This is a genomic window from Halomonas sp. G15, assembly GCF_021282295.1.
Taxonomy (GTDB): domain Bacteria; phylum Pseudomonadota; class Gammaproteobacteria; order Pseudomonadales; family Halomonadaceae; genus Halomonas; species Halomonas alimentaria.
Genome location: NZ_JAJSPA010000009.1, coordinates 55,740 through 103,391 on the forward strand (window position 1 = coordinate 55,740; position 47,652 = coordinate 103,391).

Here is a 47,652-nt window from a genome sequence, read left to right on the forward strand (position 1 = left end):
TGGTGTATGCGGTATCACGCATTCAGCCGGTTGAATATGCCGAAATCGTAGCAACGGTCTCGTCCCGATCAGCTGGCCCCGGCACACGCAAGAATATTGACGAATTCACCCGCACCACCGCCAACGCGGTTGAGCAGGTTGGTGGTGCGAGGCAGGGCAAGGCCATTATCATCCTGAATCCCGCTGAGCCGCCCCTCATCATGCGCGATACCGTGCACTGCCTGACCGAGGGCGAGGCCGATCAGGAGAAAATCACGGCCTCCATTCACTCCATGATCACCGACGTACAGAAGTATGTGCCTGGCTATCGCCTGGTCAACGGCCCAGTGTTCGACGGCAATCGCGTGTCTGTGTACCTGGAGGTGGAAGGACTTGGCGACTATCTACCCAAGTATTCTGGCAACCTGGACATCATGACCGCTGCCGCAGCACGGACAGCCGAAATGTTTGCCGAACAGCTTCAAGCTATCGCGACCGCCTGAACGGGAGAAGAACCTCATGAGCAAGAACGTCATTCTACACGACATGACACTGCGCGACGGCATGCACCCCAAGCGCCACCAGATCACCCTTACGCAAATGAGCGACATTGCGCAAGGCCTAGACGACGCTGGTGTTCCCCTCATTGAAGTCACCCACGGTGATGGCCTGGGTGGTGCTTCTGTAAACTACGGCTTCCCCGCGCATACTGATGAAGAGTATTTGAGCACCGTAGTGCCTCTGATGAAACAAGCCAAGGTATCCGCCTTGCTGCTGCCAGGTATTGGCACCGTTGATCATTTGAAGATGGCGCACGACATCGGTGTCAGTACCATCCGTGTGGCGACCCACTGCACGGAAGCCGATGTGGCCGAACAGCACATCTCGCTGGGCCGTAAACTGGGTATGGACACCGTCGGCTTTCTGATGATGAGCCACATGAACGAGCCAAAGGGCCTAGCTGAACAAGCCAAACTGATGGAAAGCTATGGTGCCAACTGCATTTATGTCACCGATTCAGCCGGCCACTTGCTGCCAAACTCGGTGGTAGACCGTCTGAGGGCCGTGCGCGATGTGCTTGCGCCGGATACCGAGCTAGGCTTCCACGGCCATCACAATCTGGGCATGGGCGTGGCCAATAGCGTAGCGGCCATCCAAGCCGGCGCCGACCGCATTGATGCTGCCGCCGCCGGCCTAGGTGCCGGTGCCGGCAATACGCCGCTAGAAGTGCTTGTGGCCGTGCTGGACCTGATGAACGTAGATACCGGTGTGGATGTCTTCAAGATTCAAGACGTAGCGGAAGATCTGGTCGTGCCTATCATGGATTTTCCCATTCGCGTAGACCGCGACGCCCTGACCCTGGGCTATGCCGGGGTCTACGGATCCTTCCTGTTATTCGCCAAACGTGCAGAGCAGAAATACGGCGTCCCGGCACGCGAAATCCTCGTCGAAATGGGGCGCCGAGGCATGATCGGTGGCCAGGAAGATATGATCGAGGATACTGCCCTGTCCCTCTTGCGCCAGAAACAAAGCACCTGACCACTTTATCTATTCTTTTGCATTAGCTAAGACGGCGAGGAGGCTGGCCCTATTTCCCTTGATCCAGCCCATGCCGAGATAGCACTTAGGCCGGATAAGCCGAAGGCGCATCCACCATGACGATGGCAGCCATTTCTCGCCAGGTACGCTAACGCTTACCTAGCCGTCTGGCTGCCATATTCGTGTTAGGGGAGTATAGTGCTGGCGAGACACTTCCCGACCACGGAATTGTTGATGCCATGGTGGAACGCTTTGAGGGCCGTAACAGAGAAGTACTGGCAATCAGCCAACCTTACTGTTAGCAGCTTTAATCATTCCACTATTTTTTGAATCTCGGCTTCGAACTCCTTCATCTTTTTTCATTATACTCTTTCATCTTTACGGACTGACACTTACTTACAACGTCCCTCTCCAGGGCGTCGACGACTTTTTCTTTTCCGCTACTTTCAGGAAGCTCCCTTATCGCGCTAGAAAGCTTTAAAAAACTGTTTCCCGCTATACTAACCAACATTTTATTCCATGGTTTAACAACCATATTATGGAGCTGGTAGGTTGAATATTCATTACCCCAATCCTCTTTCTCCCATTCTTCCCTCCAATTCTCACCATATATACGACACTGGCTCTCAATCTCAACTATCCATGGCGCGCTATCTTCTATATACTTATCAATAGGATCAACAATCTCTCCACCCTGTTGAGCTTCTGACTCTGCGACACCAACAAAGGACAACATAATGAATGCCGACAACAAGACTGCAGGATAACCAAACCCCAATAAATGCATAGAAATACAACCCTCCACTGGATAAACAAAATAATTTTTTAATAACAAAAAACTGCTTTTTAATTTCAAAACACCTCATGAAAATTAAAACATATAAAAATCGCCTTTGAAAGGTTGGCATCTCATTAGCCAAGTGGAACACTCTGGTCAATCATATATTCCGTCACAGCATACGGGAGCCCGGCCCTACTCCATAAAAGCCGCCTTATTATTGAATTGACTACCTTAAGCACGGCAATGCGAAGGTATATCATGTCTTCGCTATCTTAACGGCCGTACCGGTGGCCACCAGAAAGAGCATCGACTTGCCGCCACCGGAAATCTCACTGTAATCAAGGTCGATTCCGATCGCCGCGTTGGCGCCCATCTCTGCGGCTTCACGACGGAGCTCGTCCAGACAGGCTACCCTTGCGTCACGCAAGGCGTCCTGTGACGACTTGTTGCGTCCACCGAAGAAGTCGCGGAAGCCGGCGAACATGTCCTTGAGGACGTTCATCCCGAACACACACTCCGCCGAGACGATGTCGATGTGCTCGGTGACACGATAGCCCTCGAGGTGCGAGGAGGTGGTGAGGATCACGCGATCCGACATTGCAGGACTCCTTCTGGTCGTCATGACATAGAGTGATGGCTCGAAGACAACCTAGCACCATGGCGAACGGGTGGCCCAGCATGGCTTGTGGAGGCACGATGGTATCCCTCCCCCATCTGAGCAGCTTCGCTGCTTTTCGCCTTCGGCCTGAGGCTGATGCTTCGCAACCGCTGCCACCCCGGCTCGATTTCAAGCGTCGGTGCCTCAATCGACACGGGCGAGCGGCCATAGACGATCACCAGCCGAGGCTCCAGCCGCTCGCACATGGCATCGACACCGGCCCGGTACCGCTCCACCACGTGTGGCCGGCGGGTATCCGGCACGCTGATGGAGACGATCTGGCCTGGCGGGATGCCATCGAAGCAGTAAGCGTGGCTCGGCTCGTCCGCCCAGTTCACCGTGGGTATCACGCGCAGCCCCTGGGTCTGCCACCAGCGGCCGAGCCAACGGCTGCGGTAGGTGTTCCATTGATTCACGACCGCGGGCCACTGCGGGTAGAGGCTGAAGTCCGGCGTCATCACAGCCCAGTAGCGGCGAAGGTGGATTAGTGCCGCGTTGGGCTTGTTCCAGGTCGTCTCGAAGCGATAGTCGTCGAGATAGAAGTGGCAGAGGTCGCGGGATTCATCGACGCGCTTGGTGCGGTAGGGCTGGAGACGGAGGTCGTTGGGCAGGGCCGTGAAGTCCTGCGGCACCAGGTCGGGGATGCCGAGCGGCGAGGTGCTGGGGAATACCTCGCGGGTGCCGGTGGTGTCCCAACCGCCGGGCTTGCAGGTCCAGGCCGGCGGCTGGGTGAAGGAGCGAGGCATGGGCGCCTCACTGCTTGGGCTTGGCGTCGTTGCCGCGGCCGCCTTTGTTGTTGATGTATTTCATGAAGCTCCTCACGATTACACTATTATAAATATAATAATTGCCAGCATTAACCCCATAATTTATCCAATAAAATAATGCATGGAGAGCAAGCTTAATGCCAAGCAAGAACAATAAACCTATTGCATATTCTTTAGTGATCGATTTGCTTTTTCAACACATTCGCTATAACCGATATAATCATCGCTCCCTTTATAAACATCTTCGCAAATCTGTATTGCTTGGCGATCTGTGCTCACCCCTCCACCTGGAGGATTGCATGCTGGTATATTAGCCGCAACTATCCAGATGACCAGAATCGAAAAAAATATATACGGCCCTTTACCTTCCAATTGATTAATCCTCAAGTCCGATGGAATTTGCCAGGCTAAACAAAATGGCTGAAATATGTTTTTTTATATCATCAGGAAGCTGAGAATAAACCTTTATTGCGGAAACATCTTTCGGAGAAATATTAAGGAAATACGTTTGATCATAACTAAGCCAGCCATCCGGCAAAGCTAGTGACTGCTCAATACTTTTAGCGAGAAAGAAATCAAAAGTCTTATTCTTGCAATATATATCACTTAAATCTTTTTGGCTAATATTAACATTCTTGCTTGCTAGGTGAGAAATGAAATTTTTTGAAGTAGGAGCACCGTCTAGGGCGCTTAATCCCTGTAGGAACTTTAGATTTACCACTCTATTTTTTTGAACTGAATCAATCTCGCTCATAGAAACTCCAATGCACGGATAATCCTAATTCAAAATTTATGAGAAAGGGGGCAAATAGATACGCTGTTCTTCCTGATTGCTTTCCTTTCCCCAAGGACCTGATATACACAGACCTTTGTCATTCCATCCTGATACTCTCCAATTAAGCTACCTTGACCTCTACCAAAACCAGGCGCACTGTCTGTAATCGATATTCGACAAATTTCTGCCGCGTTAATAGCATAAGTTTTTCCGTTATCATATTGACAGTACCGCATCACCCCCTTAACACCTAGATCCCTAACCAAGTTATATGTCCACGCTGAGGCACTAGAAAACATAAACATGCTTAAAAAAAAGACGAGAATATTAAAATAACTAGTTTTGCTCATACCCCCCCCTGGAAAAAAAGTCTGTCCCTGTGCATTAAATTTTCACCCTGACCAACTCCTCCCACCGCGTCGTATACCTCGGTGTCCTTCGTTCACACCTTAGCGCCCAGGCATTGCCTTGTCTCGGTAAACCTAGCCTGACAGTATCCCGACCCAGCTCGCGGTTGAACTTGTCGACCGTGGCCATGAGCCGCTGACTGCGTTGCTGTTCGGCCTCGCTCTGCGGCGTCTCGCCCAGGGAAAGCTGCCGGCTGGCATCGGCGCTGAGGTCCAGCAGCATCACGCCGGCCTTCTGGTAGCGGTATCCCTTGAGGAAGATCGCCTGCAGCCCATGGGCCGCTGCCCGGTTAATCTCGCGGGAGTCATCGGTAGGCCGAGAAAGCGGCACTACTACGCTGTTTCGGTACTGCGGCTGCTCGAGTTGAAAGGGGTTGGTGCGCACGAACACCATCACCGCGCTGGTGACGCTTCCCTGGCGGCGCAACTTCTCCCCTGCCCTGGCGGCATGCTGACGGACGGCCTCGCGCAGGTCGGCGGGATCGCCGGTCATGCGGCCGAAGGAGCGTGACACCATGATCTGCTGCTTCGGTGTGCTCATGTCGTCGAGCTGGATGGCGGGCTGACCACGCAGCTCCCAGACGATGCGCTCCATCACCACCGAGAAGCCGCGGCGGATCCGCTTCGGATCGGCTTCGCGCAGCTCCCATGCGGTCTTGATGCCCATCAGGGCCAGTCGCTCGCCGGTACGCCGTGCCACGCCCCACAGCTCGGTGACGGGCAACTGCCGGAGCAGTGCGCGGGTGTCGGGCCCATCAGCCTCGAGCTTGCACACGCCCTCGTAGGCAGGGATCTTCTTGGCCGCCCGGTTGGCCACCTTGGCCAGCACCCGGGTCGGAGCGAAGCCCACCGAGACCGGAATGCCGGTCCACTGGCGCACGGTCTGGCGCATAGCATGGCCACGCTTCTCCAACGTCGCCGGGTCGAAGCCCTGAAAGCCCACGAAGCTCTCGTCGATGGAGTAGACCTCGACATGCGGCGAGAACTCAGCCAGCGTCTCGGTGACGCGACGACTCATGTCGCCGTAGAGGGCATAGTTGCTGGAGAGCAGCACGGCCTGGCGCCGGATCGCCGGCGGCAGCAGGTGCAGGGCCGCACCCATCTCCACACCCAAGGCCTTGAGCTCGTTGGACCGGGCGACCACACAGCCGTCGTTGTTGGAGAGCACCCCCACCGGGCGCCCTTCCAGCCGCGGATCGAACACGCGCTCGCAGCTGACGTAGAAGTTGTTGCAGTCGACCAGGGCGATCATGCCGCACCGCCTCCCAGAGCGTGGACCACATGGGTCACCACACCCCAGACCTCGGCGTCCTGATCCATCAGTGGAATCGGCCGATATCGAGGGTTGCTGGCGGTGAGATAGGGTCGTTGACCGATGTGCTCGAGTCGCTTGACGGTCAGCTCGCCGTTCAGTGCCACGATCAGCACCCGGCCCGGCAGCGGGTCGAGGCTGCGGTCCACCACCAGCAGGTCGCCGTCGTGGATGCCGTCTCCCTGCATGGAGTCGCCTTCGGCGCGGACGAAGAAGGTTGCCGCAGGCCGCTTCACGACGTGGGCGTGCAGATCGATATCGGTATCCAGGTGGTCATCGGCGGGGCTGGGGAAGCCGGCACGCACGCGGCAACCGAAGAGTGGCTGAGCGGTCTTGGCTGGGGTCAGCGTGGCTCGTCCAAGCACACTGGCCGTGGTAAGGGGTGTCGTCGACATAAGAGATGGCTCAATACTGTACGCATGAACAGTATGGGCCATCATGCAGGAGCTGGCCAGTACCTGGGCTACTCTGGGTGCCCTTGCAGCTCCTCTGCCCTGGCGAAGACATCAGCCACGGTCATGCCATCAACCCGGCTTATTCATGAGGCCGACCTGAAAACGAAGATGGCGAGTGGTTTTCTCTTGTAGAATCAGGATGTTCCTGCCAGAACACGATTCAAGAGGACCACTCGCCATGGGTGAAACCCTAACGACCTGGTCGCCCTCGTGCAACGGCTCTGTCCGTGTTGAGCTGAGCGGCCAGCGCACCACCAGCGACAGCGGCGCTCTGCTGCTGCGTGAAGCCCTCGATAACAGCGGCGTGATCGAGGCGCTGGAAGACAATCTGGTCGATTTCCGCAACCCGCTACGCATCCGCCACTCGCTGGCCAGCCAGCTGCGTACCCTGGTGCTGCAACGGGCGATGGGCTGGATCGATCTCAGCGATACCGACACGCTGCGCCGTGACCCGCTCTGGCAGTTGGCCTGCAGCGATGCGCGCGGCATGACACCCCTGGCCCAGGACCGGCCGTCTCAAGCCACGTTGTCGCGGCTGCTGAGCTGCCTCGGGCGCAACGACAATATCGATGCCGTGCACGAAGGCCTTCTGCGGTTGGTGGTCTGGCGCCTGACCTCGCTGCAGAACGGCGAGCGTCCCAAGCAGCTGACGCTGGACATCGACGGCCTGCCGATCGAAGTCCACGGCCACCAAGGCGGGTCCGCATTTCACGGACTTTACGGTGCCCGCATCTACTCGCCGCTGGTCGCCTCGCTGGCCGAGACCGGCGACATGGTGGGTGGGCTGCTGCGCGAGGGCAACGCTGGCCCGGCTGAGAACGCCGATACTTGGATCCCGCATCTGGTGCGGCGACTCAACGAGAGCACCGGCGCTCAGGTACGGGTGCGCATCGACGCCGGTTTCACCGGCAACGCGACGCTGGAGGCCCTGGAAGAGCGTGACATCGAGTACCTGGGCCGGCTGCGCAGTCACACCGGTCTGCAGAAGCTGGCGGCACCGCACCTGAAGCGGCCACCCGGCCGGCCACCCGAGCAGCCTCGCGAGTGGTGCCACGATCTGGAGTATCAAGCGGGCTCTTGGTCGGCACCGCGTCGCGTCGTGCTGGTGGTGCAGGAGCGTCCCGATGACCTGCTGCTGCATGCCTTCTTTCTGGTCACCAACCTCAGCAAGTTCGACTGGCCGCCGGAGAAGGTCCTGGCGCTCTACCGCAAGCGCGGCAGCGCCGAGGCGCACATGGGCGAGGTGAAGTCAGCGCTCGACGTGCACCTCTCGTCGACTGATCGCGGCGCCTCCACCGTTCAGGACGTGATGGCACGCAACGAGGTGAGCCTGCTGCTCAGCCTCTACGCTTACCAGGTCCTGCATGGCCTGCGCTGCCTGCTGGAGCGGCAGACCCGGCAAGGCTGGAGCCTCAGCCGGATGCGCGAGCAGGTGCTGAAGGTCGCCGCCACGCTGAGGCTGCACGCTCGGCGAATCACCGTTCATCTGGGTGCCGCCGCCGACAAGTGGTGGCCGACGCTGCTGAAGGGGCTGCCGAAGCTGACCGCACTGAGCTGACGCTCCTGCGAGACCACCACAACATCAGAAAGCGAGCGACTGGAGCAGGGGTCGGCGATCACGTCTGCTTGGACGGTCGCAATTGATTCCAAAGAGCTATAAGAAAGCGGGAAAAAGGCAGCGCTCAAGAATTACTCAACAGCCACTCGCGCTGAAGAGGCCGATCCCGGTAAGCATTGCCACCAGCCAGGACCTTCAGACCGCTCAATCAGCATCCTCGTGAATGAGGCGGGATCAAGACGCTCAATGGCTCCCTCGAAGTCGAGCTGCTCACCTTCAGCCGGATCGGCGGTGAAATCCATGCCGTCCATGGCGACCAGAATCAGGGCATCGGAGAAGGCCTCACGCTCCTCAACTGGCAGTGACAGGGCCATCCTGCCGGCCGAATGGTAGAAGTCATCTTCGCTGGAGCCATTGATGGTGGGCTCACCGCAGCCAACAAGCAGCAGGAATGAGGTGAGTGCCAGGATGCGCAAGATTGTTTGCATGGTTCGCGCCATGGCCGAGTCCGAAACTGAACGTCACCAAGAACATCGCCCCGACCAAGGCCGGGGCGATGAATTATGCGGATCAATGAAGAAGCCCATCCATGGGCAACCGTCCTTGGTCCTTAGCTGACTCCAAGCCAGATGCAGTGCGTCTGATCGCTACTGCTGATTACAAGGTAGAGCTGCGAGAGCCCTCCAGGCCATGCTCAATGTCCTAAAAGCTTGTAAGAGATTGCTTACACGCTAGAGCTGAATCTCAGCAACAAGAGTTTCTCCCTCCACATCAGCGCGGTTGACCCGGCGCGAGATCGGCCACGAGATGAGTGCATCGGCTTCGAGGTGATGTACGGCAGCGCGGATGGCGTCACGCTCGTTCAGGTCAGGATCCAGCCAGGGTGTGAGGCTTTCGTCATCAAGCACCAGTGGCATGCGGTCGTGGATCTGTTTGGCAACGCCACGGGCCGGCTCGGTGATGATGGCGCAGCAGGCGGTGTCATCGTCGAAGGTCGCCCAAATCCCGCCCAGGAACAGTGGCTGTCGATCCTCGCGGGAGATGAACCAGGGCTGCTTGCCTCCCTCTGCTGGCATCCACTCATACCAGCCATCGGCAGGTATCAGGCAGCGGTGCTTATGGAAGGCCCCGCGAAAGTAGCGCGAGCTGTCCAGACGTTCGGCGCGGGCGTTGATGGGTGCAGGGCCGCTCTTCCCGGCCCATTGAGGCCGGTAGCCCCACCAGAGCTCGTCGAACAGCGGATCGCCGTCCATTGAATAGCGCAGCACACCTGTGATCCAAGTACCCGGCGCGACGTTGTAGCGAGGATGCCAGGCGTCGTCCGGTGGCGGGATGCGCAGCGAGCGAGCTACGGAGACGGGGTCGGTGAAGAAAGCAAAGCGACCACACATTTCAGCGTTCCTTGCTGCCAGCTTCGTGCCTGATCAGTAACTCGCTGATCAACTGAGACGTATTTCGGCCTTCTCGCGCCTTGAGCCGGTGCAGAACCGCTTCAGCTTCGGGCGTAAGGTCCACAATCACGGCTTTCGACGTTACCGGTGCCACATCGACACCGATAGCATCCAGCCAGCTTCGAATCTCCAGGAGCCGCACCACGCCGATACCTGAGGGCGAGCCCCGCTTGATCTCACTCCGCTGCCACGCCTTCACCACCGCCTCACGGCTATCGAGTCCGGCATGTCTGAGGCATGTGACGGTATGGATGTCGAGCCCGTCGTACCAAGGTGGTGCCTGGTTCACGATGCGAGCCCAATTCATCACCCAGCGCTCAATGGCGCTGGTGGGCTTGCTCATGGCATCGGCGATATCATCAATGGAATAGCCTTGCTGCCTGAGCTGCCAGGCCTGCCGGGCAAGCGTCTCAATCTGCGTCATGGTGACTGGCCTCCTTGCTGGTCGCCTGAATCAGAGTAGCAAGGCAAGCAATGAATGCCATGGTGATTGAGCCGCTCCATCCTGCCGAGCAAGGATTGGGTGTCTGGACGAAGATGCGTGATGAGCTTTCAGAAGGAGCCGCTGTCCATTCCGATGGAACACCAGAAGTTAGATGCATCCTTGGCGAGGGGCCTCAGCCACCGAGGAAGATCTTTTCACGATGGTATGCCATATAGGCACGCTGCTTGGCTGTGAGGCCACCGGTAGGCTGTGACTCCGAGATCCCAAAGACCTGAATAGCATCGTGGCTTAGAGCATCGGAGACCAATAACTCGCCATCGTCAGTGAATGAGAGATATCCGCGGTCGAAGAGATGATCTATGTGCGGTGTCAGCAGAAGCCCATTGTGGCCGTCGAGCCGCTCGGGGTTGCTGGAGTCCCGCCATGGTTTGATGTGGCTGGCCTTGAGGTGTCTCTTTTCGGCAAGCCCTGTGACACGGCATCGCGGCTCAACAGTCTCCAGCTCTCGACGGAACCTGCCCTGCCCGCGGCGAGATAGCACCAGTTGTTCCTTCTCCGTAGCTGACAAGTCTGTGCTATCGCGTATACCTGCTTCGATGTCGTCATCGACAACAATGTGCCCATGAGTCGCAGCGAGTGTAGCAAGACGGTCTTTTGTGCTGGAGCTGGCGACAAGGTTCAGCAGCAGTTCTCCCAACTCCGCCGAGATTTGTGCGAGGTAAGCGACTTGGTTGCCGTCACCTGAGGCATTGATTGGCGAGTATTTCTCTGGAAGCAAGGACCTGATCGTCTCGATATGGGCCTTCGGTCGCAATGGACGATCTGTCGGTTGGAAATCAACGGGGACGAACCAGCCCTCCTGCTCCCAGCTTTTCCCTGCAACGCCAAACTCACTGGGTTTCTGAGCCGTTACTGCAGAACCGGTGGCAATGCCGACATCCCGGATCTGGGCAGAAGCGTAGGAGAAGATGATGTCGCCCGGCTGGACCAAAATCATGTTCTCGTAGAACTGGTTTCGATGACCATTCTTTTTGACCTTAGGCGACCAAATATATCCGCCTTCAGTCTCCTGTTGGTACGTTTGCTTATGGTTTACCCACCAGTACGCCATACATGCCTCCTGCACTATTTTCCGGCAGCCTCCCCAGAGAGAAAACCTATCACTCAGCCGGTTACGACACTTTGGCCGGAGTTACTCAGCCGGCCAATACACACGCATCAGCGGCACCAGGGCCCTGCCCTCTAGGTCGAACCGGTCATAGTTGTCGACGGTCAGATATGCTAAGTCGTCTATATCGACCAGAGTAACCGGAAGCGTAGCGCGTTCCGCCTCATAGCGCGCCTCGCGAGTGAAACCACCCGTACTCAGGTAAACGCCATTGTCACCATCGCGCAAGGTGCCGATGAACCCACGAATATCTTGAGCCCCCATGCTACCGCTACGATGTTTAACCTCGACCTTGATCCGTGGCTGAGTAAGGCCAAGACCATCCGGGGATGCCAAGACATCCACTCCACGGTCTGGCCCACGAGGAGAAACCTTCGTGCGGTAACCCATAGCGCGCAGCACGGCGGCGGCAAAGTGCTCCATCTCTTCTGGAGTAAGCTGCTGAATTTTATCCTTTATCAGCTCATGACTACGTGAGCGAACATCCTCACTGAGCTCAATAAACTCAGCCTCGATCTCTTCTGGTGCATAGGCCGCTGTAGAGGCCTTCCCCTCAAGCACACCGCGCATGTCGCCAAGCACTTCAGCAGACAGCCGAAATACCGCAAGGGTAGACCCCAAGGAACTACGAGTAGCTTGGCCGAGGTCATCGCGGGACACCTTGCCCTGCCATTCGACACGGCGAATGTTGGCATAATCGCCAACCTGTTGTTCGGGCAACATAAAGTCATACTCGCCCTGATCAATGCCCACCAGATACTGACGCAGCTCGGGGCTGTATGTGATCACATAGTCCCCTGACTGGATGTCATCACGGAACTTGCGAATCATTGCCACAGCGTTCGCGACGGCTCCCGCCTTGGCATTTCCATAGCTCTCAATAAAAGCCTGTCTCAGGGCCTCATGGCTGCCATACTGGCGCAGATCGCCAAGGTCGTTCCAACCGACGGCTACACACTGACGTGACTCGAAGTCATCGAACAGCCGGCCACCTTCACCGGCGCGGATCATCCATCCTTGGGGCATGTTCAACTCCTCTTCATCACATGGAAATGGTATCAATCGAAAGAAGCTACCTTATCGATAATCTGAGATCTCATGTCGCGACCACCCACTGACCTCTCCACGATAATAAACAATCCTTTGTTGTTACTTTTTTCCTCCCATAACTGCCCAATGGTCCGCTTTTCAGCGGTGTCGGGGCCATCGGCTATGTGGGCTCCCTTGTACTCTACAACGAGCAGGCGACCGTCCTCCAACTGAGCAACAAAATCCGGATAGAACTTGCCCGTGGCTGTCGGAAACCAGAACGAGTTGGGGTGGCGTGCGACGTTGCGAATCCAATACTTCAGACCTGGCAAGCTGTCAATAGCTTGCGCACACTGGAATTCCTCACCGTTCTCCGCTCCATCGAAAGCAGGCACATGATCCGGCCCAAGAAAGTGCTTGCGAGGTTTCCATTTCCCACGATACCGCCGCTGATCCCAGTACATGCCGTCTTTGAACGCGAATGCTTGGTCGAAGGACACCTCAACCTTCGCCTCAGGAGAAAAAAGGTAGCACTGGTAGACGCCATTGCGTTCCTGCTGGCGTATCGCTGCGAGCTTTTCACGAACCTTTCGGGCAAGAATAAACTTGCAGCGCATCAGCGCAGTGATGTGCATTCCGCGTGCGGTCATCAGGTGGCTGACCAGGTCACGCAGCCAGCGCAGCAGTTCGCTCTGATGAATGTCGGGCTGCCTCACCTGCCGGTCGAGCCAGAGCACGAGCGCCTCCGGTGTCCACCCTTCGACATCGACGTCGAGCGCCAGTTGTTCTACTTCGTCCGCAAAATGGTAAGTGATGTGGTTGCCGTCTAGGTTGATTTCGAAACTGCGAGCCGTTTCACGGATCGCGAACTCGCCTTCACCCAGTTTCGACGAGTGATCGAGCAGCGACCAGTCGTGGAACTCCATGAACACGTCAGTATCAGCGAACTCGAACTGGCCCTGGATCTCGGATACCAGCCGAGGGACCTCGAACGCCGCGTCCTGTTCTGCAGGCGACAGCTGGTCATTCACCTCGACGCGATACTTAGTGACGGCCGCCGAGAAGTCCGTTCGTTCGGACTCGGGAAGTGCTTCAACGATCACCTTTTCGAGGCCGCCATCAACACGCCCCGTCACAGCAATTTCGATCTTGCCCCCATCGGTTTCGCGAACGCTAACCCCTTCGCGCTTCTTCAGAGCGGAAACCACCTCAGGTGTCGCCGTCACCGTGTGCTTAAAGGTCGGTTTGGGCTTGTCGCGAGGGCCGAACAAGCCAGTATCGACATCAAGTGACGTCTGCGTCGGCTCGATGTTGTCTAGCGCCTCATCCTCCTCGAAACCCATGGCCACCAGCTTGTCGGCCAACGAACGAGCAGCCTCGCCAAAGGATGGCTCCGACAGAAAGGCATAGGCGCGGTTCAGGTCTTCAACCTTACGTCGCTTGGCATAAGGCATCCGCAGGACGCGCCCTAGCAATTGTTCAACGTCTACCGCGCTCTGAATCCGAGAGACCGAGCAAAACGCATAGGCAAAGGAACAATCCCAACCCTCCTTAAGTGCCTGGACAGTGATGACGTATTCGATCGGGCATTTCGGATCGAATAGGTTGATACCATCCAGTTCGCGCTGATCGCCGGTCGCCACAGCGATCTTGTCCTCGGAGATCTGCTCGACCTCCATCAAATGCTTCTTCAGCACCTCAACCGTCACCTCCTGATTCTTCGGCTGGGCCTGGAACAGGACTATGGGACGAATGTAGTCGCTATCCTTGTCGGCTTCCTCTGCCAGCGACGCCCGCGAGGCGATCGCCCCGTTGACGGCATTCTGCCAAGTGTCGTGCTCGGACAGCATGATCGGCAGCTTGATCATTTCCTCAAGCTTCAGTTCCTGAGCCGTTACACTGTGCAGGATGTTGGAGTTCATCCGCGGCGTCGCTGTGAATTCTATGATCGCCGACGGATTTACCCGGCCCTGCATCTCTCGTGTCAAACCAGTGACTGCGTTGTGCGCCTCGTCTACGATCATCAGAGGCCGGTGAACATGCATCAAGTTGGCGAAGGAAAACTTCACGCCGCCGCCTTCCAGTGTTTCCAACCCCGGCATGTTTTTCGGCAGTGTAGTGAAGTGCGGCTCCATATTCTCGTTATGGGAATAGACCTTGCGGCCTTCGGTATTTGAAACCCGTAGGGTCTGGATCGTTCCTACAACAATGCAGCAGTGATCACGTATATCGTGCGGACGGATATGAGCGAAATCAGCGATGTCGAAAACGCGCACCCGGCCGTTGAAGGCCCCGTCCAGTGCCTGCCGGTAGGGGTGGCGGGAGTTCTTCAACGCCTCGGCCGTCTGCAGCCGGATGGTATTCGATGGCACCAGCCAGAGAACCATCGGATAGTCTTTCTCCACCCAGGCGTCGCGAACTATGCCGATGGAATGAGCGCCGAGGATTGTCTTTCCACCTCCAGTAGGCAGACGCAGGCAGACATAGGGTACGGTAGGAAGCTCAGTAAGTGGCGTGTAGGTGCCGCCATATTGGCCGAGCCGTCCCGCCTGTTCTGGCTCTTTGGTGATCGCTTCATAGGCGCTCTTTGGGCCCGCCACACGAGCGTCCTCAAAGAACCGGCGGAGAACAGAGAGTGTATCTGTCTGGTAATGCTTCAACTTCATATGATGTCCCTTTAGGCCCGAGCTTTTACGTCGTAAGGCGTTTGCTTGAACGTTATGCTCTCCCGGTCAAGCGTGGTAGGGGTAAGTCGGGATTGCTCACCGTAGACAGTGAGCGGGCCATCGAAGTCCGGGGCCACCTTGGTGATCTCTTCCCGGATAAGGGCGAGCGTTGCGCGGGTCAGCACGTTGCCACCGCCAGGCCTCTTGTCGCCAAGGATGCCGTTGTAGAGTAGTGCATGGGCGTGGCCATTGTGGATGCCGAGCAGCGGGCTGTCGCCACTGCCATCCCATGGCCGATCTGTTTCCGAGAACCAGACATGCGCCGCAAGCACCGCGAAGCGGATGTCCTGCCGGATGTGGCCTTCCTCGTCAAAGACGGGCGGGCCGAGCCTTAAGAAGCGAAACCCGCCACCTCCTTCCCAGTTTACGGCCTTAGAAATTCCGCCCTGTTCACCCTCAATGACCTTTTCCAGGCGTGGCGCACAGTGTGTGCGTGCATGTTCACCCATCTCAATCCCGATGTAGCGGCGGCCCATTTTTTGAGCAACAGCAGCTGTCGTCCCTGAACCAAGAAAAGAATCGAGAACAAGTTCTCCCGGCTCGGTTGTCAGCTCAAAAATTCTTTGTATCAAAGCCTCTGGCTTTTTACCGCCATCAAAAGCAACCCCACCTTCATTATGGGAATTATTTGCCAATATATCGTCCCATATATCTGAAATAGGCTCCCCAGTCACGAGCTGGCCGCCTACATCAGCCACTTTATTTTTATAAAAGGCTAACTGCTTCCCCTCTATATAGAAATTGAAGCCACCGTCGTCTCGTCTAGCAGAGAAAACGACTCCTGGTGCTTTTCTAGATTTTGCAAGTGCTACTCTGCCAGCTTCCCCTGCATCTTGGTCTTGGATTCGAACACGCTGGACAACTCGATCACGATTTTTAATCACAAACCGATGGAGCTCTTCTTCATAGTCATCACCCAAGTAGCTCTTAAGCTGATTAAGCTTCATACCATGAGCCTTGGCAAACTCCTTAAGTACGGTAGAAAACTCCCACTCCGTTTCTGTTGTCATGTCGCCAATGATAAATTGACTATAACGAGGGTCGCGCTCCCGCCCCCGCCGCACATGTTTCGGCCGCCAAGATGCCTTCCGGTTTGCAAACCCGATGACATAGCTGGCAATCGTTACCATTCCTGGGTTAATCGTCTTTGGACCAGAGACGGAACTTTGCTTGAACGTCACAGAGTTAATGAAGTTTTTTCGCCCAAATATCTCGTCCATTATCACTTTTAGATAGTGAGCCTCATTATCGTCGATGGAAACCCAGATCGAGCCATCCTCTGTAAGAAGATCACGAAGCAGCTCCAGACGCGGCCACATCATGGCCAGCCATTGCGTATGCTCGAGGTTGTCGTCATAGTGCTCGAAGGCGGAGCGAGTGTTGTAGGGTGGGTCGATGTAGATGCACTTCACCCGGCCGGCATAGAACGGCAGTAGCGCCTTCAATGCCTCAAGGTTGTCGCCCTGGATTAGCAGGTTGCCTTCGCCATCGTCACCCGCAGATAAATCCGAGACTTCCTCCAATAGCCGATAAGGCACGCGCTGTGCCGTGCGGATGTTCTCTTCCCGTGTTAGCCAGTTCAGTATTGGCATGATTCGCGACCGCGTCTCTGTTTAAAACTGGGATCGTAGCACGCTAATGCTGTCGACATTCATAGTTAGGGAGATCGCCACTCCCACGGCCGCTGCTGCATCCCCGGCTCAACCCATACTCCCTGCCCTTCCTGGCGAGCCTGGCGCTCCGCCGCAGGATAGCGGCCATCGCTGCAATAGCGGTTATACACCGCTGCCTGCCCCGCCTCGACCATGGCCAAGTTGAGGCTGACACTGCCCATCAGCACCTCACCCACAAGCCGACCGTATCGGTCGCGTTCAATCGGGCGGATCTCCACCTGGCTCGGGGTGATGCTGCGCAGGTGATCGCGACTGCGGCGGCCCCATGGCTTTTGGCCCATCTCCGGGGCGTCAATGCAGTGGAGGCGGATCTTCTCCTCGCGCCCGCCGCAGATCACCGTCATGGTGTCGCCGTCGTAGATGTTGCGTACGGCGCATGTCTGAAGCGATACACTTGAATTCTGTGCATCTTGCTCAGGGGCAAACAGCCCGTCCCACAGCCATGGTAAGGAGAGCGCCACGATGGCAGCGGCCCAGAACAGCGACATCCGATTGTGCCGACCCCGCCGGATCAGCTGTACCACCAGCCGGGCCACCATTATTAGTTGTGTTTTTTTCATCTTCCCTACCTGTCACGAGAAATCCTGTCACGTTTCAGCAACCAGGGCCGCAATTCGGCGGGTATCACGCCCGCCGTAACATCATCCAGTGTCACCTCGGGCGTCGTGACAGAAGGTACATGACGCACTTGAACCGTCAGCAGCAGATCACGCAACGGGCGGGCCCCCCATTCCTCGAGCACGGCCGGTGCAGCGAAGATCAGATTCACACTGTCCCCGGTGACCGCCACTGTAGGCGCCTTGGGCTCTATACCGCGTGCAGTGAGGCTACCGATCAAATAGACCTCTCCGACGGCCTCAAGCGGCTCCAGCGCCGCCCCAAGGGCCGCCGGCGAGGTGTGCTCGGCGGCAATCTGACGTGTGGTGGTGACCTGGGCCTCCCCCTTCACCGCCACGGCGCTATCAACATACCAGCCGCAATCACCGGTGCGGCAAACGCTCTGGGGCCCCTCGGGTGTTCTGATCAGGAAGCCTGCCCCCTGCCAGGAGCCGATGATGGGGTAGTCGCCGCTGACATCGGCATGGGTGAGGTTGTCCCGCCCTTCCAGGCGCAGCGTCCAGCGGTTGGCGCCCTTCTCGGCGTCGTAACGCTCTCGGGCCGCGGCGATGTCGCCTATGGCCGCGGCGATCACGCTGCCGGTGCCGGGCTTGGCCTTGGCCATGTTGAGTAGCGGGATGGTCACGACCGCCAACAGGACCGCACAGGCCAGCTCCCCCCACCCCATGGCGCGCATGCGGTACCGCTCATTGCCGGGCAGCACGCAACGCCACCGCGCCGGCCAGAACCACTCCACGCCGGCCGGCGTCAGCATATCGGCCACCGGATGCGAGGCATAGCCAGCAACCACGGCAAGCCATACCCCGCGGGGCAAGAGAGGCCACAGCATCAGGGCCAACACCACGCTGGCCAGCAGCGAGTGGGTCAGGGTCCGGTGGCCGAAGCGGTACTCCAGCGGCTCGGAGAGCCACGGAAACAGGCGTCCGACGATGCCGTGGCGCTTGTCTAGATCAGGCAGCAGCCCTGCTGCGGCAGCCAGCCAGGCCTCCGGAAGCGTGGGTGCATGCCCTACGCCAAGGCTCACCGCGATGAAGGCCGCCTGACCGGCAATCATGTGAGTCGGTGCTAGCATGGGAGTCACCCACTCAGGCAGGAGATCCAAGGATGGCGCGTTTCACACTCGAGAGGGGCCGCTGGTACGGCCGGAGCATGTACCCCGGATATTCCGGCCCCTACTTCTCGCCGATTCGGGTCGTCGAGCTGCGGCCACTTGGGACCGGCAAAAGCCTCATGCAGCTCAGGTTCTTCAACGTCAACTACGCCGCCGGGGTGCAGCTGTTCCAGATGCCGTTGCGCGTCCTCTACCGGGCTCCCGACCACATGCTGGCCGCCCTGGTGGCAGATGCCGACAAGCCGCCGGAGCGCACCGCGGTGATCAGCCCACTGACCTGGGCGTGGCTGAAGACCTGCGATCCGCAACACCGCTTCGACACGAGCTTCAAGGATGCCGAGCAGGCGGCGGCGCACCGCTACCAGCACCTGAACTTCTGAGCGTCTCACCGTCGGCTCCGCATCTGGAAGAAGAAGAAGCGCAGTCCCATGAAGATCGCGGTGGCCACGCCGGAAAGCACCAGCATCTCGGTGTCGCCGAGGCCACGGCTGATGTAGCGACCGGCGATCCCGATCACCAGCAGCACCACCACCAGCGGGGTCATGTCGACGTACTGGAGCGCGGCGCTGTGATAGAGGCTGCGGGCCTTCGCCGGAGTGATCTCCCGCTCCTTGCCGGCCTCCTCGAGCATGCCGCGGATCGCTGCCGGCACACCGCCGCTGGCCTGGGCAACGTGGCGCAGGAAGCGGTCGCGGGTCGCCTCGTCGGTGAAGCGCATGGGATTGTCGGCCAGCCAGCGCTCGGCCAGGGTGCGACTCTCCTCCAGCGGCAACGGCTTGAGCTCCACTTGTATCTGGAAGCGCCACAGCAGCCGGTCGATACGCACCCGGCGGTTGCTGTCGTCCATGCAGGCCACCACCTGCGCGCAGTCGAGGATCACCGCGAACAGCTCGGCCTGGCTGGGAGGCACTTCCAGCGTCTCCAGCAGCACCAGGAAACGCTGACGGCGCAGGCTGTTCTCGAGAAGGGCCACGGTGTCAGCCACCGGCAAGCGACGCAGCGGGCGCACCAGGTCGTTCCAGGGCAGACAGCCCTCCCGCCTGGCCCGTGCCAGGGTGCGCGGCGGCAGCAGTGCCTCGGGCACTGCCAGCCCACAACGCTCGTGGATTTGGCGAGCCAGCTCGAGCAGACTCGATTTGGTCGTGCCGGCCGGCACGAACACCACCGGCAGCTCGCCCCCTTCCAGCCGATCGCGCAGATGACGCAGAAAGGCGCTCTTGCCGATACCGGCGCGACCGTGGATCAACACGTTGGCGCCGCGGCCCGCTGCCGTCAGGGCATCATCTGCCTCGCGTGATCGGCCAACAAATCCCGTAACGTCGTCCACTGGCCACCCCCGAACTCTCTTGCCACATGCTCCCTCATGGCCTCGCTGCGTCGCTGGCGGGCAGCGTAGAGCAGGTCGGCCTGCTCCATTGCCTCGGCCACCGGCCACAGGCTGTCCGGTTCGGCGATGCCCTCCTCCACCTGGCGCTGCTGGTACTCGAGGCGGTCACGCCGGAAGGCGCGCATGCGCTGCGCCTCGTGAAGCTCCAGCATCACCGCCTCCAGCTCTGCCACACTGGCCAGGAAACCGGTCAGCACTCCATCGCGGCTGGCCATCCAGGTACTGCGTGCCTCCGCGGTACGTAGCTCGTGGCTGCGATCGAACAGCGGGATGGTGACGCGGATTCCAGCGTTGGCCCCCGCGGCACCGCCTTCCGCAGTGCCACGCTCGGTCCAGCCGAGAGTGATGTCGCTCGACCAGTCGCGCTGACGGGTCGTTTCGCGGTATTCGGCATGTTGCGCCTGCAGTACGGGATGGACGCGCTGAACCAGGGCGATGGCATCGTCCAGAGGCGCCGCCAGTACCACTTGTGGAGCGGACAATGTCACGGCGGCCGCCAGCACCGTGACGCGGATCATCCGAACAGCTCCCGCTGCACCGGGGTCATGCTCACCAGCACCAGGGAGTGTTGCTGCAGGACCAGCAGCTCCTTCACTTGGGCCAGGGCGTCGTGATCCATGCCCTCGGCCTCGAGGACGATCTGCAGCTTGCCCTCGTCGGTGGTGGTGATCTTCTTCACCTTGGTGGTCAGCTGATCGACCCGGGCATCCACCGGCAGCGGCTGGCCGTCTGCGCTGATGTGGATCATGGCATCGCTGCGCGGGGTGTCGGTATTGGCTTGGGTGGTCATGATGGCAACCTCTCGGCTTCACAACTGCACAGGCGCTCGGGGCGCGGTGCGGGATAGGCGACCGGCTGGACCGGTGGCCGATGATCAGGGTCGACGGTCTCCGCTGGCCCCAGGTAATCCTCAATCACGGTGCGCGCCTGCGCCCAGCCGTGGCAGATCTCGGCGCGATAGCCCTGTCGTGACAGGGCCGCCACCCAGCGACGCTGGGCGTCCGATGGGCGGCCGGTGCGTGTCTTGAGCTCGATGTACAGGCCATGGAAAGGCCCGCTGGCGACCGGCAGGCAGATGTCCGGAACTCCTGACTTCACGCCCTCGGCACGCAGCTTCTGGGCCTCCACCGAGAAACGCACGCGACGGCCGCACTTATCAGTACGCTCCCGGGCAGGCCGCAGTCCTCCGTTGGGGATCGCGTAGAGGAGGTCGAGCACCGGCCATCGGCCGACGGCGAACTCGGCCCACTTGAACAGGGCAACCTGCTCAGCATGCTCGCTGGCATTCATGGCCGTACCCTCCGCACCTGCCCCTTGAGCTCGTCCAGCACGCGCCGGGCCTGGGCGGCATCGGCCCGCCGCAGCCGCGGCAGACGATGTACCCGGGATTGCGGCAGGCACTGTTGGCGGTACAGCTCGCGCAGCTCTGCCACAGTAGGGAAGCGCGGACCGGCAGCGACATGTGCCTTCACCGCCGCCAGGAACAGGCTGTCGTCCAGATGACGGAGCTGGTCCCAGTACACCGCCAGGCGCTCGCGGCACAGCTCAGTGCCATAGGCGGCTGACAGGTACGCCATGCCCTTCTGAAACGTCTCGTCGTGCATGATCTCGTCCTCCTGCGAACAGGGAGTCCAGGGCCATCAGCGTCCCGTTGATGCGGTTGGCTTCGCCATGGCGTGTGGCTTGCGCCACTGGCAGCGGCTCGATGTCCGGCTCCAGCTCGTCCTCCCATCCCCGTCGGCGCAGCCAGGTGGCCGGATACGGGATGAACTGCCCACCCTCGCGGCGCCAGTCCGGCGATGTCCGGGCGAATGCCACCGCCGACAAAATCTGATCGAGCAGAGCGGCATCAGGCTTGAGCGCCTTCCAGGCCTTGAGTGCATCCGCCTTGCCGCGCCGCCGTGGGTAAGCCTTCCAGAACACCGCAAAGTCCCCCATCTGAGCAGCTTCGCTGCCTTTGGCCTGCGGTTCGGTGGTGAACACCTCCCTCAGGAGGTCACCATCCTCCGACGGTTTGTTCGGCCTCGCGCTCGCCGCAGGCGATGCGCAAGAGGGGTTATGTCTGTTCTCTGGTCTGTTCTGGTATGTTCGGGCGGGTGGATCACCCGCGGTTTCGTGGTAAATCACCCGCCCTTTCAGGGGTAATTCACCCGCCCTTTGTCGGCATTCGGCGGGTGAGTCACCCGGGGTTTGTTGGGGTTCACCCGCGGTGGCAGCACCCGCCTTTTCCTCCCCATCGGCGGGTAAACCACCCGCGTTATCTGTCGCCTCACCACTCGGCTCTGCCCACAGCCGGTAGCGAGAGGTTGCCGAGCGTCCACCGCCGCTTTCGGTACGCACCCAGCCGAAGTCCTCCAGCCGGCGGATGGTGCGCTGCACATCCCGCCTGTCGATGCCGGTCAGCTCCGCCAGGGTGCTCACCGCCGGCCAGCAGACCCGGTCCGCACCGGCGTGGGCGTAGAGCACTCCCAGCACGCGAAGATCGCGAGCACCCAGTCGCCTGTCGGTGAAGACCCCAAGCGGCATCCAGGCGAATCCAGGGGAAGCCATCAGGCCACCTCATCCGCCAGCAGGTGTGTCAGCGGAATATCGAGCGCATGTGCTATATGCTTGAGGCGCTGTAAGGTCACCGCCCGCTGGCCGCTCTCGATACGGCTGATCACGCTTTGGTCACAACCGATACGCTCTGCCAGTTGAGCCTGAGTGAGCCCTGACTGCTCACGTAGTTGTTTAAGATTCATCACCGCCTACTCCCACTCATGTCATAATGGTTGTCATATTGACATATCTCAAGGCATGCTTATGCTTATCTGTCATATCCAGGACAGCTAATTTCAGGTGACCTCTACATGGAAATCGTCTCTGCCAGGTTGCGTGCAGCCAGGTTGCAGAAAGGCCTGCACCAGAAAGAGCTCGCGGAAGCTCTCGACATGGATCAGGGCAATCTGTCGCGGGTTGAAAAAGGCAACCGTAGCTTGACCGGCGAGCAGCTGCGCCGAGCCGCCAAGGTGCTGGAAGTCTCGACCGACTACCTGCTCGGGACAGAGCCGGACGGAAGTAACTGGAAACATGAGCCTCTTGGAGAGCAGGCACGACTGGCCACAGACTCTTCCACTCCACCCGGCCTGCGTGAACTTGCCCTGGACGGAAATCTGGTCAGAGTACTGATGATTACCGAACAAGAATGGCATGCCCTCTCCTCCATTTTGCTTCCTGGCGAAGTCGATCGTGATGGCTATGTCCAGTTGCTGTTCACGATCAGGGCCGTGTGTCAGTGAAGCAGCAACGGCGAGCTGATAAGGTAAGGCCTCTGAACAGACAAGATTCATAGGTTCCCGAGCAAGTTGGCTCGGGAGAAATTCATCCGGGGAGGATCGGTTAAGGTAGAGGCAGCGGAAAACATCCTGTATGGCATGGTGTATGGTGTCCGCATAAAGATCGGCTAACCTTTTGTTTTTATTATCCAGATCGATTCCCTTCACCCGCTCCAGTTTCTTCCCGCCCTCCGTGGCCCTCCCTTCCCCGATACACGGGGTCACGATGGAGCTTGCCATGGCCCTCTTCCTGCTGGTCTTCGCCGTCTGCCTGCTGATCTTCGGCGGCATGGTCGGCCTCCTGCTGCTTTCCGGCACGCCGCGCTTTCGCACCGACCCCGTGCAGTTGCTGACGCTCTTCGACCAGGCCCTGGTGGGCCGCGTGAACGAGAGTGAATGGAACGCCATCATGGGCTACCCGATCCGTCACGACGACTATCTGGATGGCGTGCGACGCCGTGCCCAGCGCCTGATGGAAGAGCACGGCAACCACGGCCGCGCCGCCCGCGGCAAGCCGCTGCTGGACGCGACGGGACATGGCGAGCTCGAGGCGCTGCGCGCCCACCTGGCGAGCCGCCAGGCCCTGCGCGAGCGTCAACGCAGCGTGGAATGAGACATCCTGCCGCAAGAGGTAAGATGTCACTTCGCCCGCCAGCCTGAGGGAGGCCGCCGTGCCCAGCGTGATCCGCCAGATTCCCCTCGATACCGCTACCCACCACCATGCCCATGACTTCCATCAGGTGGTTATCGGCCTTCGCGGCCGCGCGGAGTTCGAGATCGAGGGGCTGGGCGGCGCCATCTCGGCGCTCTCCGGCTGCATCGTGCCGGCCAACCATGTGCACTACTACGCAGGCACCGGCGACAACCGCCAGCTGATTCTCGACCTGCCGACCCGATCCGTGGCCCTGACCGGGCACCAGCAGCGACTCTCCCGGCTGTTCGATGCCCCCCGCTTCTTTACCCCGGACGACCCGCTCAAGCGCTACCTGGAATTCCTGCTGCTGGAACTCGAACACTCGGCCCACGACCACGAACAGGGCGAGCGCCTCGCCGCCACCCTGCTGGGCTGCCTGCACAGCCGCCTGGCCCGTGATGAACCGCCGCCTGCCCCGCGACTCGACCTGGAGCGACTCGAGCGTTTCATCGAGGCGCATCTTGCCCGCCGGCTGAGCGTCGCCGACCTGGCCCGAGAAGCGTGCCTCAGCGAGTCGCACTTCCGCGACTGCTTCCGTCAACAGACCGGTCTCACACCCTGGCAATTCGTGCGCAGGCGGCGCCTGGAGGCTGCCCGGCGCCTGCTCGACGAGAGCCGGCTGCCGTTGGCCGAGATCGCCGCCCTCACCGGCTTCAGCACCCAGAGCGCGCTTTCCCACGCCTGTCGCGAGGCGTATGGCCAGCCACCGAGCCGCCTGCGTGGGCGCCTGGCCGCCACGTCCCGGCCCACCGCCGGCGCGCTGGGACGCACCGCTCCCTCACCACGGATTAAGACAAAAGTCTAACCATCTGACGCCATCGTCGGGCAATTACCGCGGTTTTCGCAACAACTCCCGCGGAATCCATAAGCATCATCAGCGCCTGACACCTACAGTCAGGGGCAGGCCAGGCTGCAAGAGCTTCGCCCTCATGGCGCCGGCGAGGCCGGAGAGGGGGTCCAGCCCCGGACGCCACACGAACCGACTGACTGACATCACAGAAGGCCACCACCGGAAGACACCGCCAACAAGCCTCGGAACATCCGGGCGTGGCGAGATCGATACAACAAGGTCAATAAAGTGGTGTCCGACTGCCGACCCCTCGGCACTGGCACCAACCACTTGGAGCCAAGCTCCACCCTGATGAACTGGAGAGTTTTCATGGAAACTGGTGTATGGATCAGCCTGCTGGGCTACTTCGTACTCATGATCGCCATCGGCGTTTATGCGATGCAGAAGGCCACCTCGTCCTCCGAGGACTACATGCTGGGGGGCCGCGGCTTGAGCCCCAAGGTGGCCGCGCTGTCGGCGGGGGCCTCGGACATGAGCGGCTGGCTGCTGCTGGGCCTGCCGGGGGCCATGTTCGTGTCGGGCCTCGGCTCGGCCTGGATCGGCATCGGCCTGCTGGTGGGCGCCTTCTTCAACTGGACCCTGGTGGCGCCGCGTCTGCGTGAACAGACGGTCCACTACGGCAACGCGATCACCATCCCCGAGTTCCTGGCCAACCGCTTCCCGACCCGCGCCCTGTCGCTGCGCACCGTGTCGGCGGTCGTCATCGTGGTGTTCTTCGCGGTCTACACCGCCTCCGGCCTGGTGGCGGGCGGCAAGCTGTTTGAGAGCGCCTTCGCCGGGGTGTTCAACTTCGGCGGCATGAGTGACTACAGCGCCGGGGTCGTCATCACCCTGGGCATCGTGCTGGTCTACACCGTGATCGGTGGCTTCCTGGCCGTCAGCCTGACCGACTTCGTGCAGGGCTGCATCATGATGCTGGCGCTGGTGATCATGCCCGCCGTGGTGCTCTTCGGTGAGGGCGGCGGCGGCTTCGCCCAGGCCTCCCAGACGCTCAATGAGGTGGACCCCTCCCTGCTCACCTGGACCGAGGGCCTGACGATCGTCGGCTGGCTCTCCGCGGTGACCTGGGGCCTGGGCTACTTCGGCCAGCCGCACATCATCGTGCGCTTCATGGCCATCCGCAGCCTCAAGGAGGTTCCGGTGGCACGCAACATCGGCATGTCCTGGATGGCCATCTCGCTGATCGGCGCCGTGTCACTGGGCCTGTTCGGCCGCGCCTTCGCCGTGCGCAACGGCATGGATGTCGAGGACCCGGAGACCATCTTCATCATCCTCGCCGACCTGCTGTTCCACCCGCTGGTCACCGGCTTCCTGTATGCCGCGCTGCTGGCAGCGATCATGAGCACCATCTCCAGCCAGCTGCTGGTCTCCTCCTCGTCGCTGACCGAGGACTTCTACCGGCTCTTCCTGCGCAAGCAGGCTTCCGACAAGGAGACGGTGGCGATCGGTCGCCTGTGCGTGGTGCTGGTGGGCATCGTCGCCGTGATGATCGCCTCCAACCCCGACTCCCAGGTGCTGGGCCTGGTCAGTAACGCCTGGGCAGGCTTCGGCTCGGCCTTCGGCCCGCTGATCATCCTCTCGCTGATGTGGCGGCGCACCAACGGCGCCGGCGCCATCGCCGGCATGGTGGTCGGTGCCCTCACCGTGATGATCTGGATCTCGCTGGGCTGGAACGGCTCCTTCATGGGCGGACCCGGTGTCTACGAGATCATCCCCGGCTTCATCGCGGCCTGGGTGGCCATCATGGTGGTGAGCCTCGCCACCGCCGATGCCGGTGAATATCAGCATATCGAGCGCTAGGTCAGGGCAGGTTCCGCGCTGAACCAAGCAATGTCATGTGGCCCCGCACGCGGGGCCACTTGCAGGAGAGCAACCATGAACCACGCCAACCCGGGTCCCCAGCCGGTCGAGAACGCCCTGCGTACGCGTATCCGCGACCACTACTCTATTGATGAAGCCAGCGTGCTGAAGGGGCTGCTGGAGCAACTCCGACTCTCCGAGGAGGAGCGCCGCCGGATCGCCGAGGCCGGCGCGGGATACGTGGCCCGCGTACGCAAGGAGACCTCCCCCTCGATGATGGAGGCATTCCTGGCCGAATACGGCCTCTCCACCGCCGAGGGGGTCGGCCTGATGTGCCTGGCCGAGGCCCTGCTGCGGGTCCCCGATGCCGAGACCATCGACGACCTGATTCACGACAAGATCGAGCCGTCGGACTGGGGCGCCCACCTGGGCAAGTCCTCGTCATCGATGGTCAACGCCTCGACCTGGGCACTGATGCTGACCGGCAAGGTGCTCGACGACGATCCCAAGGGGCCGGTGCGTGCGCTGCGCGGCCTGGTGCGACGCATGGGCGAGCCCGTGGTACGCACCGCAGTGGGCCAGTCGATGCGCATCCTCGGCCGCCAGTTCGTGCTCGGCCAGACCATCGAGGAGGGCATGAAGAATGCCCGTGACCTCGAGAAGCAGGGTTACACCTACTCCTACGACATGCTCGGCGAGGCGGCTCGCACAGACGAGGACGCCCTGCGTTATCACCAGGCCTACGCCGCGGCGATCGCGGCAATCGCCAAGCAGGCCAAGGGCGACGTGCGTGGCAGCCCCGGCATCTCGGTCAAGCTCTCGGCGCTGCACCCGCGCTACGAGACCACCCACCGCGAGACCGTGATGGAGGTGCTGGTGCCGCGCGCCAAGGAGCTGGTGCAGCAGGCAGCGAAGGCCAACATCGGCTTCAACATCGACGCCGAGGAGCAGGACCGCCTGGACCTCTCGCTGGACGTGATCGAGGCGCTGATGGCCGACCCCAGCCTCGACGGCTGGGACGGCTTCGGGATCGTGGTGCAGGCCTACGGCCGCCGCGCCGCCCCGGTGATCGAGGCGCTCTACGACCTCGCCGAGCGCCACGACCGGCGCATCATGATACGCCTGGTCAAGGGCGCCTACTGGGACACCGAGATCAAGCTGGCCCAGGAGATGGGCGTCGAGACCTTCCCGGTCTTCACCCGCAAGGTCAACACCGACGTCAGCTACATGGCCTGTGCGCGGCTCCTGCTCGAGCGGCGGGACCGCATCTACCCGCAGTTCGCCACCCACAACGCCCACACCTGCGCCGCCATCGTGGCCATGGCGGGCGACGACAAGGACAGCTACGAGTTCCAGCGCCTGCACGGCATGGGCGAATCGCTGCACCAGATCGTCAAGGAGACCGAGGGGACCCACTGCCGCATCTACGCCCCGGTGGGCGCCCACCGCGACCTGCTCGCCTACCTGGTGCGTCGCCTGCTGGAGAACGGGGCCAACTCCTCGTTCGTCAACCAGGTGGTGGACGACTCGATCCCCCCGAGCGAGGTGGCCCGGGACCCGGTGGCCGGCCTGCTCGAGCTGGGCGACACCATTGCCAGCCCCATGATCCGCCAGCCCGGCGAGCTCTTCGCGCCTGACCGGAAGAACTCCCGTGGCTACCGCATCAATGAGCCCGCCTCCATCCTGCCGCTGCTGAAGGCCCGCGAGGCGTTCGCCGACACTACCTGGCGCGCCGGCCCCATGCTGGCCGGCAGCCCCGCGCCCCGGGGCGAGGCCCGTGATGCCCTCTCACCCGCCGACGGCACCCGGGTCGTCGGCCAGGTACATGAGGCCACGCCTGAGGAGGTGACGGCCGCCCTCGACGCCGCCGAGGCGGGCTTCCAGGAGTGGTCGGCGCGCCCCGTGGCCGACCGCGCCGAGGTACTGCGCCGTACCGCCGACCTCTACGAGGAGCACATCGCCGAGCTGACGGTGATCTGCACCCGCGAGGCGGGCAAGATGATGTTCGACGGCATCGCCGAGGTGCGCGAAGCGGTCGACTTCCTGCGCTACTACGCCAACGAGTGCGAGCGGCTGGAGACGGAGGAGCCCGGCAGCGCTCGGGGCACCTTCGTCTGCATCAGCCCCTGGAACTTCCCGTTGGCCATCTTCACCGGCCAGATCGCCGCGGCCCTGGCGGCCGGCAACGCGGTGCTCGCCAAGCCTGCCGAGCAGACCCCGCTGATCGCCGCGCGGGCCGTCGAGCTGATGCGCGAGGCGGGCCTGCCCGAGGCGGCGCTGCAGCTGCTGCCCGGCGATGGCCCGACCGTGGGCGCGCCGCTGACCAGCGATCCACGCATCGCTGGGGTCTGCTTCACCGGCTCCACCGAGGTGGCGCAGATCATCCACAAGACCCTGGCACAGAACGCCGGGCCGGATGCCATCCTGATCGCCGAGACCGGCGGCCTGAACGCCATGATCGTGGACTCCACGGCGCTGACCGAGCAGGCGGTGCGCGACATCCTGATCTCCTCCTTCCAGTCGGCCGGCCAGCGCTGCTCGGCGCTGCGCATGCTCTATGTTCAGGAGGAGGCGCGCGAGCGGCTGCTGCATATGCTCGACGGCGCCATGGACGCGCTGACCATCGGCGACCCCTGGAACACCGACACCGACGTCTCGCCGGTGATCGACGCCGAGGCCCAGGCCGACATCAGCGCCTACGTGGCGGAGAAGGAAAAGGCCGGCAATGTATTGAAAAAGCTGCCCGCGCCGGATGTCGGCACCTTCGTCACCCCCGCCGTGGTCGAGGTCAGCGGGATCGAGGACCTCGAGCGCGAGATCTTCGGCCCGGTGCTCCACGTGGCCACCTTCAAGGCGCGCGACATCGACAAGGTGGTGGACACCATCAACGACCGTGGCTACGGCCTCACCTTCGGCCTGCACACCCGCATCGACGACCGCGTGCAGCAGATCGTCGAGCGCATCCACGTGGGCAACATCTATGTCAATCGCAACCAGATCGGCGCCATCGTCGGCTCCCAGCCCTTCGGCGGCGAGGGGCTCTCGGGCACCGGCCCCAAGGCGGGCGGCCCGCTCTACGTCAACCGCTTCCGGCGTACCGCCCGGGAGGAGCGCCTCGCGGCGCCCGAGGGTGACGCCATCGGCAAGGAGGCGCTGCAGGCGGCGCTGGATGGCCTCGATGCGCGCAACTGGTCGGCGCGCCCCGATCGCGTGGAGGTGCTGCGTCGCGCCCTCTCCGGCAAGGGCGGGGTGATCCGCAAGGCGCTGGCCGAGACCGCGGCGCTGGACATGACGCCCCAGACGCTGCCCGGACCCACCGGGGAGAGCAACCGCCTGTCGATGTACCCGAAGGGCATGGTGCTGTGCCTCGGCCCGACCCTGGAGATCGCCATCGCCCAGGCGGTACAGGCACTCGGCTGCGGCTCCCCTGCGCTGGTGGTCGCCCCGGGGGCGAGCCAGGCGGTGGGGCCGCTGGTCGAGGCGGGAGCACCGGTCGCCGGCCTCGACGGCAGCGTGGCGGCCGAGACGCTGACCGAGCTTGCGGGCATCGCCAGCGTCGCCGCGGCCGGCACCAGCGACTGGACCCGCGAGCTGCGCCTGGCGCTGGCCGCGCGCGAAGGCGCCATCGTGCCGCTGGAGACCCAGGCCATCGCCCCGGAGCGCTACGTGGTGGAGCGTCACCTGTGCATCGACACCACCGCGGCGGGGGGCAACGCCAGTCTGCTGGCCACGGCCGAGTAGGCCAGGCAGGACGCGCGAGGGTATCCCCCTCGCGCCATCCCACCCACACCGTGCAGGCCCTCGCCTGCCCCTTCCCACCAGCGGGCCGCCCTCGGGCGGCCCGCTGCGTTTGCGGCGTTTTTCGGCGGGCCGGTCTACCCCGAGAGCGCCCGCCCCGCCAGCAGCAGGGTGAAGACGACCAGGGCCCCCAGCCGCCAGGCTGACGACGGCGCTCGCCTGGCCCTCTCCATCACCAGTGGGGCGGAAAAGGCCGCCCCCAGGGTGGCGGCACCCAGCAGCACCAGCGGCAACTTCAGCGGCATGGGCAGGGCACCGATCAGCTCGGGCTCGAACAGCAGCCATACCGCCAGGCCGGCGGCCAGCAGCAGTCCCACCAGGGTCAGTCGGCTCTCGTCCCGCGGGCTCGCGTCTCCCATCCCGGCGCCTCCATGGTTAGTCCCCCCGTAAGTGAAGCCGATAGCGGCGAGTTCGGCGACCTGTCGTCAGACGGAGACAATTCTCAGAACGTCGAATCCACGCCAAGGGTGGCCCCGCAGGTGGCAGTTCACCGCACTGCATCATTTCCTTGCGCTGGATCAACTCCCTCAGCGGGAAGCGCGGCTACACTGAACTTATCTTCCCTTGCGGCGTCGTGCCGCACCCGAGCCAGCAGGAGCCGAAACCATGCGCAAGAGTGCCCTCACCACCCTGATCGCGGCGAGCGTCGCCGCCGCTGCCGTCACCGCCAGCACCCAGGCCTTCGCTTACGGCGCCGGCGACTTCTTCACCCGTGTCGGCGTGGCCAAGGTCGAGCCCAAGAGCGATAACGGATCACTGGCGAATGGAGCATTGGAAGTTGATGTCCAGGACGATAGCGCCTTCGCCTTTACCCTGGGCTACCGCTTCACCGACAAGCTGGGCGTCGAGCTGCTGGCCGCCGAGCCCTTCGATCATGACATTGAACTGAACGGCGCCAACCTGGCCTCCACCGAGCATCTGCCGCCGACCCTGACCCTGCAGTACTACCCGCTGGGCGGCACCGACGCCTATGTGCAGCCCTATGCCGGCGTGGGCGTCAACTACACCAAGTTCTCCGACGAAGAAGTGCAAGGTAGCACCCTGGAGCTGGATGACTCCTGGGGTGCCGCCGGCCAGCTGGGCGTGGACCTGCTGATCGACGACAACTGGGCCCTCAACGGCGCGGTCTGGTATATGGATATCGACTCCGACGTCAAGGTGGGCGGTGCCGACGCCGGCAAGGTCGAGATCGACCCGGTGGTGGTGATGGGTGGCATCAGCTACCGCTTCTGATCCGCAGCCGACACCGAACGCAGCGGGGCCCGCCAATGGCGGGCCCCGCTGCGTTATGGTCCGGCTATCCGTCGAACCGGCCACCGGGTGGCCGGTTCAGTTCTCGGTGACCAGGCGGTCGATCTCCTCCACCGCCTGGCAGAGCAGCAGCCGGTCGCTGGCGCGCACCCCCTCCTGGGTGAGATAGGCCTCCAGCGCCGGGGCCACGTCACAGCGTGCCGGCAACGCGGCGCGCCGCTCCACCAGGGCGTCCAGGCGGGCGATAAACACGAAGCGCAGCCACTGGGGCAGCGCCATGGTATCGACGCAGAAGGGCTGCTGGCTGTCGAACGCCGCGGGGTCGGGCGTCTCCATGCGCCACAGGTTGGCAGCCTTCATGGTGGCCTCGAGCCGGCGCAGGGATTGGTCGAGTTCGTCGTGAACCGTCATCGGGGAAACTCCATGCGGGTGTGGGGCCATTATCCCGCCCCCGGCGGCGAGTGGCCACCCGCCGCACCGCTGTCCACTCCCCATTCACAGTTTCCGTGAACGGGGCTGTGGATAACCGCTGGAAAGAGTTCGCCAGCCCCGATGTCATGGGCGCCGGCGGCCGGCGGTCAAGATTTGACCATTGCCCCGGGATCCACGGCGAACCTGCTGACAGCCCATCGATGCCGCGGTAGAGTGCACGCTCTGACAAGCGGAGATGCCATGCAACCCATCCACACCCTTCACGATTTCTTCGTGCGCAGCGGTGCCGAGGTGCGGCTCTACCACCTTGGCCGGCGCGTGGAGCCCTGCGAGATGGCCACCCTGGCGGCCCTGGAGGATGACGCGGCGCCCTGGCCCGCCCCCTGGCAGGGCCAGGCCAGGCTGGGCCTGGTCTTCCGCCTGGGTGACATGCAGGACCCGCTGATCTGGTTCCTGGCGCTGCCCCTGGATGAACAGGGGCGCCTCGACCCGGCATCCCGCGATGCCTTCGTGCAGCGGCTGCTCGAGACCCTGGGGCGCAGCGTGGAGAGCGTCGGCCGCGAGGATGGCCAGGCGGTGGATAACCTGATGAAGGACAATCCCCTGGCATTCACCCCCTCGCTGCCCTTCCAGGCCATGCTGCACGCCCGCGCCAGTTGCGACCTGGGCCGTCCGGCCAGCCAGCACCTGGAGCCGGTGGAGGCCTACCTAAGCGGCCAGCAGGCCCTCGACTGGCAGGCACTCGGCCTCCAGGGGCTGGCCGACTTCGCGGTGCGCATGGGCGACGAGGAGCGCCGCCAGCTGGTCGCGCGGCTTCCCGACCTGCCCCACGCGGTACTGATCTCGCTGTGCTACTGCCTGGAGCATGTGGCCATCGATGGCGAGTTGGCCGCTGCTCTGCGCACCCGGGGCGAGGCGGCCGCCGAGGCCGGTGACGTGGAGGCCCTGTGTGCCTGTGTGCGCGCCGTCTCGGGAAGCGAGGCCGCCGGCGCCTGGTTCGACAGCCTGCTCGCCGATGCCCACGCCTGTGGTCCCGACCTGCTGGCGGCCATCGCCGCACGCGGCTGGCCCCTGCTCGAGGATGGCCAGCGGCTGCCGCGCTATCTGGAGCGCCTGGCCAGCTGCGAGCAGGCCGACTTCATGACAGTGGCCCGCGACCTGGCCCTGATTCCCAGGCTGCGACTGCCGGTGCTGATGACCCTGCGCGAGGCGCCCGCCGACTCGCCCATCGGCCGGCGGCTCGCGGCCCTGACGCGCTGAAGGCGAGAACGATCCATGACGATGATGAAGGAACTGCCGTATACCCCCAAGGCGGTGATCGGCCGCCGCGAGATGGTCGAGCTGCCGGAGATGCACCTCGTGCTGTGCGCCAAGGCGGATACCGGGGCACGCACCTCGGCGCTGCACGCCGAGGACATCGAATCCTTCGAGGAGGACGGCCACCTGTGGGTCAGCTTCACCACCCGCAGCGGGGGCCCCGAGACGCCGCCCCACGTCTTTCGCATGCACCTCCACGACCGCCGCAAGGTGCGCAGCTCCAACGGCCAGGAGGAGTGGCGCTACGTGATCCGCACGCCCATGCGCCTCGGCTCGCTGGAGTACCAGGTGGAGCTCTCTCTGACCGACCGTCGCAATATGCGCCACCCCATGCTGCTGGGCCGCCGCGCCCTACGCCGCCTGCTAGTGGCGCCCGGCGCCGCCTTCCTGCACGGCGAACCCTGAACCGACCGGCCCATCGTCCCGGAGCTACTCGATGCATATCGCGCTGCTGTCACGCAATCGCAACCTCTACTCCACGCGGCGCCTGGTGGAGGCCGCCGAGGCGCGCGGCCACACCGCCCGGGTGGTCGACACCCTGCGCTGCTACATGAGCATCGCCGCCCACAACCCCTCGATCCACTACAAGGGGGAGGAGCTGGAGCCCTTCGACGCGGTGGTGCCGCGTATCGGTGCCTCGGTGACCTTCTACGGCTGTGCGGTGCTGCGTCAGTTCGAGATGATGGGCACCTATGTGCTCAACGATAACGTCTCGATCACCCGCTCCCGGGACAAGCTGCGCTCGCTGCAGCTGCTGTCGCGCAAGGGCCTGGGCCTGCCGATCACCGGTTTCGCCCACTCCCCCGACGATATCCCCGACCTGATCACCATGGTCAAGGGCGCCCCGCTGGTCATCAAGCTGCTCGAGGGCACCCAGGGCATCGGCGTGGTGCTGGCCGAGACCAATCAGGCGGCGGAGAGCGTGATCCAGGCCTTCATGGGCATGAAGGCCAATATCATGGTCCAGGAGTACATCAAGGAGGCCCGCGGCGCCGATATCCGCTGCTTCGTGATCGGCGACAAGGTGGTGGCGGCCATGAAGCGCCAGGCCGCCGATGGCGAGTTCCGCTCCAACCTGCACCGCGGCGGCACCGCCAGCGTGATCCGCATCACGCCGGAAGAGCGCTCCACGGCGATCCGCGCCGCCAAGGCCATGGGCCTGAGGGTGGCCGGCGTCGACCTGCTGCGTGCCAATCACGGCCCGGTGATCATGGAGGTCAACTCCTCGCCAGGGCTGCAGGGGATCGAGACGGCCACCGGCAAGGATATCGCCGGGTTGATCATCGAACACCTGGAGAAGAATGCCGCCCCGGCCCGCAAGACACCGCCTAAGCCCAAGGGGTAATTGCCAGTTGTGCACAGGCCAGGCCCAATGGGCATCGCGGATTCCACACTTATTCCAGTCCGGGGGTAGCAAAACAGTGTTTCCCCGGCCACAATCTGCGTCACCAAAGGGGGTGACCGCTCATGTTTCTCGACAATCGCCAGGTGGCGATGGACAGCGTGCTGGAAGCGCTGGCCGATAGCATCGACTACTTTCAGGACAATCTGGAGCGCCTGCGCCCATCGCTGCGCGACGCCCTCAAGCCGCACTATGAGGCGCGCAGCCAGTCGATGCGCGAGTTGCAGGAGCTCGCCCGGGAGCATCTCAACATGCTGCCCCGGGACGCCGACGTCGAGCGCGACGATTACATGTGGCTGTGGAGCCGGCTGAAGAGCTTCGTCGGCAACGAGAGCCAGGTGGTGATCGGGGAACTGCTGGAGCAGGAACGCGTGCTGATGCAGGCACTCTCCAACCTGATGACCCACCCCCTGCCCGATGCCCTGGAGCCAAAGGTAGAGGAGTGCTGGAAGGGCTGCCGGGCGCTGATCCGCGAGCTCTACACGCTGCAGAAGAGCCGCCCCAAGCGGCGCTGAGCACTCTTGTCCGAATGGCGCTGAAGGCTTATGTCCGAGTGACGCTGAAGGCTTATGTTCGAGTGACGCTGAAGGCTTATTCCCGAATGGCGCTGAAGGCTCTGGGTGACACCTAGGGCTGCTGATCAGCGCCGCTCTGCTGGCGGTCCCGGCGTATCGTCGGCCCAGCCCTGCGGTGGCAGACGCTGCGGCACGATCACCAGCGGCTCTCTAGGGCCCAGGAAGTGGGGCTCACGCCCCCACAGGTAGAGATCCCCCAGGGTGGCCAGGCGCGCCACCCACTCCCGCGCCGCCAGCCGCCACTGGCCCCTCACCTCCCGTGTCGATACCGCGCAGCCCTGGGCCTCGATGCCCAGCGCCTCGGCGATGAACAGCGCCCGGGGCAGGTGCCAGGCCTGGGTGACCAGCAGTGCACGCTCCACGCCGAATACCTGGCGGGCTCGGGCCAGGGTATCGAAGGTACTGAAACCGGCGTAGTCCAGCGTCATGGCGGTTTCGGGCACCTCGCGGCCGCGCAGGTCGCGCCACATGGTGATGGGTTCGTTGTAGGAGAGGGTGCGGTTGTCGCCGGAGAGCAGCAGGTGGTCGACGCGGCCCAGGCTCAGCAGCTGCGCCGCGGCGCTCATGCGCGCCTCGAAGTAGGGATTGCGGACCCCGCTGCGGGTCCAGTGTGAGGTGCCAAAGACGATGCCCACCCGTTCGGCACGGCACATCGGCAGATCATGCTCGATACGCTCACGGGTCTCTCCCAGCACCCAGAGGTTGGCGAGCAGCAACAGCAGAGCCGCCAGCAGCACCGCCGTGCCCAGCGCCATCAGGATGGCCCGGAGGGCCCGCCATGCTGCCAACTTCATCGGCATCTCCTGTACCCCCTGCGTGCGGCACGTCCCGGTCGATCTCCCCGAGGTGCCGCGAGCACAGGCCGCTAGAACATGCCGAGCTCGAGCTTGGCCTCGTCGCTCATCATCTCACGGCTCCAGGGCGGATCGAAGACGATCTCGGTGTGTACCTTGCTGATCTGCGGGGCACCGAGGATCTTGTTGCGCGCTTCGGCGGCGATCACGTCGCCCATGCCGCAGCCCGGCGCGGTGAGCGTCATGCGGATGGTGACGATGCGCTCGCCGCTGATCAGCCGCTCGAGGCGACAGCCGTAGACCAGCCCCAGGTCGACGATATTGACCGGGATCTCCGGGTCGAAACAGGTGCGCAGCTGGTCCCACACGAACTGCTCGATCTCCTCGTCGGAGGCGTCCTCGGGCAGGGTCGGGCGCGGCAGCGCCTCCAGGCCCAGGGCGTCGAGGTTGGCGCCCTCGATCAGGTAGAGGCGCCCCTCGAAGCCGACACTGACCGTGCTGCCCTTGGCCTGCATCACGCTGACCACGCTGTCCTCGGCGAGGGTCACGGTCTTGCCGAAGGGGATGGAGATCACCTCCACGTCGCGCTGCAAGGGCAGTTCCTGCCCCTTGTGGAGGCTCGCTATCTGCTCGATATCGCTCATGGCGTTCCTTTATCTGGCGGATTCCCTGTCCGACCGGGGCTTACCTGACCATGCCGATGACGCGTTCCAGGGCCTCGGCGAAGACGTCGATCTCTTCCAGGGTGTTGTAGGCGGCGAACGATGCCCGGCAGGTGGCGTCCACGCCGAAGTGGGCGAGCAGCGGCTGGGCACAGTGGTGACCGGTACGGATCGCCACCCCGAGCTGGTCGATCAGCAGACCGATATCCTGGGCATGGGCGCCGTCGACCACGAACGACAGCACCCCGGCCTTGTCCGGGGCGGTGCCCAGGATGCGCAGGCCATCGATGTGCAGGACCCGCTCGGTGGCGTGGGCCAGCAGCCGGCCCTCCCAGGCGCCGATGGCGTCGAGACCGACGCCGGCGACCCACTTCAGCGCCTCGCCCAGGGCGATCACTTCGGCGATGGCCGGGGTGCCGGCCTCGAACTTGTGGGGAAGCCCGGCGAAGGTGGTGCCGGCCTCGAAGGAGACCGTGGCGATCATCTCGCCACCGCCCTGCCAGGGCGGCATCGCCTCGAGCAGCTCGGCCTTGCCGTAGAGCACGCCGACACCGGTGGGGCCGTAGACCTTGTGCCCGGAGAAGGCATAGAAGTCGGCATCGATGTCGCGCACATCCACCGCCTGGTGGGGCGTGGCCTGGGCGCCGTCGACCAGGATCAGCGCGCCGTGGGCATGGGCGATCGCCGCCATCGCCTTGACCGGGTTGACCGTGCCGAAGGCGTTGGAGACATGGTTCACCGCCACCAGCCGGGTGCGCTCGGTGAAGAGCTCGCGGTAGGCGTCGAGGTCGAGAACGCCGCGCTCGTCCACCGGGATCACCTTGATGGTGAAGCCGAGCTCGGCGGCCAGCAGCTGCCAGGGCACGATATTGGAGTGGTGCTCGAGGCGCGAGATCAGCACCTCGTCGCCGGCCTTGAGGTTGGCGCGCCCCCAGCTGTTGGCCACCAGATTGATCGCCTCGGTGGTGCCGCGGGTGAAGATGATCTCGCGGGTCTCGGCTGCGTTCAGGAAACCGCGCACCGTCTCCCGGGTGCACTCGAAGGCCGCCGTGGCCTCGTCTGCCAGGGTATGCAGCCCGCGGTGAATATTGGCGTTGTAGCCGCCATAGTAGGCGTCGAACGCCGCGATCACCTGGCGCGGGGTCTGGCTGGTCGCCGCGTTGTCGAGATAGACCAGCGGCCTGCCATGCACCTGGCGGGAGAGGATCGGGAAGTCCGCGCGGATCGCCGCGACATCGAGACTCGGCATCGCCGCGGCACGGGTGGCCAGGTCGTTCATGGCAGGCTCCTCCTCATGGGCTCTCGGTTATTCATCACCCATGGCCACGGCGGCTTCCACCAGCCCGGCCAGGTTGAAGCGCTCGGGCAGCTTGCCGGCCACGGCGAGCTCCACACGCTCGGCGATGGCATCCAGGTTCACCTCCTCCAGCACCTCGCCGGCGAAGGCCAGGGTCAGCAGCCCGCGGGCGGTCTGGCGGTCGATGCCGCGGCTGCGCAGGGCATAGATCGCCTCCTCGTCGAGCTGGCCGGTGGTGGTGCCGTGGGAGCACTTGACGTCATCGGCGTAGATCTCGAGCTCCGGCTTGGCATCGATCTCGGCACGGTCGGAGAGCAGCAGGTTGGCGTTGCTCTGGAAGCCCTCGATCTTCTGGCTGTCACGCTTGACCACCACCTTGCCGTTGAACACGCCGTGGGCGCGGTCATCGAGGATGCCCTTGTAGTTCTCGTTGGAGAAGGTGTGGGGCGCGTTGTGGTTGGCCAGGGTGTGGCTGTCCACGTGCTGACGTCCCTGGCCGTAGAACAGGCCATAGAAGTCGCAGGTGGCGTTCTCGCCATTCAGCTCGCTGATCAGGTCGGTGCGCACCAGGGCGCCACCCAGGTTCAGGTTGAACGAGGTGTAGCGGCTGTCGCGGGCCTGCTCGACGTGGATCGAGGCCACATGCAGGTCGGCAAGCGGGGCCTCCTGCAGCTTGTAGTGGGTCAGGATGGCGTTGCGCTCGAGGATGATCTCCTCCACCAGATTGGTGAAGTTGGCGGCCTCTTCCTCGCCCACGTGGTGCTCGACCAGGGTCGCCTGGCTGCGCCCACCGGCCTGGACCAGGATGCGCGGATGGCTCATCACCGGCTGCGCTCCGTTCCTGGAGAGGAACTGCAGGATGATCGGCTTCTCGACCACCGTGCCCGGCGCCAGGCGCAGCACGGCGCCCTCCTCCATGAAGGCGGTATTGAGCGCCGAGAAGGGCGAGAACTCGACCCCGGTGAGGCGTCCCAGCGGACCACCCACCGCCTCGTGATTCTCCTCCAGGGCCGCCGAGAGCGGCACCAGGCTGACACCCGCCGGCAGGTCGTCGAGCCGCGACAGGGCCGGGGCGAAGACGCCGTCGACGAAGGTCAGCCGGTGCGCATCGATGGGCAGGGTCAGGGCCGCCGCGCCCGCCTGGGAGAACTCGGCATCCTCGGCCAGGGCGAAGTCGCCCCGGGCGATGGCGCGCACGTCGGTGTACTTCCACGCCTCGTCGCGGCGGGTGGGGAAGCCCATCGCCTCGAAGCGGGCCGCACCGGCCTGGCGCCGGGCCGCGATCCAGGTCGGCTCCTGGCCCCGAGTCTCGAGGCGGCCGGCGCGGAACTCGGCCAGGCGGTCGAGAAAACGCTGTGTCTCTTCACTCATGCGGCAGACTCCTCCAGCACCCAGTCATAGCCACGGGATTCGAGTTCGCGTGCCAGTTCCGCGTCGCCGCTCTTGGCGATGCGACCATCGATCAGCACGTGGACATGATCGGGCACGATATAGTCGAGCAGGCGCTGATAGTGGGTCACCAGCAGGATGCCGCGGTCCTCGGCGCGCAGGCTGTTGACCCCATCGGCCACCACGCGCAGCGCATCGATATCGAGGCCGGAGTCGATCTCGTCGAGCATGGCGAGCTTCGGCTGCAGCACCAGCATCTGCAGGATCTCGTTGCGCTTCTTCTCACCGCCGGAGAAGCCCTCGTTGACGGAGCGCTGCAGGAAGCTGGCGTCCATCTGCATCTCGGCGATCTTCTCCTTGATCAGCTTGAGGAACTCCGGGGCAGGCATCTCGCCCTCGCCACGGGCCGCGCGCTGGGCGTTGAGTGCCGACTTGAGCAGGTAGATGTTCTTCACCCCGGGAATCTCGACAGGGTGCTGGAAGCCCAGCAGCAGGCCCGCCTGGGCACGCTCCTCGACCTCCATCTCCAGCACGTCCTGGCCCTCGAAGGTGATGGAGCCGGAGGTGACCTCATACCCCTCCTTGCCGGCGATCACCGAGGAGAGGGTCGACTTGCCGGCCCCGTTGGGGCCCATGATGGCATGCACCTCACCGGCGTTGATGGTCAGGGAAAGGCCCTTGAGGATTTCCTTGCCCTCGACCGTGACGTGCAGATCCTTGACTTCGAGCATCGTGAATACCTTTTGATTCGAGAAAGCGATTGGCAACAGGGTGATCAGCCGACGGAGCCTTCGAGAGTGACGCTGAGCAGCGCCTCGGCCTCGACGGCAAACTCCATGGGCAGCTCCTGGAAGACGTCCTTGCAGAAGCCGTTGACGATCATGCTCACCGCGTCCTCCTCGGTGATGCCGCGGCTCTGGCAGTAGAAGAGCTGGTCCTCGCCGATCTTGGAGGTGGTGGCCTCGTGCTCCACGGTGGCGGTGCTGTTGCCGATCTCCTGATAAGGGAAGGTGTGGGCGCCGCACTTGTCGCCGATCAGCAGGGAGTCGCACTGGGTGAAGTTGCGCGCCCCCTTGGCCCGCGGGCCGATCTTCACCAGGCCACGGTAGGACTGGTTGCTGCGCCCGGCGGAGATCCCCTTGGAGATGATGCTGGAGCGGCTGCCTTCGCCGATATGGATCATCTTGGTCCCGGTATCTGCCTGCTGGCGACCGTTGGTCACCGCCACCGAGTAGAACTCGCCCTTGCTGTCCTTGCCGCGCAGCACACAGGAGGGATACTTCCAGGTGATGGCGGAGCCGGTCTCGACCTGGGTCCAGCTGATCCGCGAGCGATCGCCACGGCAGTCGCCACGCTTGGTGACGAAGTTGTAGATGCCGCCCTTGCCATCCTCGTCGCCGGGATACCAGTTCTGCACGGTGGAGTACTTGATGTAGGCGTCGTCCAGCGCCACCAGCTCGACCACCGCGGCGTGCAGCTGGTTCTCGTCACGCATCGGCGCGGTGCAACCCTCCAGGTAGGAGACCTGGGCGCCCTCCTCGCAGATGATCAGGGTGCGCTCGAACTGGCCGGTGTTCTCGGCGTTGATACGGAAATAGGTGGAGAGCTCCATGGGGCAGGTCACGCCCTTGGGCACGAAGACGAAGGAGCCGTCGGTAAACACCGCGGAGTTGAGGGCCGCGAAGTAGTTGTCGGTCTGGGGTACCACACTGCCCAGGTACTGCTTGACCAGCTCCGGGTACTCCTTCACCGCCTCGGAGATGGAGCAGAAGATCACCCCGGCCTCGGCCAGCTTCTCCTTGAAGGTGGTGGTCACCGAGACGGAATCGAACACCGCGTCCACCGCCACGCCGGCAAGGGCGGCGCGCTCGTGCAGCGGGATGCCCAGCTTCTCGTAGGTCTCGAGCAGCTTGGGGTCCACCTCGTCGAGGCTCTGGGGACGATCCTCCGGGCGCTTGGGGGCGCTGAAGTAGGAGATCGCCTGGTAGTCGATGGGCGGATAGTCGAGGTGCGCCCAGGAGGGTGGCGTCATCTTCAACCACTTGCGATAGGCGTCCAGGCGCCACTCCAGCATCCACTCCGGCTCGCCCTTCTTGTTCGAGATGAAGGCGATCACGTCCTCGTCGAGGCCGGGCGGTAGCGTGTCGCTCTCGATGTCGGTCACGAACCCTTCCTTGTAGTCGCGACGGACCAGCTGTTCCATTTCCTGACTTGCCATGATCTCTCCCCTCCCGGGCGGTTGGGCCGGCGAGACGGGCTCGCCGATTGAATCCGATAAAACTTGAGTGGCTCAGGCCGTGTCGGCGGCCAGGCTCACGCTCTGGATGGGCAGCTGCACCGGCAGCTTGATCGGCGAGGCGCTGGCCAGATGGGCCAGGGTCACGCTGCCGAGCAGGGTACGCACCCCCAGCGAAACGCGCTGCCAGTTGTCGGCCACGCCGCAGGTAGCGGCCAGGTCACAGTCGCCCTCGGCATGACTGCATTCGGTCATCGCCACCGGCCCCTCGATGGCGGTGATGATGTCGATGGCGGTGATCTCGGAGGCGGGCCGCGCCAGGGAGTATCCCCCCTGGGCACCGCGCCGCGACTCCAGCAACCCCGCCTTGACCAGCATCTTCAGCGTCTTGCTGACGGTGGGATGCGGAAGCTGGACCGCTTCGGCGAGTTCGGCCGCCGCCTGGGGCTGCTCGGGATGACGGGCAATCTGGGCCATCACAACGGCGGCATAGTCGGTCAGCCGCGAGAGCTTGAGCATGACGAGCCTCCTGTCAGCGAGCGGCCCGGCGGAATACCGTGCCTCGATTGCGGACCATTTTAGTCCTGTATGAATTCGATGTGAAGCCCGCAAGACGGTTTCCCTGCCAGAGGGGCAGCTTTACAGCACGATAGGCACCATTCGCATCAAGAACGTCTATCGTTCTCATTGTTGCCCGCTATCGCAACCCTTGCCCCGAGCCTGCTCATGCCTTCTTCACGAACTCGGACTTCAGCTTCATGGGGCCGACCCCGTCGACCTTGCAGTCGATATCGTGGTCGCCCTCCACCAGGCGGATATTCTTGACCTTGGTGCCCACCTTCACCACCAGGGAGGAGCCCTTGACCTTGAGGTCCTTGATCACGGTCACGCTGTCGCCATCGGCCAGGGGGTTGCCGTTGGCATCGCGTACGTGGAGGGTGTCGTCGCTCTCGACGTTCGCTTCCCCGGACCACTCGTGGCCGCACTCCGGGCAGACATACTGGATGCCGTCCTCATAGGTATAGGGGGAAGAGCAGGCGGGACAGACGGGCAGATCGCTCATGGCGGGCTCCTGACGGGGTGACGGAAAGCCGCCAAGCGTACACCGCGGCGACACGGGTCTCCAGCGGACACATGACGGCCGCGGCCCGGCCTGGCAGGATTGACGCTCTTGATCGACGAGAAGGAAGCAGCATGCAGGAGGGCCCGACCACGGTATTCGGTGGCACCGGTTTCCTCGGCCGCGCCATCGTGCGCGAGCTGGTGGAGGCCGGCCGGGCGGTACGCATCGCCGCGCGCCACCCGCGCCTGCCCGACTGGCGCGAGCCCGGAGACCGCATCGAGAGCGTGGCGTGCGATATTCGCGACGAGAGTCAGGTGGCCGCCGCCCTGGCAGGCAGCGTCGCCGCGATCAATGCGGTAGGCCTCTACGTGGAGCGGCGCCGGGCGGGGCTGACCTTCACCACGATCCACGCGGAGGGGGCCGACCGACTGGCCAGGCTCGCCCGGGAGGCCAGCATCGCGCGACTGGTGCATGTCTCGGGCATCGGCACCAGCGCCGACTCCCCTTCCGCCTATGTGCGCGCCCGCGCCGCCGGCGAGGACGCCGTGCTCGAGGCGCTGCCCAAGGCGATCCTGCTGCGCCCCTCGGTGCTGTTCGGCCCCGATGACGCCCTGCTGGCCAACCTCGCCCGGCTGGTACGCCTGCCGCTGGTGCCGCTGTTCGGGCGAGGCGCCACCCGGCTGCAGCCGGTGCATGTGGACGACGTGGCCCGCGCCGCGGTGCGCCTGAGCGGCTCTCGCCCGGTGGCGCGCCGACTCTTCGAGCTGGGTGGCCCCGAGATCCTCAGCTACCGCGAACTGGTCCAGCGGGTGGCGGCGCAGCTGGAGCGTCATCCGCGGCTGGTGCCGCTGCCCTTCCTCGCCTGGCGCCTGGCCGCCGCCCTGCTCTCACCGCTACCCTCGCCGCCGCTGACCCGGGACCAGGTGCTGCTGATGCACCGCGACAACCTGGCCGACCCGGACGCTGGGGGCTTCGCCGACCTCGGCATCGTGCCGCGCACCCTGCATGACAGCCTGCCGCGCTGCCTGCCCGAAAACTGACGGGCCCGTGGATGACGCAATATGCGTCCCCGTCGGACAGCGCGCCGCCTGGCCGGCTATGCTGGGGAGGCGGGCCCACCTCCAGTAGGGCCTCGACCATCAGGGAGCCCCAGCCGTGAGCGACCAGAATCGGGTGATCGCCTTCTATGACGAGCGCATGCTGGCCCACGAGCCGGATATCGAGGCGCCATTTCTCCCGGGACGCATGGACACGCGAATCCGCTCGCTGCTGTCGGGTCTCGGGGTGCCCTGGAAGTACCCGGAACACCCCGCCAGATTGACTGCCATCCGCCACTTCCTCGAGCTCGAGCCGGTCCCCGGGGTGACCTTCGAGGCGGGCGTGGCCGCGACGCGCGAACAGCTGGCACGGGTCCACACCCTCTCCTATCTCGACAGCATCTTCCAGCTGCGCGGCAAGAGCGCCTGGCTGGACGTGGACACCACGGCGGTGTCACCCGGCAGCGTCGAAGCGGCCGAGGTGGCCGCCGGCACGGCGATCGCGGCAGTGGAGGCGGTGATCGAGGGACGCGCGGAGAGCAGCTTCGCCCTGGTGAGGCCCCCGGGCCATCACGCCGAGCCGGTTCGCGCCCGGGGCTTCTGCCTGTTCAACAACGTGGCGGTAGCCGCCGCCCATGCCCAGGCGATACTGGGCTGCGAGCGAGTGATGATCGTCGACTGGGATGCCCACCACGGCAACGGTACCCAGGACATCTTCTGGGCCGATCCCGACGTGCTGCTCTTCGACATCCACCGCGGCGCACCCTTCTACCCCGGCACTGGCAGCCTGGAGGAGGTCGGGGTAGGCCTCGGTGATGGAACCAACGTCAACGTGCCGCTGCCGGCCGATGCCGGTGACGCCGCCTACCTCAAGGCGTTCCGCGAGATCCTGGTTCCCGCGGCGAAGTGGTTTCGGCCCGACCTGATTCTGGTGTCCGCGGGCTTCGATCCCCACAGCCATGACCTGGCCTTGAATGTTTCCTATGACGGCTTTGCCGCCATGACCGGCATCCTCCAGGCCCTGGCCCGGGAGCAGTGCGGAGGTCGACTGGTCTTTGTGCTGGAGGGGGGCTACAACCTCATCTCCCTGTCACGCGGGGTCAGCGCGGTGCTGCGCGTGCTGGCCGGAGAGGCGCCGCCGGAGCCCGGGCAGCGCGGGATAGCCGAAGTGGAAGCCGCCGCTGCCTTCCATCGCGGCGCCTTCCTGAGTCCAGCCTCGGACTGAGTAGGAAGTAAGGAAGGAAGGCCGAGCTCTTGGGGAGCGGGGCGCCCCTTCAAGGCTGACTATGGTCCGGGGAGCAGGCGGTCTCAGTCGCCCAGTGCCGCCAGGCGATCCGCCTGGACCACCTCGATCCAGTAGCCGTCGACGTCCTTCACGAAGACCACGTTCTTCATCTTGCCCTGGTCGGAGCGCTTGACGAACTCGACGTCATTGGCGTCGAACCACGCCTCGGCGGACTCGAGGTCGGGCACGCTGAAGCAGATGTGGCCAAAGCCCTGAGGCTCGGCATTGCCGTCGTGATAGATGCGCCCATCCTGGTTCTCGGTGCCCCAGTTGTGGGTCAGCTCCAGCAGGCCACGCTGGCTGAAGGTCCAGACGGTGCGCTCGCCGCTCTCCTCCGGTACCGACTCGCCGGCTTCCGGGCGGGCCAGGAAGTAGAGCGAGAACTGCATCTCTTCGAAGTCGAGGCGGCGCATGACGCGCATGCCGAACACCCGAGTATAGAAGGCCAGCGCCTTCTCGGGGTCTTTGATCCGCAGCATGGTGTGGTTGAGGCGGAAGCCATCGGAGTCAGGGGTGGGGGGCTTTACTCCGGGGTGTTGTTCGCCGGTGAAACTCATGGGATCTCCTTGCCGTGTTGCTCGAAATCGAGCTGCCAATAGGAAGTTTTCTGTGAAAAGCCGCCCCCGGCCAAGGCCGGGGACGAAGGAATCAGACAGCGCCGCGCTGCATCAACTCCCCGATATGCTCCGCCTGACGGATCGCCAGGGAGACAATGGTCAGGGTCGGGTTCTCCGCCGCCGAGGTGGTGAACTGACTGCCGTCCGATATGAACAGATTGGGGATCTCGTGAGCTTGGCCAAATCCGTTGCAGACGCCGTCCTCGGGGCGCTCGCTCATCCGGCAGGTGCCCAGGTTATGGGTCGAGGGGTAAGGTGGCACCTCGTAGATGTCCCGAGCCCCCACCGAGCGGTATAGCTCGGCCCCCTGGCGGTAGCCGTGCTCGCGCATGGCAATGTCATTGGGATGATCGTCGTAATGTACGTTGGCCACCGGAAGGCCGTAGCGGTCTGTGACGTCAGAGTTTAGGGTTACGCGGTTGCTCTCCTGAGGCAGGTCCTCACCTACCAGCCACATGCCGGCCATGTTCTCATACTGGTCGAGCGCGCCGGTGAAGCGCGGTCCCCAGGCACCGGGGTCGAAGAAGGCCGCCATAAACGGAAGACCCAGCGACAGTGTTTCCATTTCGTAGCCGCCCACGAATCCCCGCTCAGGATCGTGTCGTGACTCATCGGCGATGATGCCGGCCATGGTGGTACCGCGATACATGTGCACGGGCTCGTCGAAGGTGGCGTAGACCGAGCCAGTCATGTGGCGCATGTAGTTGCGTCCCACCTGGCCGGAGCCGTTGGCAAGTCCCTCGGGGAACATCGTGCTCGCCGAGTTGAGCAGCAGGCGCGGCGTTTCGATGGAGTTGCCGGCCACTGCCACCAACCGCGCCTTCTGCCGCTGCTCGTTGCCGTCGGCATCGAAGTAGACCACCGCCGTGACCTTGCCGCTATCATCGTGCTCGATGCGTGCCACATGGGACTCGGGACGAAGCTCCAGGTGGCCGGTCGCAATCCCTTCTGGCAGTTCGGTATAGAGAGTCGACCACTTGGCGCCGGTTTTGCAGCCCTGGAAACAGAAGCCCCGCTGTTGGCAGGCAGCACGTCCATCGCGGGGCGCGCTGTTGATGGCCATGTGCCCGGTGTTGCATGAGTAGCCTAGGTTCTTCGCTCCGTTGTACATCACCTTGAAGTTGTTGTTGCCAGGCAGCCCCTTGTTGTCGTTAGTGCGGGTCACCCCCATGCGCTGTTCAGCACGGTCATAATAGGGTGCCAGGTCGTCGTAGGTGAGTGGCCAGTCGAGCAGGTTGGCCCCCGCGACGTCCCCATAGGTCGAGAGAGCCGCAAATTCATGAGGCTGGAAGCGCAAGCTCGCGCCTGCCCAGTGAACCGTGGTCCCACCCACTGCCTTGACGATCCAGGCCGGCAGGTTCGGAAAGTCCTTGGCGAGTCGCCAACTGCCAGAGGTGGTGCGCGTGTCGAGCCATGCGAGCTGAGCAAAGGAAGCCCACTCGTCGGCCAGGAAGTCGGCCGTGGTGTGCAGGGCGCCAGCCTCCAAGACCACCACATTGATGCCCTGCTGAGCCAGTTCGTTGGCCAGGGTGCCTCCCCCAGCCCCGGACCCGATCACGACAACGACGCTGTCATCGTCATGGGCAAAGGTCTTCTGGTTATCGGTCATTGCCATCTTGGCGTCTCCACATGCGTTGTTGTTCTGGTCCGCGTCAGGCCGTCGGTTCCTCGAAGGGCAGATAGCCACCCTGGGGCTGCGGTGGATCAGGCAGCCAGGTGAGATCATTGAACCCTTTGGTCAGGTAGCCACCATCGCCCTCAGCCCCCTGATAACCGAAGTGGGCGAAAGCCAGGGGATTGTCGTAGAGAGAAACCACGGCATCGCCACGGATGGTCTCGAAGAAGGGTGTACCGGCCAAGGGAGCCAGGTGCTTATAGTGGACCCTGAAATCAAGACACTGGTTTAAGATATGCCGAGGCCGATTTCGAAGGGACCAGAGATGTCGAAACAGAAACGTAACACCCACTCACCGGAGCTGAAGGCCAAGGTCGCCCTGGAG

The 47,652-nt window shown here is 63.1% G+C and carries 52 protein-coding genes (1 of these 52 cut by a window edge); 17 read left to right on the forward strand and 35 right to left on the reverse strand.

Going from position 1 to position 47,652, the window contains the following annotated elements; genetic code table 11:
- Together LWH48_RS06465 and dmpG are read left to right on the forward strand one after the other, a co-directional pair.
- On the forward strand, positions 1-482 hold the 3' portion of the coding sequence (locus LWH48_RS06465) for an acetaldehyde dehydrogenase (acetylating) (protein ID WP_133484225.1). 415 nt of this gene lie to the left of the window's left edge; 482 of the gene's 897 nt are visible here — the last part of the coding sequence; the start codon falls outside the window, past its left edge; it ends in the stop codon at positions 480-482.
- 16 nt (positions 483-498) lie between these two features.
- On the forward strand, positions 499-1,518 hold the full coding sequence (dmpG, locus tag LWH48_RS06470) for a 4-hydroxy-2-oxovalerate aldolase (protein ID WP_232911925.1): 1,020 nt from the start codon (positions 499-501) through the stop codon (positions 1,516-1,518).
- A gap of 349 nt (positions 1,519-1,867) precedes the next feature.
- Here the strand turns inward: dmpG and LWH48_RS06475 are convergent, their stop codons facing one another.
- The 3 genes from LWH48_RS06475 to LWH48_RS06485 form a co-directional block, all read right to left on the reverse strand.
- Positions 1,868-2,374: a hypothetical protein gene (locus tag LWH48_RS06475; protein WP_232911926.1), complete on the reverse strand. Its 507-nt coding sequence runs from the start codon at positions 2,372-2,374 to the stop codon at positions 1,868-1,870.
- Positions 2,375-2,555: 181 nt separating this feature from the next.
- Entirely contained in the window at positions 2,556-2,897 is a 342-nt protein-coding gene (locus tag LWH48_RS06480; RefSeq protein WP_232911927.1) for a YbjQ family protein, read from the reverse strand.
- A gap of 20 nt (positions 2,898-2,917) precedes the next feature.
- On the reverse strand, positions 2,918-3,703 hold the full coding sequence (locus tag LWH48_RS06485; RefSeq protein ID WP_232911928.1) for a DUF4417 domain-containing protein: 786 nt from the start codon (positions 3,701-3,703) through the stop codon (positions 2,918-2,920).
- On the opposite strand from LWH48_RS06485, the gene LWH48_RS06490 reads away from it, so the two are divergent.
- Positions 3,702-3,842, forward strand: a complete 141-nt coding sequence (locus LWH48_RS06490; protein WP_232911929.1) for a hypothetical protein — start codon at positions 3,702-3,704, stop codon at positions 3,840-3,842. The genes LWH48_RS06485 and LWH48_RS06490 overlap by 2 nt on opposite strands.
- Before the next feature lie 258 nt (positions 3,843-4,100).
- On the opposite strand, the gene LWH48_RS06495 is transcribed toward LWH48_RS06490, so the two are convergent.
- The 3 genes from LWH48_RS06495 to LWH48_RS06505 form a co-directional block, all read right to left on the reverse strand.
- Complete coding sequence (locus tag LWH48_RS06495) at positions 4,101-4,478, reverse strand: hypothetical protein (RefSeq protein WP_232911930.1); 378 nt, start codon at positions 4,476-4,478, stop codon at positions 4,101-4,103.
- Between the two features lie 405 nt (positions 4,479-4,883).
- Positions 4,884-6,158 carry a Y-family DNA polymerase gene (locus tag LWH48_RS06500; RefSeq protein ID WP_232911931.1) on the reverse strand — a complete coding sequence of 425 codons (1,275 nt, stop codon included), beginning with the start codon at positions 6,156-6,158 and terminating at the stop codon, positions 4,884-4,886.
- Positions 6,155-6,613, reverse strand: coding sequence for a LexA family protein (locus LWH48_RS06505; protein WP_232911932.1), 459 nt, complete (start codon positions 6,611-6,613; stop codon positions 6,155-6,157). Before LWH48_RS06505 ends, LWH48_RS06500 begins: the two co-directional genes overlap by 4 nt.
- Positions 6,614-6,812: 199 nt before the next feature.
- Here LWH48_RS06505 and LWH48_RS06510 point away from each other — a divergent pair, with 199 nt between their 5' ends.
- Positions 6,813-8,231, forward strand: coding sequence for an IS1380 family transposase (locus LWH48_RS06510; protein ID WP_232911933.1), 1,419 nt, complete (start codon positions 6,813-6,815; stop codon positions 8,229-8,231).
- A 131-nt stretch (positions 8,232-8,362) separates the two neighbouring features.
- On the opposite strand, the gene LWH48_RS06515 is transcribed toward LWH48_RS06510, so the two are convergent.
- The 9 genes from LWH48_RS06515 to LWH48_RS06555 all read right to left on the reverse strand — a co-directional run bounded on the left by LWH48_RS06515 (position 8,363) and on the right by LWH48_RS06555 (position 18,413).
- Positions 8,363-8,731, reverse strand: a complete 369-nt coding sequence (locus tag LWH48_RS06515; protein ID WP_232911934.1) for a DUF6694 family lipoprotein — start codon at positions 8,729-8,731, stop codon at positions 8,363-8,365.
- Positions 8,732-8,962: 231 nt separating this feature from the next.
- Positions 8,963-9,622: an SOS response-associated peptidase gene (locus LWH48_RS06520; protein ID WP_232911935.1), complete on the reverse strand. Its 660-nt coding sequence runs from the start codon at positions 9,620-9,622 to the stop codon at positions 8,963-8,965.
- A gap of 1 nt (position 9,623) precedes the next feature.
- Positions 9,624-10,106 carry a hypothetical protein gene (locus tag LWH48_RS06525; protein ID WP_232911936.1) on the reverse strand — a complete coding sequence of 161 codons (483 nt, stop codon included), beginning with the start codon at positions 10,104-10,106 and terminating at the stop codon, positions 9,624-9,626.
- 193 nt (positions 10,107-10,299) lie between these two features.
- Positions 10,300-11,238: an HNH endonuclease gene (locus tag LWH48_RS06530; protein WP_232911937.1), complete on the reverse strand. Its 939-nt coding sequence runs from the start codon at positions 11,236-11,238 to the stop codon at positions 10,300-10,302.
- A gap of 81 nt (positions 11,239-11,319) precedes the next feature.
- Complete coding sequence (locus tag LWH48_RS06535) at positions 11,320-12,321, reverse strand: restriction endonuclease (protein WP_232911938.1); 1,002 nt, start codon at positions 12,319-12,321, stop codon at positions 11,320-11,322.
- Positions 12,322-12,353: 32 nt separating this feature from the next.
- On the reverse strand, positions 12,354-14,990 hold the full coding sequence (locus LWH48_RS06540; RefSeq protein ID WP_232911939.1) for a DEAD/DEAH box helicase: 2,637 nt from the start codon (positions 14,988-14,990) through the stop codon (positions 12,354-12,356).
- An 11-nt stretch (positions 14,991-15,001) separates the two neighbouring features.
- Complete coding sequence (locus LWH48_RS06545) at positions 15,002-16,642, reverse strand: site-specific DNA-methyltransferase (RefSeq protein ID WP_232911940.1); 1,641 nt, start codon at positions 16,640-16,642, stop codon at positions 15,002-15,004.
- Positions 16,643-16,707: 65 nt separating this feature from the next.
- Positions 16,708-17,283: a thermonuclease family protein gene (locus tag LWH48_RS06550; protein ID WP_232911941.1), complete on the reverse strand. Its 576-nt coding sequence runs from the start codon at positions 17,281-17,283 to the stop codon at positions 16,708-16,710.
- Positions 17,284-17,288: 5 nt separating this feature from the next.
- Positions 17,289-18,413: a metal-dependent hydrolase gene (locus LWH48_RS06555; RefSeq protein WP_232911942.1), complete on the reverse strand. Its 1,125-nt coding sequence runs from the start codon at positions 18,411-18,413 to the stop codon at positions 17,289-17,291.
- A 32-nt stretch (positions 18,414-18,445) separates the two neighbouring features.
- Here LWH48_RS06555 and LWH48_RS06560 point away from each other — a divergent pair, with 32 nt between their 5' ends.
- Complete coding sequence (locus LWH48_RS06560; RefSeq protein WP_232911943.1) at positions 18,446-18,832, forward strand: hypothetical protein; 387 nt, start codon at positions 18,446-18,448, stop codon at positions 18,830-18,832.
- 5 nt (positions 18,833-18,837) lie between these two features.
- On the opposite strand, the gene LWH48_RS06565 is transcribed toward LWH48_RS06560, so the two are convergent.
- Genes LWH48_RS06565 through LWH48_RS06595 form a run of 7 tightly spaced genes read right to left on the reverse strand, consistent with a single transcriptional unit; the run spans position 18,838 to position 22,580 of the window.
- Positions 18,838-19,701 carry a hypothetical protein gene (locus LWH48_RS06565; RefSeq protein ID WP_232911944.1) on the reverse strand — a complete coding sequence of 288 codons (864 nt, stop codon included), beginning with the start codon at positions 19,699-19,701 and terminating at the stop codon, positions 18,838-18,840.
- A 23-nt stretch (positions 19,702-19,724) separates the two neighbouring features.
- Complete coding sequence (locus LWH48_RS06570; protein ID WP_232911945.1) at positions 19,725-20,357, reverse strand: hypothetical protein; 633 nt, start codon at positions 20,355-20,357, stop codon at positions 19,725-19,727.
- The gene (locus LWH48_RS06575) at positions 20,354-20,629 is read right to left on the reverse strand and encodes a hypothetical protein (protein ID WP_232911946.1); all 276 of its coding nucleotides are present in this window, start codon (positions 20,627-20,629) and stop codon (positions 20,354-20,356) included. The genes LWH48_RS06570 and LWH48_RS06575 overlap by 4 nt, the downstream gene beginning before the upstream one ends.
- Positions 20,626-21,129 (reverse strand): VRR-NUC domain-containing protein, encoded by a 504-nt coding sequence (locus LWH48_RS06580; protein WP_232911947.1) that lies wholly within the window; start codon positions 21,127-21,129, stop codon positions 20,626-20,628. Before LWH48_RS06580 ends, LWH48_RS06575 begins: the two co-directional genes overlap by 4 nt.
- Positions 21,126-21,416, reverse strand: a complete 291-nt coding sequence (locus tag LWH48_RS06585; protein WP_232911948.1) for a hypothetical protein — start codon at positions 21,414-21,416, stop codon at positions 21,126-21,128. Before LWH48_RS06585 ends, LWH48_RS06580 begins: the two co-directional genes overlap by 4 nt.
- On the reverse strand, positions 21,385-22,389 hold the full coding sequence (locus LWH48_RS06590; protein ID WP_232911949.1) for a helix-turn-helix domain-containing protein: 1,005 nt from the start codon (positions 22,387-22,389) through the stop codon (positions 21,385-21,387). Before LWH48_RS06590 ends, LWH48_RS06585 begins: the two co-directional genes overlap by 32 nt.
- Positions 22,389-22,580, reverse strand: a complete 192-nt coding sequence (locus tag LWH48_RS06595; protein ID WP_232911950.1) for a helix-turn-helix domain-containing protein — start codon at positions 22,578-22,580, stop codon at positions 22,389-22,391. The genes LWH48_RS06590 and LWH48_RS06595 overlap by 1 nt, the downstream gene beginning before the upstream one ends.
- 108 nt (positions 22,581-22,688) lie before the next feature.
- Here LWH48_RS06595 and LWH48_RS06600 point away from each other — a divergent pair, with 108 nt between their 5' ends.
- From LWH48_RS06600 to putA, 5 genes are all read left to right on the forward strand, one after another.
- Entirely contained in the window at positions 22,689-23,117 is a 429-nt protein-coding gene (locus LWH48_RS06600) for a helix-turn-helix domain-containing protein (protein WP_232911951.1), read from the forward strand.
- 274 nt (positions 23,118-23,391) lie between these two features.
- Positions 23,392-23,766 (forward strand): hypothetical protein, encoded by a 375-nt coding sequence (locus LWH48_RS06605; RefSeq protein ID WP_232911952.1) that lies wholly within the window; start codon positions 23,392-23,394, stop codon positions 23,764-23,766.
- 58 nt (positions 23,767-23,824) lie between these two features.
- Positions 23,825-24,652, forward strand: coding sequence for a helix-turn-helix domain-containing protein (locus LWH48_RS06610; RefSeq protein WP_232911953.1), 828 nt, complete (start codon positions 23,825-23,827; stop codon positions 24,650-24,652).
- 354 nt (positions 24,653-25,006) lie between these two features.
- Positions 25,007-26,497 carry a sodium/proline symporter PutP gene (gene putP, locus LWH48_RS06615; RefSeq protein ID WP_232911954.1) on the forward strand — a complete coding sequence of 497 codons (1,491 nt, stop codon included), beginning with the start codon at positions 25,007-25,009 and terminating at the stop codon, positions 26,495-26,497.
- A gap of 75 nt (positions 26,498-26,572) precedes the next feature.
- Positions 26,573-30,238: a bifunctional proline dehydrogenase/L-glutamate gamma-semialdehyde dehydrogenase PutA gene (gene putA / locus LWH48_RS06620; protein ID WP_232911955.1), complete on the forward strand. Its 3,666-nt coding sequence runs from the start codon at positions 26,573-26,575 to the stop codon at positions 30,236-30,238.
- A gap of 134 nt (positions 30,239-30,372) precedes the next feature.
- On the opposite strand, the gene LWH48_RS06625 is transcribed toward putA, so the two are convergent.
- Complete coding sequence (locus tag LWH48_RS06625; protein ID WP_232911956.1) at positions 30,373-30,654, reverse strand: hypothetical protein; 282 nt, start codon at positions 30,652-30,654, stop codon at positions 30,373-30,375.
- Positions 30,655-30,901: 247 nt separating this feature from the next.
- On the opposite strand from LWH48_RS06625, the gene LWH48_RS06630 reads away from it, so the two are divergent.
- The gene (locus LWH48_RS06630; RefSeq protein WP_232911957.1) at positions 30,902-31,528 is read left to right on the forward strand and encodes an OmpW/AlkL family protein; all 627 of its coding nucleotides are present in this window, start codon (positions 30,902-30,904) and stop codon (positions 31,526-31,528) included.
- A 96-nt stretch (positions 31,529-31,624) separates the two neighbouring features.
- On the opposite strand, the gene LWH48_RS06635 is transcribed toward LWH48_RS06630, so the two are convergent.
- Positions 31,625-31,957: a YqcC family protein gene (locus tag LWH48_RS06635; protein WP_232911958.1), complete on the reverse strand. Its 333-nt coding sequence runs from the start codon at positions 31,955-31,957 to the stop codon at positions 31,625-31,627.
- 261 nt (positions 31,958-32,218) lie between these two features.
- Between LWH48_RS06635 and LWH48_RS06640 the strand changes: the two genes are divergently transcribed.
- From LWH48_RS06640 to LWH48_RS06655, 4 genes are all read left to right on the forward strand, one after another.
- On the forward strand, positions 32,219-33,238 hold the full coding sequence (locus LWH48_RS06640) for a DUF3549 family protein (protein WP_232911959.1): 1,020 nt from the start codon (positions 32,219-32,221) through the stop codon (positions 33,236-33,238).
- 24 nt (positions 33,239-33,262) lie between these two features.
- A complete protein-coding gene (locus LWH48_RS06645; RefSeq protein ID WP_161433130.1) occupies positions 33,263-33,700 on the forward strand; it encodes an ATP-dependent zinc protease family protein in 438 nt (145 codons plus the stop codon).
- 31 nt (positions 33,701-33,731) lie between these two features.
- A complete protein-coding gene (gene rimK, locus LWH48_RS06650) occupies positions 33,732-34,640 on the forward strand; it encodes a 30S ribosomal protein S6--L-glutamate ligase (RefSeq protein ID WP_232911960.1) in 909 nt (302 codons plus the stop codon).
- Positions 34,641-34,762: 122 nt separating this feature from the next.
- Positions 34,763-35,212 (forward strand): hypothetical protein, encoded by a 450-nt coding sequence (locus tag LWH48_RS06655; RefSeq protein WP_161432611.1) that lies wholly within the window; start codon positions 34,763-34,765, stop codon positions 35,210-35,212.
- Between the two features lie 125 nt (positions 35,213-35,337).
- Here LWH48_RS06655 and LWH48_RS06660 read toward each other — a convergent pair whose 3' ends face one another.
- The 8 genes from LWH48_RS06660 to LWH48_RS06695 all read right to left on the reverse strand — a co-directional run bounded on the left by LWH48_RS06660 (position 35,338) and on the right by LWH48_RS06695 (position 42,713).
- Positions 35,338-36,066, reverse strand: a complete 729-nt coding sequence (locus LWH48_RS06660; RefSeq protein ID WP_232911961.1) for a SanA/YdcF family protein — start codon at positions 36,064-36,066, stop codon at positions 35,338-35,340.
- A 71-nt stretch (positions 36,067-36,137) separates the two neighbouring features.
- The gene (sufT, locus tag LWH48_RS06665) at positions 36,138-36,710 is read right to left on the reverse strand and encodes a putative Fe-S cluster assembly protein SufT (protein ID WP_232911962.1); all 573 of its coding nucleotides are present in this window, start codon (positions 36,708-36,710) and stop codon (positions 36,138-36,140) included.
- 40 nt (positions 36,711-36,750) lie between these two features.
- Positions 36,751-38,007 (reverse strand): cysteine desulfurase, encoded by a 1,257-nt coding sequence (locus LWH48_RS06670; RefSeq protein WP_232911963.1) that lies wholly within the window; start codon positions 38,005-38,007, stop codon positions 36,751-36,753.
- A 27-nt stretch (positions 38,008-38,034) separates the two neighbouring features.
- Positions 38,035-39,396 carry a Fe-S cluster assembly protein SufD gene (gene sufD, locus LWH48_RS06675; protein ID WP_161432608.1) on the reverse strand — a complete coding sequence of 454 codons (1,362 nt, stop codon included), beginning with the start codon at positions 39,394-39,396 and terminating at the stop codon, positions 38,035-38,037.
- Positions 39,393-40,145, reverse strand: a complete 753-nt coding sequence (sufC, locus tag LWH48_RS06680; RefSeq protein ID WP_232911964.1) for a Fe-S cluster assembly ATPase SufC — start codon at positions 40,143-40,145, stop codon at positions 39,393-39,395. Before sufC ends, sufD begins: the two co-directional genes overlap by 4 nt.
- 44 nt (positions 40,146-40,189) lie before the next feature.
- Positions 40,190-41,632, reverse strand: coding sequence for a Fe-S cluster assembly protein SufB (gene sufB, locus LWH48_RS06685; protein WP_232911965.1), 1,443 nt, complete (start codon positions 41,630-41,632; stop codon positions 40,190-40,192).
- A 72-nt stretch (positions 41,633-41,704) separates the two neighbouring features.
- Positions 41,705-42,169: an SUF system Fe-S cluster assembly regulator gene (locus tag LWH48_RS06690; protein WP_161432605.1), complete on the reverse strand. Its 465-nt coding sequence runs from the start codon at positions 42,167-42,169 to the stop codon at positions 41,705-41,707.
- Positions 42,170-42,374: 205 nt separating this feature from the next.
- A complete protein-coding gene (locus LWH48_RS06695) occupies positions 42,375-42,713 on the reverse strand; it encodes a zinc ribbon domain-containing protein YjdM (protein WP_161432604.1) in 339 nt (112 codons plus the stop codon).
- A 131-nt stretch (positions 42,714-42,844) separates the two neighbouring features.
- Between LWH48_RS06695 and LWH48_RS06700 the strand changes: the two genes are divergently transcribed.
- Together LWH48_RS06700 and LWH48_RS06705 are read left to right on the forward strand one after the other, a co-directional pair.
- On the forward strand, positions 42,845-43,753 hold the full coding sequence (locus LWH48_RS06700; protein WP_232911966.1) for a complex I NDUFA9 subunit family protein: 909 nt from the start codon (positions 42,845-42,847) through the stop codon (positions 43,751-43,753).
- Between the two features lie 115 nt (positions 43,754-43,868).
- Positions 43,869-44,975 (forward strand): histone deacetylase family protein, encoded by a 1,107-nt coding sequence (locus tag LWH48_RS06705; protein WP_232911967.1) that lies wholly within the window; start codon positions 43,869-43,871, stop codon positions 44,973-44,975.
- A gap of 83 nt (positions 44,976-45,058) precedes the next feature.
- Here the strand turns inward: LWH48_RS06705 and gloA are convergent, their stop codons facing one another.
- The 3 genes from gloA to LWH48_RS06720 form a co-directional block, all read right to left on the reverse strand.
- Positions 45,059-45,592 (reverse strand): lactoylglutathione lyase, encoded by a 534-nt coding sequence (gene gloA / locus LWH48_RS06710; protein ID WP_232911968.1) that lies wholly within the window; start codon positions 45,590-45,592, stop codon positions 45,059-45,061.
- A gap of 91 nt (positions 45,593-45,683) precedes the next feature.
- The gene (locus LWH48_RS06715; protein ID WP_232911969.1) at positions 45,684-47,267 is read right to left on the reverse strand and encodes a GMC family oxidoreductase; all 1,584 of its coding nucleotides are present in this window, start codon (positions 47,265-47,267) and stop codon (positions 45,684-45,686) included.
- Positions 47,268-47,304: 37 nt separating this feature from the next.
- Positions 47,305-47,511 carry a hypothetical protein gene (locus tag LWH48_RS06720; RefSeq protein WP_232911970.1) on the reverse strand — a complete coding sequence of 69 codons (207 nt, stop codon included), beginning with the start codon at positions 47,509-47,511 and terminating at the stop codon, positions 47,305-47,307.
- Between the last annotated feature and the right edge of the window lie 141 nt (positions 47,512-47,652).

What these genes read in the sequence shown, in the direction of transcription:
- dmpG (WP_232911925.1), top strand. Translation starts at nt 499, where the DNA reads ATGAGCAAGAACGTCATTCTACACGACATGACACTGCGCGACGGCATG.
- LWH48_RS06480 (WP_232911927.1), bottom strand. Translation starts at nt 2,897, where the DNA reads ATGTCGGATCGCGTGATCCTCACCACCTCCTCGCACCTCGAGGGCTAT.
- LWH48_RS06490 (WP_232911929.1), top strand. Translation starts at nt 3,702, where the DNA reads ATGGGCGCCTCACTGCTTGGGCTTGGCGTCGTTGCCGCGGCCGCCTTT.
- LWH48_RS06485 (WP_232911928.1), bottom strand. Translation starts at nt 3,703, where the DNA reads ATGCCTCGCTCCTTCACCCAGCCGCCGGCCTGGACCTGCAAGCCCGGC.
- LWH48_RS06495 (WP_232911930.1), bottom strand. Translation starts at nt 4,478, where the DNA reads ATGAGCGAGATTGATTCAGTTCAAAAAAATAGAGTGGTAAATCTAAAG.
- LWH48_RS06500 (WP_232911931.1), bottom strand. Translation starts at nt 6,158, where the DNA reads ATGATCGCCCTGGTCGACTGCAACAACTTCTACGTCAGCTGCGAGCGC.
- LWH48_RS06505 (WP_232911932.1), bottom strand. Translation starts at nt 6,613, where the DNA reads ATGTCGACGACACCCCTTACCACGGCCAGTGTGCTTGGACGAGCCACG.
- LWH48_RS06510 (WP_232911933.1), top strand. Translation starts at nt 6,813, where the DNA reads ATGTTCCTGCCAGAACACGATTCAAGAGGACCACTCGCCATGGGTGAA.
- LWH48_RS06515 (WP_232911934.1), bottom strand. Translation starts at nt 8,731, where the DNA reads ATGGCGCGAACCATGCAAACAATCTTGCGCATCCTGGCACTCACCTCA.
- LWH48_RS06520 (WP_232911935.1), bottom strand. Translation starts at nt 9,622, where the DNA reads ATGTGTGGTCGCTTTGCTTTCTTCACCGACCCCGTCTCCGTAGCTCGC.
- LWH48_RS06525 (WP_232911936.1), bottom strand. Translation starts at nt 10,106, where the DNA reads ATGACGCAGATTGAGACGCTTGCCCGGCAGGCCTGGCAGCTCAGGCAG.
- LWH48_RS06530 (WP_232911937.1), bottom strand. Translation starts at nt 11,238, where the DNA reads ATGGCGTACTGGTGGGTAAACCATAAGCAAACGTACCAACAGGAGACT.
- LWH48_RS06535 (WP_232911938.1), bottom strand. Translation starts at nt 12,321, where the DNA reads ATGCCCCAAGGATGGATGATCCGCGCCGGTGAAGGTGGCCGGCTGTTC.
- LWH48_RS06540 (WP_232911939.1), bottom strand. Translation starts at nt 14,990, where the DNA reads ATGAAGTTGAAGCATTACCAGACAGATACACTCTCTGTTCTCCGCCGG.
- LWH48_RS06545 (WP_232911940.1), bottom strand. Translation starts at nt 16,642, where the DNA reads ATGCCAATACTGAACTGGCTAACACGGGAAGAGAACATCCGCACGGCA.
- LWH48_RS06550 (WP_232911941.1), bottom strand. Translation starts at nt 17,283, where the DNA reads ATGAAAAAAACACAACTAATAATGGTGGCCCGGCTGGTGGTACAGCTG.
- LWH48_RS06555 (WP_232911942.1), bottom strand. Translation starts at nt 18,413, where the DNA reads ATGCTAGCACCGACTCACATGATTGCCGGTCAGGCGGCCTTCATCGCG.
- LWH48_RS06560 (WP_232911943.1), top strand. Translation starts at nt 18,446, where the DNA reads ATGGCGCGTTTCACACTCGAGAGGGGCCGCTGGTACGGCCGGAGCATG.
- LWH48_RS06570 (WP_232911945.1), bottom strand. Translation starts at nt 20,357, where the DNA reads ATGATCCGCGTCACGGTGCTGGCGGCCGCCGTGACATTGTCCGCTCCA.
- LWH48_RS06575 (WP_232911946.1), bottom strand. Translation starts at nt 20,629, where the DNA reads ATGACCACCCAAGCCAATACCGACACCCCGCGCAGCGATGCCATGATC.
- LWH48_RS06580 (WP_232911947.1), bottom strand. Translation starts at nt 21,129, where the DNA reads ATGAATGCCAGCGAGCATGCTGAGCAGGTTGCCCTGTTCAAGTGGGCC.
- LWH48_RS06585 (WP_232911948.1), bottom strand. Translation starts at nt 21,416, where the DNA reads ATGGCGTACCTGTCAGCCGCCTATGGCACTGAGCTGTGCCGCGAGCGC.
- LWH48_RS06590 (WP_232911949.1), bottom strand. Translation starts at nt 22,389, where the DNA reads ATGGCTTCCCCTGGATTCGCCTGGATGCCGCTTGGGGTCTTCACCGAC.
- LWH48_RS06595 (WP_232911950.1), bottom strand. Translation starts at nt 22,580, where the DNA reads ATGAATCTTAAACAACTACGTGAGCAGTCAGGGCTCACTCAGGCTCAA.
- LWH48_RS06600 (WP_232911951.1), top strand. Translation starts at nt 22,689, where the DNA reads ATGGAAATCGTCTCTGCCAGGTTGCGTGCAGCCAGGTTGCAGAAAGGC.
- LWH48_RS06605 (WP_232911952.1), top strand. Translation starts at nt 23,392, where the DNA reads ATGGCCCTCTTCCTGCTGGTCTTCGCCGTCTGCCTGCTGATCTTCGGC.
- putP (WP_232911954.1), top strand. Translation starts at nt 25,007, where the DNA reads ATGGAAACTGGTGTATGGATCAGCCTGCTGGGCTACTTCGTACTCATG.
- putA (WP_232911955.1), top strand. Translation starts at nt 26,573, where the DNA reads ATGAACCACGCCAACCCGGGTCCCCAGCCGGTCGAGAACGCCCTGCGT.
- LWH48_RS06625 (WP_232911956.1), bottom strand. Translation starts at nt 30,654, where the DNA reads ATGGGAGACGCGAGCCCGCGGGACGAGAGCCGACTGACCCTGGTGGGA.
- LWH48_RS06630 (WP_232911957.1), top strand. Translation starts at nt 30,902, where the DNA reads ATGCGCAAGAGTGCCCTCACCACCCTGATCGCGGCGAGCGTCGCCGCC.
- LWH48_RS06635 (WP_232911958.1), bottom strand. Translation starts at nt 31,957, where the DNA reads ATGACGGTTCACGACGAACTCGACCAATCCCTGCGCCGGCTCGAGGCC.
- LWH48_RS06640 (WP_232911959.1), top strand. Translation starts at nt 32,219, where the DNA reads ATGCAACCCATCCACACCCTTCACGATTTCTTCGTGCGCAGCGGTGCC.
- LWH48_RS06645 (WP_161433130.1), top strand. Translation starts at nt 33,263, where the DNA reads ATGAAGGAACTGCCGTATACCCCCAAGGCGGTGATCGGCCGCCGCGAG.
- rimK (WP_232911960.1), top strand. Translation starts at nt 33,732, where the DNA reads ATGCATATCGCGCTGCTGTCACGCAATCGCAACCTCTACTCCACGCGG.
- LWH48_RS06655 (WP_161432611.1), top strand. Translation starts at nt 34,763, where the DNA reads ATGTTTCTCGACAATCGCCAGGTGGCGATGGACAGCGTGCTGGAAGCG.
- LWH48_RS06660 (WP_232911961.1), bottom strand. Translation starts at nt 36,066, where the DNA reads ATGAAGTTGGCAGCATGGCGGGCCCTCCGGGCCATCCTGATGGCGCTG.
- sufT (WP_232911962.1), bottom strand. Translation starts at nt 36,710, where the DNA reads ATGAGCGATATCGAGCAGATAGCGAGCCTCCACAAGGGGCAGGAACTG.
- LWH48_RS06670 (WP_232911963.1), bottom strand. Translation starts at nt 38,007, where the DNA reads ATGAACGACCTGGCCACCCGTGCCGCGGCGATGCCGAGTCTCGATGTC.
- sufD (WP_161432608.1), bottom strand. Translation starts at nt 39,396, where the DNA reads ATGAGTGAAGAGACACAGCGTTTTCTCGACCGCCTGGCCGAGTTCCGC.
- sufC (WP_232911964.1), bottom strand. Translation starts at nt 40,145, where the DNA reads ATGCTCGAAGTCAAGGATCTGCACGTCACGGTCGAGGGCAAGGAAATC.
- sufB (WP_232911965.1), bottom strand. Translation starts at nt 41,632, where the DNA reads ATGGCAAGTCAGGAAATGGAACAGCTGGTCCGTCGCGACTACAAGGAA.
- LWH48_RS06690 (WP_161432605.1), bottom strand. Translation starts at nt 42,169, where the DNA reads ATGCTCAAGCTCTCGCGGCTGACCGACTATGCCGCCGTTGTGATGGCC.
- LWH48_RS06695 (WP_161432604.1), bottom strand. Translation starts at nt 42,713, where the DNA reads ATGAGCGATCTGCCCGTCTGTCCCGCCTGCTCTTCCCCCTATACCTAT.
- LWH48_RS06700 (WP_232911966.1), top strand. Translation starts at nt 42,845, where the DNA reads ATGCAGGAGGGCCCGACCACGGTATTCGGTGGCACCGGTTTCCTCGGC.
- gloA (WP_232911968.1), bottom strand. Translation starts at nt 45,592, where the DNA reads ATGAGTTTCACCGGCGAACAACACCCCGGAGTAAAGCCCCCCACCCCT.
- LWH48_RS06715 (WP_232911969.1), bottom strand. Translation starts at nt 47,267, where the DNA reads ATGGCAATGACCGATAACCAGAAGACCTTTGCCCATGACGATGACAGC.